This is a genomic window from Thermomonas alba (assembly GCF_022419205.1).
Lineage (GTDB): Bacteria > Pseudomonadota > Gammaproteobacteria > Xanthomonadales > Xanthomonadaceae > Thermomonas > Thermomonas alba.
In genome coordinates this window covers 126646-178324 of the sequence record NZ_JAJOZU010000004.1, presented here as the reverse complement: position 1 = coordinate 178324, position 51679 = coordinate 126646, and the positions used below count along the sequence as shown (strand labels likewise).

At 70.1% G+C, this 51679-nt stretch carries 62 protein-coding genes (2 of these 62 running past the window's edge); 23 read left to right on the top strand and 39 right to left on the bottom strand.

Annotated elements, in window-relative coordinates; all coding sequences use genetic code 11:
• Positions 1 to 7 carry the 5' end (the start) of a 30S ribosomal protein S21 gene (gene rpsU / locus ML342_RS07780; RefSeq protein ID WP_240126476.1) on the bottom strand. Its footprint begins 209 nt before the window's first position, so the window shows 7 of its 216 coding nt (coding positions 1–7); its start codon is at positions 5 to 7; the stop codon falls past the left edge of the window.
• A gap of 90 nt (positions 8 to 97) precedes the next feature.
• Here rpsU and tsaD point away from each other — a divergent pair, with 90 nt between their 5' ends.
• The 6 genes from tsaD to ML342_RS07750 all read left to right on the top strand — a co-directional run bounded on the left by tsaD (position 98) and on the right by ML342_RS07750 (position 4393).
• Positions 98 to 1123, top strand: a complete 1026-nt coding sequence (tsaD, locus tag ML342_RS07775) for a tRNA (adenosine(37)-N6)-threonylcarbamoyltransferase complex transferase subunit TsaD (protein WP_240126475.1) — start codon at positions 98 to 100, stop codon at positions 1121 to 1123.
• An 88-nt stretch (positions 1124 to 1211) separates the two neighbouring features.
• A complete protein-coding gene (gene folB, locus ML342_RS07770) occupies positions 1212 to 1574 on the top strand; it encodes a dihydroneopterin aldolase (protein ID WP_240126474.1) in 363 nt (120 codons plus the stop codon).
• Positions 1571 to 2275, top strand: a complete 705-nt coding sequence (locus tag ML342_RS07765; protein ID WP_240126473.1) for an SDR family oxidoreductase — start codon at positions 1571 to 1573, stop codon at positions 2273 to 2275. Before folB ends, ML342_RS07765 begins: the two co-directional genes overlap by 4 nt.
• Positions 2272 to 2787: a 6-pyruvoyl trahydropterin synthase family protein gene (locus ML342_RS07760; RefSeq protein ID WP_240126472.1), complete on the top strand. Its 516-nt coding sequence runs from the start codon at positions 2272 to 2274 to the stop codon at positions 2785 to 2787. Before ML342_RS07765 ends, ML342_RS07760 begins: the two co-directional genes overlap by 4 nt.
• The gene (locus ML342_RS07755; RefSeq protein WP_240126471.1) at positions 2787 to 3977 is read left to right on the top strand and encodes a class I SAM-dependent methyltransferase; all 1191 of its coding nucleotides are present in this window, start codon (positions 2787 to 2789) and stop codon (positions 3975 to 3977) included. Before ML342_RS07760 ends, ML342_RS07755 begins: the two co-directional genes overlap by 1 nt.
• Positions 3974 to 4393: a VanZ family protein gene (locus ML342_RS07750; RefSeq protein ID WP_240126470.1), complete on the top strand. Its 420-nt coding sequence runs from the start codon at positions 3974 to 3976 to the stop codon at positions 4391 to 4393. The genes ML342_RS07755 and ML342_RS07750 overlap by 4 nt, the downstream gene beginning before the upstream one ends.
• Here ML342_RS07750 and ML342_RS07745 read toward each other — a convergent pair.
• Together ML342_RS07745 and ML342_RS07740 are read right to left on the bottom strand one after the other, a co-directional pair.
• Positions 4373 to 5644 carry a multifunctional CCA addition/repair protein gene (locus tag ML342_RS07745; protein ID WP_240126469.1) on the bottom strand — a complete coding sequence of 424 codons (1272 nt, stop codon included), beginning with the start codon at positions 5642 to 5644 and terminating at the stop codon, positions 4373 to 4375. The genes ML342_RS07750 and ML342_RS07745 overlap by 21 nt on opposite strands.
• The gene (locus ML342_RS07740; protein ID WP_240126468.1) at positions 5641 to 7701 is read right to left on the bottom strand and encodes a lytic transglycosylase domain-containing protein; all 2061 of its coding nucleotides are present in this window, start codon (positions 7699 to 7701) and stop codon (positions 5641 to 5643) included. The genes ML342_RS07745 and ML342_RS07740 overlap by 4 nt, the downstream gene beginning before the upstream one ends.
• Before the next feature lie 48 nt (positions 7702 to 7749).
• On the opposite strand from ML342_RS07740, the gene ML342_RS07735 reads away from it, so the two are divergent.
• Positions 7750 to 8553 carry a sulfite exporter TauE/SafE family protein gene (locus ML342_RS07735; RefSeq protein WP_240126467.1) on the top strand — a complete coding sequence of 268 codons (804 nt, stop codon included), beginning with the start codon at positions 7750 to 7752 and terminating at the stop codon, positions 8551 to 8553.
• Here the strand turns inward: ML342_RS07735 and ML342_RS07730 are convergent, their stop codons facing one another.
• The 4 genes from ML342_RS07730 to ML342_RS07715 form a co-directional block, all read right to left on the bottom strand.
• Positions 8554 to 9312, bottom strand: coding sequence for an endonuclease/exonuclease/phosphatase family protein (locus tag ML342_RS07730; protein WP_240126466.1), 759 nt, complete (start codon positions 9310 to 9312; stop codon positions 8554 to 8556).
• 10 nt (positions 9313 to 9322) lie between these two features.
• A complete protein-coding gene (locus ML342_RS07725; protein ID WP_240126465.1) occupies positions 9323 to 10177 on the bottom strand; it encodes a thiol:disulfide interchange protein DsbA/DsbL in 855 nt (284 codons plus the stop codon).
• A gap of 11 nt (positions 10178 to 10188) precedes the next feature.
• Positions 10189 to 10881: a thiol:disulfide interchange protein DsbA/DsbL gene (locus ML342_RS07720; protein WP_240126464.1), complete on the bottom strand. Its 693-nt coding sequence runs from the start codon at positions 10879 to 10881 to the stop codon at positions 10189 to 10191.
• Positions 10882 to 10956: 75 nt separating this feature from the next.
• Positions 10957 to 11691, bottom strand: coding sequence for a c-type cytochrome (locus tag ML342_RS07715; protein WP_240126463.1), 735 nt, complete (start codon positions 11689 to 11691; stop codon positions 10957 to 10959).
• 131 nt (positions 11692 to 11822) lie between these two features.
• Here ML342_RS07715 and yihA point away from each other — a divergent pair, with 131 nt between their 5' ends.
• Positions 11823 to 12434: a ribosome biogenesis GTP-binding protein YihA/YsxC gene (gene yihA / locus ML342_RS07710; protein WP_240126462.1), complete on the top strand. Its 612-nt coding sequence runs from the start codon at positions 11823 to 11825 to the stop codon at positions 12432 to 12434.
• 123 nt (positions 12435 to 12557) lie between these two features.
• Positions 12558 to 13922: a glutamate--cysteine ligase gene (locus ML342_RS07705; RefSeq protein ID WP_240126461.1), complete on the top strand. Its 1365-nt coding sequence runs from the start codon at positions 12558 to 12560 to the stop codon at positions 13920 to 13922.
• On the opposite strand, the gene ML342_RS07700 is transcribed toward ML342_RS07705, so the two are convergent.
• From ML342_RS07700 to ML342_RS07680, 5 genes are all read right to left on the bottom strand, one after another.
• Positions 13916 to 14662: a Dph6-related ATP pyrophosphatase gene (locus ML342_RS07700; RefSeq protein WP_240126460.1), complete on the bottom strand. Its 747-nt coding sequence runs from the start codon at positions 14660 to 14662 to the stop codon at positions 13916 to 13918. The two genes, ML342_RS07705 and ML342_RS07700, sit on opposite strands and share 7 nt — an antisense overlap.
• Before the next feature lie 7 nt (positions 14663 to 14669).
• Complete coding sequence (locus ML342_RS07695) at positions 14670 to 15008, bottom strand: hypothetical protein (RefSeq protein WP_240126459.1); 339 nt, start codon at positions 15006 to 15008, stop codon at positions 14670 to 14672.
• A 67-nt stretch (positions 15009 to 15075) separates the two neighbouring features.
• A complete protein-coding gene (locus ML342_RS07690; protein ID WP_240126458.1) occupies positions 15076 to 16017 on the bottom strand; it encodes a DegV family protein in 942 nt (313 codons plus the stop codon).
• Between the two features lie 107 nt (positions 16018 to 16124).
• Positions 16125 to 17417 (bottom strand): amidohydrolase family protein, encoded by a 1293-nt coding sequence (locus ML342_RS07685; RefSeq protein ID WP_240126457.1) that lies wholly within the window; start codon positions 17415 to 17417, stop codon positions 16125 to 16127.
• On the bottom strand, positions 17414 to 18796 hold the full coding sequence (locus ML342_RS07680; protein WP_240126456.1) for an amidohydrolase: 1383 nt from the start codon (positions 18794 to 18796) through the stop codon (positions 17414 to 17416). The genes ML342_RS07685 and ML342_RS07680 overlap by 4 nt, the downstream gene beginning before the upstream one ends.
• 130 nt (positions 18797 to 18926) lie before the next feature.
• Between ML342_RS07680 and ML342_RS07675 the strand changes: the two genes are divergently transcribed.
• Positions 18927 to 19703 carry an AMP nucleosidase gene (locus ML342_RS07675; RefSeq protein ID WP_240126455.1) on the top strand — a complete coding sequence of 259 codons (777 nt, stop codon included), beginning with the start codon at positions 18927 to 18929 and terminating at the stop codon, positions 19701 to 19703.
• Positions 19704 to 19717: 14 nt separating this feature from the next.
• Positions 19718 to 20086 carry a DUF924 family protein gene (locus ML342_RS07670; protein WP_240126454.1) on the top strand — a complete coding sequence of 123 codons (369 nt, stop codon included), beginning with the start codon at positions 19718 to 19720 and terminating at the stop codon, positions 20084 to 20086.
• Positions 20087 to 20129: 43 nt separating this feature from the next.
• On the opposite strand, the gene grxD is transcribed toward ML342_RS07670, so the two are convergent.
• The 5 genes from grxD to ML342_RS07645 form a co-directional block, all read right to left on the bottom strand.
• Positions 20130 to 21053 (bottom strand): Grx4 family monothiol glutaredoxin, encoded by a 924-nt coding sequence (gene grxD, locus ML342_RS07665; protein ID WP_240126453.1) that lies wholly within the window; start codon positions 21051 to 21053, stop codon positions 20130 to 20132.
• Positions 21054 to 21138: 85 nt separating this feature from the next.
• A complete protein-coding gene (locus ML342_RS07660) occupies positions 21139 to 21762 on the bottom strand; it encodes an SGNH/GDSL hydrolase family protein (protein WP_240126452.1) in 624 nt (207 codons plus the stop codon).
• A gap of 56 nt (positions 21763 to 21818) precedes the next feature.
• On the bottom strand, positions 21819 to 22862 hold the full coding sequence (gene rlmM, locus ML342_RS07655; RefSeq protein ID WP_240126637.1) for a 23S rRNA (cytidine(2498)-2'-O)-methyltransferase RlmM: 1044 nt from the start codon (positions 22860 to 22862) through the stop codon (positions 21819 to 21821).
• Complete coding sequence (locus ML342_RS07650; RefSeq protein ID WP_240126636.1) at positions 22858 to 23421, bottom strand: nucleoside deaminase; 564 nt, start codon at positions 23419 to 23421, stop codon at positions 22858 to 22860. The genes rlmM and ML342_RS07650 overlap by 5 nt, the downstream gene beginning before the upstream one ends.
• Before the next feature lie 10 nt (positions 23422 to 23431).
• On the bottom strand, positions 23432 to 25171 hold the full coding sequence (locus tag ML342_RS07645) for a glutamine--tRNA ligase/YqeY domain fusion protein (protein WP_240126451.1): 1740 nt from the start codon (positions 25169 to 25171) through the stop codon (positions 23432 to 23434).
• 108 nt (positions 25172 to 25279) lie between these two features.
• Here ML342_RS07645 and ML342_RS07640 point away from each other — a divergent pair, with 108 nt between their 5' ends.
• Together ML342_RS07640 and ML342_RS07635 are read left to right on the top strand one after the other, a co-directional pair.
• Positions 25280 to 25567, top strand: a complete 288-nt coding sequence (locus ML342_RS07640; protein WP_240126450.1) for a putative signal transducing protein — start codon at positions 25280 to 25282, stop codon at positions 25565 to 25567.
• Positions 25564 to 26484: a DMT family transporter gene (locus ML342_RS07635; protein WP_240126449.1), complete on the top strand. Its 921-nt coding sequence runs from the start codon at positions 25564 to 25566 to the stop codon at positions 26482 to 26484. Before ML342_RS07640 ends, ML342_RS07635 begins: the two co-directional genes overlap by 4 nt.
• Before the next feature lie 29 nt (positions 26485 to 26513).
• Here the strand turns inward: ML342_RS07635 and ML342_RS07630 are convergent, their stop codons facing one another.
• The 4 genes from ML342_RS07630 to ahpC all read right to left on the bottom strand — a co-directional run bounded on the left by ML342_RS07630 (position 26514) and on the right by ahpC (position 30420).
• Positions 26514 to 27146: a hypothetical protein gene (locus ML342_RS07630; RefSeq protein WP_240126448.1), complete on the bottom strand. Its 633-nt coding sequence runs from the start codon at positions 27144 to 27146 to the stop codon at positions 26514 to 26516.
• A 21-nt stretch (positions 27147 to 27167) separates the two neighbouring features.
• Positions 27168 to 28067: a DNA-binding transcriptional regulator OxyR gene (gene oxyR / locus ML342_RS07625; RefSeq protein ID WP_439655182.1), complete on the bottom strand. Its 900-nt coding sequence runs from the start codon at positions 28065 to 28067 to the stop codon at positions 27168 to 27170.
• Positions 28068 to 28106: 39 nt separating this feature from the next.
• Positions 28107 to 29678, bottom strand: a complete 1572-nt coding sequence (ahpF, locus tag ML342_RS07620) for an alkyl hydroperoxide reductase subunit F (protein ID WP_240126447.1) — start codon at positions 29676 to 29678, stop codon at positions 28107 to 28109.
• 145 nt (positions 29679 to 29823) lie between these two features.
• Entirely contained in the window at positions 29824 to 30420 is a 597-nt protein-coding gene (ahpC, locus tag ML342_RS07615) for an alkyl hydroperoxide reductase subunit C (RefSeq protein WP_240126446.1), read from the bottom strand.
• 186 nt (positions 30421 to 30606) lie between these two features.
• Between ahpC and prmC the strand changes: the two genes are divergently transcribed.
• Together prmC and pip are read left to right on the top strand one after the other, a co-directional pair.
• Positions 30607 to 31452 (top strand): peptide chain release factor N(5)-glutamine methyltransferase, encoded by an 846-nt coding sequence (prmC, locus tag ML342_RS07610; RefSeq protein ID WP_240126445.1) that lies wholly within the window; start codon positions 30607 to 30609, stop codon positions 31450 to 31452.
• A gap of 64 nt (positions 31453 to 31516) precedes the next feature.
• Complete coding sequence (gene pip, locus ML342_RS07605; protein WP_240126444.1) at positions 31517 to 32464, top strand: prolyl aminopeptidase; 948 nt, start codon at positions 31517 to 31519, stop codon at positions 32462 to 32464.
• Between the two features lie 13 nt (positions 32465 to 32477).
• Here pip and ML342_RS07600 read toward each other — a convergent pair whose 3' ends face one another.
• From ML342_RS07600 to ML342_RS07590, 3 genes are read right to left on the bottom strand one after another with little or no spacing between them, the layout of a single operon-like run.
• Positions 32478 to 33020 (bottom strand): NUDIX hydrolase, encoded by a 543-nt coding sequence (locus tag ML342_RS07600; RefSeq protein WP_240126443.1) that lies wholly within the window; start codon positions 33018 to 33020, stop codon positions 32478 to 32480.
• Positions 33021 to 33049: 29 nt separating this feature from the next.
• Positions 33050 to 33943 carry a 5'-3' exonuclease gene (locus tag ML342_RS07595; RefSeq protein WP_240126442.1) on the bottom strand — a complete coding sequence of 298 codons (894 nt, stop codon included), beginning with the start codon at positions 33941 to 33943 and terminating at the stop codon, positions 33050 to 33052.
• A gap of 32 nt (positions 33944 to 33975) precedes the next feature.
• Entirely contained in the window at positions 33976 to 34575 is a 600-nt protein-coding gene (locus ML342_RS07590; RefSeq protein WP_240126441.1) for a nitroreductase family protein, read from the bottom strand.
• A 45-nt stretch (positions 34576 to 34620) separates the two neighbouring features.
• On the opposite strand from ML342_RS07590, the gene ML342_RS07585 reads away from it, so the two are divergent.
• On the top strand, positions 34621 to 35715 hold the full coding sequence (locus tag ML342_RS07585; protein ID WP_240126635.1) for an NAD(P) transhydrogenase subunit alpha: 1095 nt from the start codon (positions 34621 to 34623) through the stop codon (positions 35713 to 35715).
• Between the two features lie 13 nt (positions 35716 to 35728).
• On the opposite strand, the gene ML342_RS07580 is transcribed toward ML342_RS07585, so the two are convergent.
• The 4 genes from ML342_RS07580 to ML342_RS07565 are packed head-to-tail and all read right to left on the bottom strand — an operon-like array spanning position 35729 to position 37521.
• Positions 35729 to 36178, bottom strand: coding sequence for a DUF3106 domain-containing protein (locus ML342_RS07580; protein WP_240126440.1), 450 nt, complete (start codon positions 36176 to 36178; stop codon positions 35729 to 35731).
• Between the two features lie 4 nt (positions 36179 to 36182).
• Entirely contained in the window at positions 36183 to 36599 is a 417-nt protein-coding gene (locus tag ML342_RS07575) for a hypothetical protein (RefSeq protein WP_240126439.1), read from the bottom strand.
• Entirely contained in the window at positions 36596 to 37165 is a 570-nt protein-coding gene (locus ML342_RS07570) for an RNA polymerase sigma factor (protein WP_240126438.1), read from the bottom strand. The genes ML342_RS07575 and ML342_RS07570 overlap by 4 nt, the downstream gene beginning before the upstream one ends.
• Before the next feature lie 23 nt (positions 37166 to 37188).
• Positions 37189 to 37521 carry a hypothetical protein gene (locus tag ML342_RS07565; protein WP_240126437.1) on the bottom strand — a complete coding sequence of 111 codons (333 nt, stop codon included), beginning with the start codon at positions 37519 to 37521 and terminating at the stop codon, positions 37189 to 37191.
• Between the two features lie 177 nt (positions 37522 to 37698).
• Here ML342_RS07565 and ML342_RS07560 point away from each other — a divergent pair, with 177 nt between their 5' ends.
• Positions 37699 to 37995, top strand: coding sequence for an NAD(P) transhydrogenase subunit alpha part 2 (locus ML342_RS07560; protein WP_240126436.1), 297 nt, complete (start codon positions 37699 to 37701; stop codon positions 37993 to 37995).
• A complete protein-coding gene (locus ML342_RS07555) occupies positions 37992 to 39425 on the top strand; it encodes an NAD(P)(+) transhydrogenase (Re/Si-specific) subunit beta (protein ID WP_240126435.1) in 1434 nt (477 codons plus the stop codon). The genes ML342_RS07560 and ML342_RS07555 overlap by 4 nt, the downstream gene beginning before the upstream one ends.
• Here the strand turns inward: ML342_RS07555 and ML342_RS07550 are convergent.
• A complete protein-coding gene (locus tag ML342_RS07550; protein ID WP_240126434.1) occupies positions 39391 to 39831 on the bottom strand; it encodes a hypothetical protein in 441 nt (146 codons plus the stop codon). The genes ML342_RS07555 and ML342_RS07550 overlap by 35 nt on opposite strands.
• Positions 39832 to 39943: 112 nt before the next feature.
• On the opposite strand from ML342_RS07550, the gene sufT reads away from it, so the two are divergent.
• Entirely contained in the window at positions 39944 to 40498 is a 555-nt protein-coding gene (gene sufT, locus ML342_RS07545; protein WP_240126433.1) for a putative Fe-S cluster assembly protein SufT, read from the top strand.
• 39 nt (positions 40499 to 40537) lie between these two features.
• Here sufT and ML342_RS07540 read toward each other — a convergent pair whose 3' ends face one another.
• Positions 40538 to 40882 carry a hypothetical protein gene (locus ML342_RS07540; RefSeq protein WP_240126432.1) on the bottom strand — a complete coding sequence of 115 codons (345 nt, stop codon included), beginning with the start codon at positions 40880 to 40882 and terminating at the stop codon, positions 40538 to 40540.
• A gap of 52 nt (positions 40883 to 40934) precedes the next feature.
• On the opposite strand from ML342_RS07540, the gene ML342_RS11890 reads away from it, so the two are divergent.
• Positions 40935 to 43139 (top strand): M4 family metallopeptidase, encoded by a 2205-nt coding sequence (locus ML342_RS11890; protein WP_338064999.1) that lies wholly within the window; start codon positions 40935 to 40937, stop codon positions 43137 to 43139.
• Positions 43140 to 43260: 121 nt separating this feature from the next.
• Here ML342_RS11890 and ML342_RS07525 read toward each other — a convergent pair whose 3' ends face one another.
• The 4 genes from ML342_RS07525 to wrbA are packed head-to-tail and all read right to left on the bottom strand — an operon-like array spanning position 43261 to position 46294.
• A complete protein-coding gene (locus ML342_RS07525; protein WP_240126431.1) occupies positions 43261 to 43749 on the bottom strand; it encodes an asparaginase domain-containing protein in 489 nt (162 codons plus the stop codon).
• A gap of 30 nt (positions 43750 to 43779) precedes the next feature.
• On the bottom strand, positions 43780 to 45363 hold the full coding sequence (locus tag ML342_RS07520) for a tetratricopeptide repeat-containing sulfotransferase family protein (RefSeq protein ID WP_240126430.1): 1584 nt from the start codon (positions 45361 to 45363) through the stop codon (positions 43780 to 43782).
• Complete coding sequence (locus tag ML342_RS07515; protein ID WP_240126429.1) at positions 45360 to 45704, bottom strand: DUF2069 domain-containing protein; 345 nt, start codon at positions 45702 to 45704, stop codon at positions 45360 to 45362. The genes ML342_RS07520 and ML342_RS07515 overlap by 4 nt, the downstream gene beginning before the upstream one ends.
• Positions 45701 to 46294: an NAD(P)H:quinone oxidoreductase gene (gene wrbA / locus ML342_RS07510; protein WP_240126428.1), complete on the bottom strand. Its 594-nt coding sequence runs from the start codon at positions 46292 to 46294 to the stop codon at positions 45701 to 45703. The genes ML342_RS07515 and wrbA overlap by 4 nt, the downstream gene beginning before the upstream one ends.
• A gap of 76 nt (positions 46295 to 46370) precedes the next feature.
• Between wrbA and ML342_RS07505 the strand changes: the two genes are divergently transcribed.
• The 3 genes from ML342_RS07505 to ML342_RS07495 are packed head-to-tail and all read left to right on the top strand — an operon-like array spanning position 46371 to position 48504.
• On the top strand, positions 46371 to 47642 hold the full coding sequence (locus ML342_RS07505) for a YihY family inner membrane protein (RefSeq protein ID WP_240126427.1): 1272 nt from the start codon (positions 46371 to 46373) through the stop codon (positions 47640 to 47642).
• A gap of 5 nt (positions 47643 to 47647) precedes the next feature.
• Positions 47648 to 48232 (top strand): TlpA family protein disulfide reductase, encoded by a 585-nt coding sequence (locus tag ML342_RS07500; protein ID WP_240126426.1) that lies wholly within the window; start codon positions 47648 to 47650, stop codon positions 48230 to 48232.
• Complete coding sequence (locus ML342_RS07495; protein WP_240126425.1) at positions 48229 to 48504, top strand: acylphosphatase; 276 nt, start codon at positions 48229 to 48231, stop codon at positions 48502 to 48504. Before ML342_RS07500 ends, ML342_RS07495 begins: the two co-directional genes overlap by 4 nt.
• 13 nt (positions 48505 to 48517) lie before the next feature.
• Here the strand turns inward: ML342_RS07495 and ppk2 are convergent, their stop codons facing one another.
• The 5 genes from ppk2 to hemA all read right to left on the bottom strand — a co-directional run.
• Complete coding sequence (gene ppk2, locus ML342_RS07490) at positions 48518 to 49294, bottom strand: polyphosphate kinase 2 (RefSeq protein WP_240126424.1); 777 nt, start codon at positions 49292 to 49294, stop codon at positions 48518 to 48520.
• A complete protein-coding gene (locus tag ML342_RS07485) occupies positions 49291 to 49668 on the bottom strand; it encodes a helix-turn-helix domain-containing protein (protein WP_240126423.1) in 378 nt (125 codons plus the stop codon). The genes ppk2 and ML342_RS07485 overlap by 4 nt, the downstream gene beginning before the upstream one ends.
• A gap of 63 nt (positions 49669 to 49731) precedes the next feature.
• Entirely contained in the window at positions 49732 to 50190 is a 459-nt protein-coding gene (locus ML342_RS07480; protein WP_240126421.1) for a GNAT family N-acetyltransferase, read from the bottom strand.
• Between the two features lie 63 nt (positions 50191 to 50253).
• Positions 50254 to 51339 (bottom strand): peptide chain release factor 1, encoded by a 1086-nt coding sequence (gene prfA, locus ML342_RS07475; RefSeq protein WP_240126420.1) that lies wholly within the window; start codon positions 51337 to 51339, stop codon positions 50254 to 50256.
• On the bottom strand, positions 51336 to 51679 hold the final stretch of the coding sequence (hemA, locus tag ML342_RS07470) for a glutamyl-tRNA reductase (protein WP_240126419.1). 922 nt of this gene lie beyond the right edge of the window; the window shows 344 of its 1266 coding nt (coding positions 923–1266); the start codon falls outside the window, past its right edge — the gene reads right to left on this strand; its stop codon occupies positions 51336 to 51338. The genes prfA and hemA overlap by 4 nt, the downstream gene beginning before the upstream one ends.

Here is a 51679-nt window from a genome sequence, read left to right as displayed (position 1 = left end):
TGGGCATCGGCAAATCTCGTGACTGGAGAAGTCGCCCAGTCGGGTGGGCGAGCCGCGCATGATAGCAGCAGCCTCCGTTTCGGCGCAAGATAAGCGCATGAAGGTACTGGGTATCGAAACGTCCTGCGATGAGACCGGGGTGGCGGTGTACGACACCGCCATCGGCGGCACCGCTGGCCTGCGCGCGCAGGCGGTGTACAGCCAGATCGCCCTGCACGCCGAATACGGTGGGGTGGTGCCGGAACTGGCCAGCCGCGATCACGTGCGCAAGCTGCTGCCGCTGATCCGCCAGACCCTGGCCGAGGCCGGCCTGACCACCGCCGACCTCGACGGCGTGGCCTATACCGCTGGCCCAGGGCTGGTGGGCGCGCTGCTGGTGGGCGCGGGCGTGGCGCGCGCCCTGGCGTGGGCGCTGGAGGTGCCAGCGATCGGCGTGCACCACATGGAAGGCCACCTGCTGGCGCCGCTGATCGAAGACGATGCCCCGCGGCCGCCGTTCGTAGCGCTGCTGGTGTCCGGCGGCCACACTCAGCTGGTGGCGGTGGATGCCATTGGCCGCTACCGCCTGCTGGGCGAGACGCTGGACGATGCCGCCGGCGAGGCGTTCGACAAGACCGCCAAGCTGATGGGCCTGCCGTATCCGGGTGGCCCACAGCTGGCGGCGTTGGCGGAACGGGGCATCCCCGGCCGGTTCAGGTTCTCGCGCCCGATGACCGACCGCCCCGGGCTGGATTTCTCCTTCAGCGGCCTGAAGACGCAGGTGCTGCTGGCGTGGCAGGGCAGCGACCAGTCGGAGCAGACCCGCGCCGACATCGCGCGTGGGTTCGAGGATGCGGTGGTGGAGACGCTGGCGATCAAGTGCGCGCGCGCGCTGGACGCGGCGGGCTGCGACACCTTGATCGTTGCCGGTGGCGTCGGCGCCAATGCGCGCCTGCGCGCGACGCTGGTGGAACTGTGCGCCGCCCGCGGTGGCCGCGCCTGCTTCCCGCGCCCGGCGCTGTGCACCGACAACGGCGCGATGATCGCCTTCGCCGGCGCGCTGCGGCTGACTGCCGGCCAGCATGACGATGCCGCGATCCGCGCGGTGCCGCGCTGGGACATGGCGACACTGGCGCCGGTCTGACCACCGGGGTGCGGGGCTTGGGTTGCTAAGCTGTGCATCCAATCCACGCCGCGCCGGGGTAATCCAAGTCCCGTAGACGCGAAACATCATGACCGACATCGTTTTCATCGAAGGCCTGCGCGTGGATGCCGTGATCGGCGTCCATGCCCACGAGCGCCTCGCGCCGCAGCCGCTGCGGCTGGACATCCGCATGCAGTTCGACAATCGTCCGGCTGCCGCCAGCGATGCCCTGGCCGACGCGCTCGACTACGAGGCCGTCAGCCGGCGCCTGGCCGAGTACGTCGCCGACAGCCGCTGCGCGTTGGTGGAGACGCTGGCCGAAGGTTGCGCTGCGCTGATCCTGCGCGAGTTCGGCGCGCGTGGCGTATGGCTCAGACTGTCCAAGCCGCAGGCACTGGCCGCGGCGCAGGCGGTGGGGGTGGAGATCGAGCGTGGGAGGACGTGCGCATGAGCGTGGTGCTGGTCACCGGGGCCTCGCGCGGGATCGGTCGCGCCATCGTCGCGCGCTTCGCCCGCGAAGGCGCTACCGTGATCGCCTGCGCGCGTGGCCGCGAGGGGCTTCAGGCGCTGCGCGCCGAGCTGCCGCAGGTGGAGACGCTGGCCTGCGACATGCGCGACGACGCGGCGGTGGACGCCCTCGCGCGCGAGGTGCTGGCGCGCCATGGCGGGGTGGACCTGCTGGTCAACAACGCCGGTGCGTTCCGCCCGGGCGGGATCGCGGATGAGGACGACGGCGCCCTGCTGGAGATGCTGCAGGCCAATCTGTTCGGCGCCTACCGCCTGACCCGGCGGCTGCTGCCGCGCATGATCGAGCGCCGCAGCGGCATGATCCTCAACGTGTGCAGCACGGCGTCGATCGCCGCGTATCCGAACGGCGGCGCCTACAGCATCGCCAAGCACGCGCTGTACGGTTTTTCGCGCAACCTGCGCGAGGAGATGAAGCCGCACGGGGTGCGCGTGGTGGCGCTGCTGCCGGGCGCCACGTTGACCGCGTCCTGGGACGGCGTGCCGCTGCCGCCCGAGCGCCTGATGCCGGCCGAGGACGTGGCCGAGATGGCGTGGGCGGCGTGGTCGCTGTCGGCGCGCACGGTGGTCGAGGACATCGTGATGCGGCCACAACTGGGCGACATCGGCGAGGAGGATTTCGTATGAGCGCGCAGGACGGCATCGCGATGCAGGAAACCGTGGTCATTCGCCTGGCCAAGCAGAACATGAAGTTCTCGGCCGGGCACTTCACCATCTTCTCGGCCACCGAGCGCGAGCGCCTGCACGGCCACAACTTCATGGTCGAGGTGGACATCGAAGCGCGCATGCTCGGCAACGGCATGTGCTTCGACTACGGGCTGTACAAGGATCGCGTCGTTGCGCTGTGTCGCGAGCTCAACGAGTGGACGATCCTGCCCACCCGCTCGCCCTATCTGCGGGTCGAGGAGGAGGGCGAGCACGTGTACGCGCATTTCGGCGGCCAGCGCATCCCGTTCCTGCGTGGCGACGTGCTGCTGCTGCCGATCGAGAATGCCACGCTGGAGGAGTTCGCTGGCTGGTTCCTGCAGCGTCTGGCCGAGGATCGCGACGCGCTGCGCGCGCATGCGATCGTCGCGATCGAAGTACGGGTGCTTTCCGGCCCGGGCCAGAGCGCCGGACGGCGCATGCGGGTGGCGTGATGGCCGGCTCGACCTTGCCTCCGCCGGATGCCGAGGCGCAAGCGCACAGCGCGCACCTGCGCGCGGTGATCCAGGAGCAGATCATCGGCGCCGGTGGCTGCATCCCGTTCTGGAAGTTCATGGAGCTGGCGCTGTATGCCCCGGGCCTGGGCTATTACAGCGCCGGCGCGCACAAGTTCGGCGCGGGCGGGGATTTCGTCACCGCGCCCGAGTTGTCCCCGCTGTTTTCCGCCTGCGTGGCCGATGCGCTGGCGCCGGCGCTGCGCCAGGCCGGCAAGGGCGCGCTGTTCGTGGAGCTGGGCGGCGGCAGCGGCGCGTTCGCCGAGGCCTGCCTGCTGCGGCTCCAGGAACTCGGGGCGCTGCCCGCGCGCTATGCCATCCTCGAGCCCAGCGCCGATCTGCGCCAGCGTCAGCGCGCGCGCCTGCAGGCGCGATTGCCGGCGGCGCTGTTCGCGCGGGTGGAATGGCTGGACGGGCCGATCCAGGCGCAATGGGACGGCGTGCTGTTCGCCAACGAGGTGATCGACGCGCTGCCCACGCCGCGGTTCGTGGTGCGCAACGGGCAGGTGCTGGAGGAGTGCGTGGCGCTGGATAGCGACGGCCGCTTCGTGCGTGCCGAGCAGCCGGCCGATCCGCTGCTGGCGGCCGCCGTGCGCCGGATCGAGGCGCAGCTGCCGGCGCCGTTCGCCGACGGCTACCGCAGCGAGGCGCTGGCGCAGCTGCCGTACTGGCTGCAGGCCGTGGTGGGTGGGCTGCGCAACGGCGCGCTGCTGTTCATCGACTACGGCTACGCGCGCAGCGAGTACTACCTGCCCGAGCGCAGCGACGGCACCCTGCGCGCGTTTCGGCGGCACCATCTGATCGACGACGTGTTCGCCTGGCCGGGCCTGCAGGACATCACCGCCTCGGTGGATTTCACCGCGCTGGCCGAAGCTGGTGTGGGCGCAGGCTTCGAGTTTTCCGGCTACTGCAGCCAGGCCAGCTTCCTGCTGGGCAACGGGCTGCAGCAGCATCTGCAAGCCGCCGAGGCGCAGGCCGCGGATGACATCGCCCGCCACAACCTGCGTCAGCAGGCCAAACTGCTCACGCTGCCGAGCGAGATGGGCGAGCGCTTCCAGGTCATGGGGTTTCAGCGCGGGGTCGAGCTGGAGGCGGCGTTCCTGCTTGGCGACTTGAGCCACCGCCTATGAGCCGCAGGCCATATCGCATCGGGCGCTCGCTCAAGCCGTTCCGGCGGCCGTGGCTGTGGGCCGGGCTGTGGATGCTGGCGATCGCGTTGGTGGTGGCGGCTTCGCTGGTGCCAGGTCGCGATCTTCCGGACCTGAAGGTGAGCGACAAGACCGAGCATCTGACCGCGTATGCCCTGCTCGCGGCCGGCGCGGTGCAGGTGTTCGCGCGTCGGCGCTCGTGGGCGGTGGTGTGCGTGCTGCTGGTGCTGATGGGGATCGCCATCGAGTTCTTGCAGGGCGCGATGGGGCTGGGCCGGACCATGGACCGCTTGGATGCGCTGGCCAATACCATCGGCGTGTTGGTCGGGCTGGCCACGGCGTTCACGCCGCTGCGCGATGCCCTGCTGTGGCTGGATTCACGCCTGTTCCGGCGCTGAGGCGGCCGCGGCGATCGCCGCGATCCGCGCGCGCCGCAGCGCCTGCCCGAATGCCGGGCCGGTGACGCCCTGGGCGGCGATGGCCTCGCCGCGCACCGCCAGCGCCGCGGCATGCAGGCGGCGCAGCAGCGCGGCCTGCGGATAGTCGGTATCGGCGTGCCCGGCGCGGCCGCGCGCGTCGGCCTCGCACACGGTGGCCAGGCGCTCGATCCGGGTCGGCTTGCGGAAGCCGTCGCAGCGCGCGATCAGCTCGTGCACCGTGGCCGGCCTGAGCTCGGCGAGACGATGGATGTTGAGGTGCTCGCGGCAGGCGATCACCGCCAGATCGCGATGCTCGCCCGGCACCTTCAGGCGCCGGCTCAGGGCGAGGGCGGGTTCGACCCCGCGCACTTCGTGCATCACATGGCGCGGCAGCATGTCGGCCGGGGTCAGCGCCTTGCCGAGGTCGTGGCAGAGCGCGGCGAAGCCGACCAGATCGTCGCCCGGCGCCAGATGTGCGGCCATGTCGCACACCAGCTCCTGGTGCAGCCCGGTATCGATCTCCGGGTGGTACTCGGCGCGCTGCGGCACGCCGTACAGCGCATCCACCTCCGGCAGCACCGCGCGTAGCGCATCGGCCGCGCGCAGGGTGCGCAGGAATGCGGCGGGCGCTGCGCTGCGCAGCGCTTTTGCCAGTTCTTGCCAGACCCGTTCCGGCACCAGCGCGGCCAGCTCGCCGCTGGCGGCCATCTTCCGCATCAGATCCAGCGTCTCCGCGGCGAGGCTGAAACCCAGCGGCGCCAGGCGCGCCATGAGGCGCGCCGCGCGCAGCACCCGCAGCGGATCTTCGACGAAGGCGGGGCCGACGTGCCGCAGCACGCGCGCTTCGAGGTCGCGCACGCCGCCGAAGGGATCGACCAGGCGGCCGTCCTCGGCGCGCGCGATCGCGTTGATGGTGAAGTCGCGGCGGCGCAGGTCGTCTTCCAGCGTGACCGACGGGTCGGCATGCACTACGAAGCCGGTGTAGCCGCGCCCCGACTTGCGCTCGGTGCGCGCCAGCGCGTATTCCTCGCCGCTGTCGGGATGCAGGAACACCGGGAAGTCGCGGCCGACCTGGCGGAAGCCGGCGGCCAGCATGTCCTGCACCGTCGCCCCGACCACCACGAAATCGCGGTCGCCGGGGGGCAGCCCGAGCAGGGCGTCGCGCACGGCGCCGCCGACCAGGTAGGTGCGGACGTGGGCGGGCAGGTGGGCGGACGCGGCGGTGGTCATGGGCGTTTGCGCGCGTCCTGCGCCGGCGCGGAGGTGGGCGTGGAAGAAGGAGAAGCGGGAGCCGGGCAGGTGAAGCCCTTGCGCGGGCCGTCGTTCCTTCCCAGCAGGCGGTCGGACAGGCGCAGCGCGTCGCCGCGCAGGCGCCAGTCATACAGCACGCTGAAGGCCAGCACGCGCATCACGTAGTCGCGGGTTTCGCGGTAGGGAATGGTTTCGATCCAGATGTCCGGATCCAGCGTTGGCCGCTGCGCCAGCCAGCGCGCCAGCGGCGCCGGTCCGGCGTTGTAGCCGGCGATCGCCCGGTAGAGCTGGCCGTCATTGCGATCCAGCAGCTGGCGCAGGTAGGCGCTGCCGAGGGTGATGTTGGTGTCGGGGTCGTAGAGGTCGTCGTCACCGCTCCACGGCATGGCCAGGGACTTTGCGAGCGCCGCGGCGGTGGCGGGCAGCAGCTGCATCAATCCGCGCGCGTCGGCCGACGAGCGCGCGCGCGGGTCGAACACGCTCTCGGCGCGGATCTCGGCCGCGATCCAGGCCGGATCGAGGCGGTTGCGCGCGGCCTCGCGGAGGATGCGCTCGGTGTGGTGCAGCGGGAAGCGCAGCAGGTAGAGCTGCTGCTCCTCCGGATAACGCTGGCCCCCGACGTTCACCAGCCCGAACACGCCGCGGTCGAACCAGCCGTTGTCCTGCGCCACTTCCACCGCCAGCTGGCGCTGGGTCGGGTCGAAGTGCGCCAGCGCGGCGTTCCACTCGCGCACGGCCCAGCTGCGACGATCGAGCTGGAACAGCTGGAGCGCGCGCACCAGCGCGGGATCGCGGGCGACCGCATGCTTGGCGCTGGCCGGCGCCTGCAGCATGCGTGGGCACAGCGCATAGGGCTGGCCCAGGCGGTCGGCGGCGAGGAAGCCGTGGAAGTCGGTGTTCTGCGCGGCCTGCGCGTACAGCACGCGGGCGGCGGCAGGATCGCCGCTGAGCTCGCGCAGGCGCGCGGCGAAGTACAGCCAGCGGCTGTCGTTGCGCTGCGCCTCCGGCATGCGCGCGATCGCATCCAGCGCGGCCGGCCAGTCGGCGCGGGCCAGCGCTTCGCGCACCCGCCATTCGCGCAGGCTGTCGTCATCGGCGGACTCCGGCACCGCCGCCAGCCGGCGCGCCGCGTCCGGCAGGTAGGACGCGGCCGTCCACAGCGCGATCTGGTAGCGCACCCGGCCCAGCTCGGCCTCGCCGAAGCCCAGCGCCTGCGCCACCCCGGGCAGCAGGGCTTCGGCGCGGTCGGGATTGGCCCTGGCCAGCTTTGCCAGCGCCACGGCTGCGACCAGCCGGCTGCGCGCGGTCTTCGGCCAGGTCGAGACGTCGCCGCCCGGCGCATCGAGATAGGCCGCCCATGCCTGTGCCTGGGCGGCATCCGCGGGGGATGCGAAGCCGCGCGCGATGCTGCGCATCACGGCGCCCTGGGCGGCCTGCGCGGCCTTGTCGAAGCGTTCCCAGCGCAGCGCGTCGGGCAGCCCGCCCTGCGCCGCCAGCAGCGCGAACGGGGCATCGCACTGCGCCGGCAGCGATGTCCCGCTGCTGCGCCAGAGGGACTGTGCCTGCGCGGTCCAGTCCGCATCCACCCGATCCATCGCCATCAGGGCCTGCAAGCGCAGGCAGCGCAGGGCCGGGTCGGTGATCGCGGGATCCCAGGCGTCCAGGAATGCCGGCCACTCGTTGCGGCGCGCCAGCGCCGCCAGCCAGTCGGCGCGGAAGGCAGCGGCCACCGGTTCGCCCGCATGCGTGGCGAGGAAGGCCGCGCCACGTGCCGGCGGCAGGCGGTCGAAGCGGACCCGCAGCGCGGCGTATTCCAGCCAGCCGGCCAGCGGCTGGCCGCTGAATCCAGCCAGCGCCAGGTCGTCCAGTCCGCCGCGGGTGGTGGCGTCCAGCGCCGCCTTCAGCGCGGGGCTGGGCGCCGGAATCACCACCTTCGGGCGCGGCGGCAGAAGAGGTGGTCGCGCGGGCAGCGCGCCATCCGCCGCGCCGGCCACCAGCGGAATCGAGAGCAGCAGAGTCCAGGCGCGCTTGAGCATGGACCGACTATAGCCGAGCATGCACGCCTCTCTCGACGTGAGCCTGCAATGGCGTTCTTCCCGATCTACCTGGCGCTGGGCGCCTTGGCCGGCGTGCTCGCCGGATTGCTGGGCATCGGCGGCGGGCTGGTGCTGGTGGGCGCGCTGGCGTGGCTGCTGCCGCTGCAGGGCGTGCCCGCGGAGGCGGCGATGCACGCGGCGCTGGCCAGTTCGCTGGCCAGCATCGTGCTGACCGCGGCGGCCTCGGCGCGCGCGCATCATCGTCGCGGCAGCGTGCTGTGGCCGACGGCCGCGTGGCTGGTGCCGGGCATGCTGCTGGGCGGCTGGCTGGGCAGCCGGGTCGCGATCACGCTGGCGGGCGACGTGCTGCGCTGGTGCGTGGCCGGCTACTGCGCGCTGGTGGCGCTGCAGCTGCTGGGTTCCAAACCGACGCTTGGCGGAGGAGGCGCGCGCGTGCCGCGCGGGCCCGGCTACAGCTTGGCCGGGATCGGCATCGGCGCGGTGTCGGCGCTGGTCGGCATCGGCGGCGGCAGCCTGACCGTGCCGCTGCTGGTCTGGCGCGGGGTGGCGCCGGTGCGCGCGGTGGGCACTTCGTCCGCCTGCGGCATCTTCATCGGGCTCGCCAGCGCGCTGGGCTATGCGCTGCAGGCGCCGGCCGGTGCGCTGCCATTGGCCGGGGCGGTGGGCTATGTGTACCTGCCGGCAGCTTTGGGGGTGGCGGTGACCTCGGTACTGGCGGCACCGTACGGCACCCGGCTGGCGCATGCCCTGAGCGGGCAGGCGCTGAAGCGGGTGTTCGCCGGATTCCTGCTGCTGGTCGGTGCGGGGTTCGCTTACAGCGCATTGCGCTGATCAGCGCAGCGCTGCTTCCGGCACGTCCAGCTCCATCGATAGCGCCAGGTGGTCGGACTGCGCGGCCGGCAGCGCCTGCATCGCCGCTACCGGCAGCGCCGGGGTCACCAGCATATGATCGATCGCGCGCTGCGGACGCCACGCGGGAAACGTGGGCAGGCGCTGTGCGGGCGGCTGCAGGCGGGTCTTGCGGTAGAGCAGCTGCATCTCGGGACGGTCGGGATCGCAGTTGAAGTCGCCCATCAGCACCGCATGCGGGGACTCCGCGAGCAGGTCGGCGATGAAGTCCAGCTGGGCGCGCCGCGATTGCGCGCCCAGCGACAAATGGGCGATCGCCACCAGCAGCCCCGCATCGCCTGCGCCGAAGCGGGCCAGCAGCACGCCGCGGCCTTTGACCCGCCCTGGCAGTGGATGGTCTTCCACCCGCACCGGCGGCAGCCGGCTCAGCAGGCCGTTGGCGCTGGAAGCCAGGCCGCCGACGCGGCGGTTGGGCTGGTGGCTCCAATAGGGAAAACCGGCGCGTTCGGCCAGGTAGTGGGTCTGGTTGGTGAAGCCAGAGCGCAGGCTGCCGGGATCGGCTTCCTGCAGGCCCACGATGTCGTGCCGATGAGCCAGCGCCGCGATGCTGTCCAGCGCCTTGCGCTTGTTGCCCGCCGGCAGCACGTGCGACCAGCTGCGCGCCACGTAATCGTGATAGCCGCGGGTGCTGGTGCCGGCCTGGATGTTCGCGCTCAGCAGGCGCAGCCGGCGCACGGCCATGGGCGGGGCATCAGGACTTCGGCGCGTCCGCCGTCGTCTTGGCAGGCGCCGCAGCGGCGGCCGGCGCAGTCGCAGCCAGCTTGGCGCGTTCGGCCACGATCAGCTGGTAGAGCACCCGGAACATGTCATCCACGGTCTTGCCCTTGACCCGGTATTTGCCGTTCACCAGGAACGTGGGCGTGCCCATCTGGTCGCCGTTGGCGAACGCGGCCTGCATGTAGGCACGCGCGCGGTTGACCTTGGTCGCCACCGCGAAGCTCTGCATGCTGCTGAGGAACTGGCGCGGATCGACCCCGTAGTTGCCATAGAACGCGGCGATGTCCTCCGGGCTGTCCATGCCGCGCTCACCCTTCAAGGTCTGGTCGACGTGGATGGCGCGGAACAGGGCGTCGTGGGTCTTGTCCTCCACGCCCATCGCCTGCGCGGCATAGAACGCCTTGGCGTAGTTGTCCCACATCGAGCCGAACGCGGCCGGCACATACACGAAGTGGACGTCGGCCGGCAGCTTGGCCTTCATCGCGCTGACGGTGGGCTGCACCATCGCGCAGAACGGGCAGACGTAGCCGAAGAACTCCACCACCTCGACCTGGCCGGGCGGCGTGTCGAACGGTTGGCCGTTCGGAATGGTCACGTAGTCCACGCCTTCCACCGGCGGCGGCGCCTTGGCGGCGGCCTCCTCGGCGGCCTTCCATGCAGCCTCGGCCTGCGCCTTGCGCTGCGGGTCCTCGGCGCTCACGGGTTTGGCCGACGCAGGGGCCGGGGTAGTGGAGGCGGGCGCTTGACCGGCCGCGGCCGGTGCCTCGTTCTTGCAGGCGGCCAGCGGCAACAGAATCATCAGGAGCAGGGCGTGGCGCAGGGCGGTCATGGCGGTGTCGGTCAGTGATGGGGGGAAGGCTTGCCAGTAGTGGGGGCGGGCCTGGCCGGTGCGGGACGCGCCGGGGCCAGGGCCTCGACCACCCGGCGGGCGTTGTCGAGCAGATTCTGGTAGCTGTTGCCGAGGATCTGGTAGCGGCCGGCCACGATCAGGGTGGGCGTTCCTTCCACCTCGGTGCGGCGCTCGAACTCGAACGCCGCGCGCAGTGCGTCCAGCTGCGCGGACTCGTCTTCCAGCGCCGCTTTCAGCGCAGGCGCGTTCACGCCTTTTACTTGGCTGGCGAAGGCGAGAATCTGCGCGGCATCGGCCGTGCGCGGCAGCTCGCCGGTTTCATGGATGGCGCTGAACAGGCGCGGGTGCAGCACGCCCAGCGCACGCGCCTTGCGTGCGGCAAAGTAGATGCGTGCCCACGGATCATTGCGGTCGGACACCCACGGCACCAGCACTACCCGCGCATGCGCCGGCAGCTGCTTTTGCCAGGCTTCCAGCATCGGCGCGAAGTGCGCGCAGTGCGGGCAGGTGTAGGCGAAGACCTCGGCCACCTCGACCATCCCCGGCGGCAGCGGCTGGTACGGCTGGCCGTTGTCCAGGGTGCGGTACTGCACACCTTCGGTCAGCCCCGGCAAGGCAGACTGCGCGTATGCCGGCCGGAGCGCGGCAACCAGCAGGACGAGAGACAGCAGCAAAGTGCGCATGGGGCAAAGGCTCCGGTGAAAGAGGGCGGCCGCACGCCGAGATCGCGGCCCTGGCCATGCCCAAGGGGGGGCGTATCAGCGGGCGTGCAGGCCCTGCACGTAACTGGCCAGCGACTTGATCTCCTCGTCGGTCAGCGGCTTGCTGACCATCGTCATCAGCTGGAAGTGGGCCGGGTTCTTGTAGGTGGTGGTACCGGCGCGGTATTCCTCCAGCCGGCGTGCCACGTAGGTGGCGTCCTGGCCGTGCAGGGCCGGGTAGGCCGGCCCCGGGTTGCCGCCGCCGGCCGGTCCGTGGCAGGCCATGCAGGCCGGGATGCCGCGGCTGGCGTCGCCCTGCCGATATAGACGCTCCCCGACCTGATAGAACTTCAGGCCCTTGTTCGGGCCGTCGGCGATCACGGTGTCGTCGGCCACGCCGGCACCGGCCTTCTGCGAGGCGAACCAGGCCCCGACGTCGCGCATGTCCTGCGGACTGAGCAGGCTGGCGAACGGCATCATCACCCCGGCCAGGCCGCTGGTGCGCTGGCCGGTCTTGAACAGCTGCAGCTGCTCGGCGATGTAGCGCTCGGGCATGCCGGCGATGCGCGGGGCGTTCTGCTGCATGGCGTTGCCGTCCATCCCGTGACAGGCAGCGCACACCCCGGCCTTGGCCTGCCCGGCCTTGGCATCGCCCCAGGTGGCCGGCTTTTCATCCAGCGGCGCGGCCTGCACGGGGGCATTGTCGGGCGCGGCCATCGGCGTGCTCTGTGCGTAGGCAAGCGCCGCGATGGCAAGGCAGGCAATACCGGCGAGGGCGTGGGCAGGACGCATGCGGGACTCCACAGAACGGTTGGATGTAGGTGTGGAACACGGATCGCGCTGATTATGGTGGGGCCGGTGGAGGCGGTCAAACCGCCCAGGCAACGCGGACGGCGAGCACCGCGGCATGCCATCCTATGCGCATGGTGGCTTCCAATCCGTTCGCCCGCGCCCAGTATTCGCTGGCCGCGCATACCCTGCGCCAGTTGCCCCCCGATGGCGGCTTCGAAGTGGCCTTCGCCGGCCGTTCGAACGCGGGCAAATCCTCCGCGCTGAATGCCCTGTGCCAGCAGCATGGTCTGGCGCGGGTGTCCAAGACCCCGGGGCGCACCCAGCAGCTGGTGTTCTTCGCGATACCCCCGCATGCGGACAAGTATCTGGTGGATTTGCCCGGTTATGGCTATGCCAAGGTGCCGCAGGAGCTGCAGGCGCACTGGCAGACGTTCATCGATGCCTATTTCGCCCGCCGCGCCGCGCTGCGCGGGCTGGTGGTGGTGATGGACGTGCGCCATCCGCTGAAGGACTACGACCGCCAGATGCTGGGCTATGCCATGCGCCGCGGGCTGCCGGCGCACGCACTGCTGACCAAGGCCGACAAGCTCGGTCGCGGCGCTGCCGGCAACACTCTGCAGGCGGTGCGGGCGGAACTGGCGCGGGCGTTCGCCGGCAGTGTCAGCGTGCAGCTGTTCTCGGCCGAGACCCGGCAGGGCGTGGACGAGCTGCGCGCCACCGTCGCCGGCTGGCTGGAGCTGTAAGCCCGGCATCGCCCGCCGCGCGGCGATTGCGTACGCCCGCGGAACACAGATGCCGCTGTTGCGCGGCTGCACCGGACGCGCGCCGCCGGCTATCCTGCCCCACCGTTTCGACAGGTCACGCCGATGTCCGGACCCAGCACCGCCAGCGATGCCCCGATCACCGACCGCCGCCAGCTGGTGGAGGTGCTGGCTTCCGGCGAGAAGCCGCGCGAGGCCTGGCGCATCGGCACCGAGCACGAGAAGTTCGGCTTCCGCCTGGACGACCTGCGACCGCCAACGTTCGACGGCGAGCGCGGGATCGAGGCCCTGCTCAAGGGGCTCACCCGCTTCGGCTGGTTGCCCTACGAGGAGAACGGCCGGGTGATCGCGCTCGCGCGTGACGGCGCCTCGGTGACACTGGAGCCGGCCGGGCAGCTGGAACTGTCCGGCGCTCCGCTGCAGACCCTGCACGAGACCTGCAAGGAAGTCGGCACCCATTTGCGCGAAGTGCGCGAAGTCGCAGACGAGCTGCAGCTTGGCTTTCTCGGCATGGGCTTTCAGCCCAAGTGGCGGCGCGAAGACATGCCGTGGATGCCGAAAGGGCGCTACCGGATCATGAAGGCCTACATGCCCAAGGTCGGCAATCTCGGCCTGGACATGATGACCCGCACCTGCACGGTGCAGGTGAACCTGGATTACGCCTCCGAGGCGGACATGGTGAAGAAGTTCCGGGTGTCGCTGGCGCTGCAGCCGATCGCCACCGCGCTGTTCGCCGACTCGCCCTTCACCGACGGAAGGCCCAACGGCTACCAGAGCTACCGCTCGCACATCTGGACCGACACCGATCCCGACCGCACCGGCATGCTGGATTTCGTGTTCGAGGACGGCTTCGGCTACGAGCGCTACGTGGACTACCTGCTCGACGTGCCGATGTATTTCGTGCATCGCGACGGCATCTACCACGACGCCAGCGGCAAGTCGTTCCGCGATTTCCTGCAGGGCCGGCTGGACGTGCTGCCGGGCGCGCGGCCGACCCTGCGCGACTGGAACGACCACATGACCACCGCCTTCCCCGAGGTGCGGCTGAAGAAGTACCTGGAGATGCGCGGCGCCGACAGCGGCCCGTGGAACCGCATTTGCGCGCTGCCGGCGTTCTGGGTCGGCCTGCTGTACGACGATGCCGCGCTGGATGCGGCGTGGGAGCTGGTCCGCGATTTCACGCTGGAAGAGCGCCACGCCCTGCGCGACGGCGTGCCGCGGCATGCGCTGGACCTGCCGTTCCGCCGCGGCTGCGTGCGCGAGCTGGCGCGCGAGGCGCTGAAGATCGCGCTGGAGGGCCTGCGCCGGCGCGCCCGTGCGGATGCCTGCGGCGCCGACGAGACCGGCTTCCTCGCCCCGCTGCTGGAGATCGCCGAATCCGGCCAGACCCCGGCGCAGCGCAAGCTGGAGCTGTTCCACGGTCCCTGGCAGGGCAGCGTGGACCCGGTGTTCCGCGAGTTCGCCTACTGAGGCGAGGAAGGCGGGGACGGGATCGGTGCGCCGCCGCCTCGCCTATGGGGCCCATTGCCAGCACCGGTGAGCCGGAAGTCGGTGTAGACGAAGCGGCCCTCGCGCAGCACGGTATCGCCGCGCTCCAGGGGCAGCGGCGCGGCAAACATCGGGCCGGCCTGCACGCAGGTGTGGAACTCGCCGCGCTCGCCGCACGGATCGACCCCCGCCGGAAGCAGGCCCAGCAGTGCCGCATCGAATGCGCGGCCAGCGAAATCTGCAGCCAGTTGGGCGGTGTCCACGCAGCACAGGTGCGCGCGCAGACCGCCGACCAGCATCGCGCGCGCAAGCTGCGCGGTGTCGCGGCCGAACAGCGGGAACAGCGGTGTCCAGCCCAGGCGCGCGCACAGCGCTTCGCGCCATTGGCGGATATCGGCCAGGAACAGGTCGCCGAAGGCGATCTGTGTCAGCCCCGGCCAGCGCGCCTGCGCGCGTGCCAGCGCGTCCGCGAAGCTGGCCTCGTAGCGGGCGTTGTCGGCCGCCTGCGGAATCCAGGCCTCGATCACCGGCAGGCCGGCGGCGCGCGCCTGCGCGTGCAGGACATCGCGCCGGATGCCCTGCATCGCAATGCGATCGTAGCCTTCGGTGAGGGTGGTCAGCAGGCCGACCACCTCGACCTCGCCGGCCTGACGCAGCGCGTGCAGGGCCCAGGCGGAATCCTTGCCGCCGCTCCAGGCCAGCAGGACGAGCGGGGCGGGCATGCCGGTGTCAGTCGGTGGTGACGTCGCGCAGCTGCCAGTGGTCGCCGGCCAGCAGATGCATGCGCTGGCGCAATACGGTGGAGGGCAGGGTGGTGTCCACCGTCAGGTCGATGTGCAGGTCGCTCTGCGCGCCGTGAACCACAGCCTGCGGATCGGTTTCGCCCAAGGCGGGATCGACATCGTCGGGATTTTCCTGCGCTGCGTTCCAGCGGTCGAACAGCGCGCGCGTGCGCAGCGCCTGCTGCAACTCTTCCGCAAAGCCTTCCGCGCCATGCGAACGAAACGCGAGAGCAGGATCGTCGCCGCGGGCGGCCGCAGGATCGGGCAGACGGATGTGATAGCGCATGGGGCTCGTGATTGGGCTTCTTGTGACGACGGAATGATAAAGCACGGCGCACGCAGGCGCCGCGACTTCAGTCGAACCCGCCTTGCTCTGATGCAAAGCCCACCACCAGCGCGCCCTTGCCGACGTTCACCAGCCCCGACAGGCCCATGAAGCTCTCGTACACCTCCACCTTGCGCTCGGCGCAGGCTTCGCGCAGACGGTCGTAGCCGGGCAGCTTGCGCATCTCTTCCAGCGGCCCGCCGTAGCTCAGGCAGACGGTGGGCGAGAGCAGGCCCGCCTTGACCCGACGCGTAGTGAAATCGAACAGGCGCTCACTGGCGTTGGCGAAGCCCTTGACCTTGGCCACCGGCTCGGTTTCGCCCTGGTTGCAGTGCAGGATCGGCTTGATGTCGAGCGCGGTGCCCAGCGCGGCGCTGAGGAAGCTCACGCTCTTGTCGCCGCGCTTCTTGATGCGGTTGCGCAGGTAGTTCAGATCCGGTGCCACCATGTAGCCGTGGGTATGGCGGGCCAGATGCTCCAGCGCCGCGCGGATGCGCGGCGGGGTCTCCCCGGCGGCGCGCAGACGCACGGCCTCGACCACCGGCACGCCGACCGCGGCGAATACGTTCTGGCTGTCGATCACGCGCAGCATGAACGGGGTGTTGTTGCCGGAAGCGGCACGCACCGGCTTGTAGTCGTTGAGGATGGTGTAGCTGGCCTGCACCGCGTTGTCGTGGATGCCGCTGCGGGTGCGGGTGGTGGTGATGCAGAACACGTAGTCGTAGTCCAGCACCAGCTTGCTCAGGAACAGGTCGTGCACCTGTTGCACAGTGAACGGCGTGGTCTCGGCCTCGAACGCGCGCGCGCCGGTCTCGCCGCTGAGGAAGTTCATGGTCGCTTCCTCGTTGCGCACGTCGGCCAGTACCGCCTGTCCGATCTGCACCGTCACCGGGAGGATGGTGATGTGCTCGCGCTCGAGGAAATCATTCGGCAGGTCACAGGCCGAATCTACGATGATGCCGATACGCATGGATCCCCCTCTTGGCTCCGCTTGGAATGGCGTGAAACTACCGCAAGTCGCGGCCGCGTGCATTGTGCGACGCGGCTCGCACTTCCTTGCCGGGCGATCTTGCCGTCTCAGCGGGCTGATGCAGGGTAGGCCCGCGGCAGGCCCTCATCCGCGCGCAGGTAGCGGTCGCGCAGTTCGGTCTGGCGGCTGCGCATCGGGATCGCGCGGCCATCCAGCCACACCTGGCGCGCCACGCTGGCCACGTCCAGCGGGTCGCCCGACCACAGCACCAGGTCGGCGCGCTGGCCCGGCGCGATGGCGTTGCCCACCGCATCGCCCACGCCCAGCACCTCGGCAGGCACCGTGGTCAGCCCGGCCAGCGCCGCATCCCACGGCAGTCCGTTGGCCACGGCATTGCCGGCCAGTTGGCGGATCTTGCGTGCGTTGTGCGAGGCATCGCGGCCCTGGAAGAACGACACCCGCACCCCGGCCGCGTGCAGCCGCGCGGCGTTTTCCAGGGTGGCGCCGATCTCGTCGAAGTCGGATGGCAGGTTGGCCAGCGCGTCCACGAACACCGGCACGCCCGCGGCGGCCAGCTGCGGCGCGACTTTCCATGCTTCCGCGCCGCCGACGATCGCGATGCGCACGTCGCGCTGCCGGGCCCAGCGCAGCAGGCGGAGGATGTCGGCCGCGCGCTGCACCCGCACCAGCACCCGCCCGCCACCACCGATGTACTTGGCCAGCGTGGCGCGGCCGGCCGGCGTGAGCAGGGCGAACTGCGAATCCTGCGGGATGCGTCCGTGCAGCTCGTCCACCAGCTGGTCCAGCAGCATCCACTGCGCGGCGCGCGAGCTGCCGCTGAGGCCGGCACCGTCGCCGCCGAGGGTGATGAACAGCGCGCGCGGGCCGACCGCGTCGAGGCTGCCGTCCAGCCGCACTACGCCGCCCTGGCCGCCGATCAGCGAGCCTCCAGGCTTGCTGCCCGCCGACAGCAGCGTCCAGCCAATCCCTTCCACCCGCGCCACCGGCACCAGCACCGAGTCGGGGTTGTAGGCGAGGGTGACATCGAACTCCGGGCGCACCCGCATGTCGGCGGCATTCGCGCCGAGCGCAAGGCTGGCATCCACCGTGGACGACTCGCCCGAGACTTCCTCCAGGCCGATGTCGTTGATGCCGCCGAACAGGGCCGGCGTCAGCGGCGCGCCCTGGGCATCGACCACGGCCACGCCGCCGGCCTGCAGGCCCTGGCCGACCGCGGCGATGCGGCCGTTCTTCACCAGTACGTCGGTATTGCGCAGGGTGCCGCGTGCGGTCACCGTGTGCACGGTGGCGTTGCGGATCAGCAGGTCCTGCGCGGTGGCCGGCAGTGTGGCCAGCAGCAGCGCCGCGGCAGTGGCGAATAGACGATGGCGAGCGTTCATCGGACACCTCCCTGCGAGGCCGACTGGCCCAGCATGAAATCCGAAACCGGTTGCCGGGCCGGGTCGTGGCGGTCGTACAGGCGCGCGCCGTCCACGTACACCTGCTCGGCCTGCGCGAAGCTGCTGAAGGGATTGCCGTTCCACACCACCACGTCGGCCATCTTGCCGGGCTCCAGGGTGCCGGTCTGATCGAGGATGCCCATTGCCTTGGCCGGGTTGGCGGTGATCCAACGGATCGCGCGTTCCGGCGCGATGTCGATCCCGGCCAGACGGGCGTGGGCGATCACCTTGGCGGCCTCCTGGTTGAGGCGCTGGATGCCCTCCTCGGAATCGGAATGCACGATCGCGCAGCCGCCGGGCGCGCGGTCCACCAGCGCGATGTTCTCCTGGATGCCGTCGAAGCTTTCCATCTTGAAGCCCCACCAGTCGGCCCACAGCGCGCCGCACACGCCTTCGGCGGCCAGCCGGTCGGCGATCTTGTAGGCCTCGACCCCGTGGTGGAAGGCGCTGATCTTGAAGCCGAACTCCTTGGCCAGGTCGAGCATGGTGGCCATCTCGTCGGCGCGGTAGCAGTGGATGTGCACGCGGATGTCGCCGTTGATGGCGCCGGCCAGGGTGTCGTTCTTGTAGTCGCGCTTGCCTTCCGCGTCCTTGCCGCCGGCCTTGCGCTTCTTCATGTATTCGGCGGCCTCGGCGAACGCGGCGCGATAGCCGGCCACATTGCCCATGCGGGTGGACGGGCCCCCTTTCTGGCCGTACACGCGCTTGGGGTTCTCGCCGCAGGCCATCTTCAGGCCCCAGGGCGCGCCCGGGAACTTCATCGCCTGGTAGGTGGTGGCCGGCACGTTCTTGAGGGTGACGCCGCGCCCGCCGATCAGGTTGGCGCTGCCGGGCAGCACCTGCAGGCTGGTGACGCCGCCAGCCAGCGCGGTGGCGAAACCCGGATCCTGCGGCCACACCGAGTGCTCGGCCCAGACGTTCGGCGTCACCGGCGCGGTGGCTTCGTTGCCGTCGCTGTGCGCGCTCACGCCCGGGCTGGGGTACACGCCGAGATGCGAATGGATGTCGATGATGCCCGGGGTCACCCACTTGCCGCGGGCGTCCACCCGCACCGCATCGGATGGCGCCTCCAGCGCTTGCCCGATCGCCGCGATCCGGCCGTCGCGCAGCAGCACGTCGGCATCCTCCAGGCGGGTGCCGGTGCCGGTCAGGATGGTGGCGTGCGCGATCAGCACCGGTGGCGAGGGCACGCGCTGGTAGGTGCTGGGGTAGGGATCGGCCGCGAAGTCGTAGGGCTTCGCGGATGCAGGGGTTTTCTGCGGTGTGCTGGCGCAGCCGGCCAGTAACAGCGCCAGCAGCGTGGTGGGCAAGGCTCTCATGATGGGGTCCCCAGGGCGGTTGAATGCCGGTGACCGCACGCTACCGTCTGGTGTCCGCGTGTGCCATGTGTCCGAGGTCATGCCCGTCTTGGTTGGTCGCCGTAGAATCGCGAAAACCCAGAGGATTTCCATGCACACCAAGCAAGACATCGTCCACAACTGGCTGCCGCGCTACACCGGCGTGCCGCTGGATCAGTTCGGCCAGCACATCCTGCTCACCAACTTTGGCGGCTATCTGCAGCATTTCGCCGAGATGACCGGCGCGCCGATCGTCGGCACCGACCGCCCGATGCCCAGCGCCACCGCCGACGGCATCACCATGATCAACTTCGGCATGGGCAGCCCGAACGCGGCGACCATCATGGATCTGCTGTCGGCGATCGCGCCCAAGGCCGTGCTGTTTCTGGGCAAATGCGGCGGCCTCAAGCGCAAGAACAAGCTCGGTGATCTGATCCTGCCGATCGCGGCGATCCGCGGTGAAGGCACCAGCAACGACTACCTGCCGCCGGAAGTGCCGGCGCTGCCGGCATTCGCGTTGCAACGGGTGATTTCCACCACCATCCGCGACCACGAGCTGGACTATTGGACCGGCACCGTGTTCACCACCAACCGCCGGGTGTGGGAGCACGACGACGAGTTCAAGCGCAAGCTGCGTGCGATGCGCTGCATGGCGATCGACATGGAGACCGCCACCGTGTTCGCCGCCGGGTTCGCCAACCGCATCCCCTGCGGCGCGCTGCTGCTGGTGTCGGATCAGCCGATGATCCCGGAAGGCGTGAAGACCGAGGCCAGCGATGCCAAAGTGTCGGCCGAGTTCGTGCAAAGCCACATCAAGGTCGGGATCGAGGCGCTGAAGCTGATCCGCCGCAACGGCAAGTCGGTGCGCCACCTGCGGTTCGACGAGTGAACCGCAGCGTCGCCATGGACCTGCTTGCGTTCTGGCGAAAGGCCGGCAGGGGCAAGTGGTTCGGCAGCGGCCACGCCTTCGCCACCGATCCGCTGGCGCTGCATTTCGCCAGCCGTGCCATCGAGGCCGGCTTCGATGCGCAGGCCGAGCCGGCGCTGCGGTTCTTCTTCTACCTGCCGTTCGAGCATTCCGAGACGATGGCCGACCAGCAGCGCGCGGTGGAACTGTTCACCGCGCTGGGCGATCCCGACCTGCTGGGCTACGCCGTCGCCCATCGCGACGTGATCGCGCGCTTCGGCCGATTCCCCCACCGCAACGCGGCGCTGGGCCGGACCAACACGCCCCGCGAGCAGGCGTGGCTGGACGCGGGCGGCGGGTTCTGAGCCATCGGCCCCGGACCTGCCGGGCGACGTGTCCGGTCGGTGATCAGTAGCGCGGCAGGGTGGGGTCGTACAGCGCCCACGCGGAGATGCCGCCCTCGACATTGAAGACCGAGGTGAATCCCAGCGCGCGGAAGTGCTCCGCCGCCTGTGCGCTGCGGCCGCCGCTGTGGCACAGGAAGGCCAGCGCGGTGTCCTTCGGCAGCGCCTCCAGCGCGGCCACGCCGTGGTCGAGGTGGCGGTAGGGCACCGGCGCCTCGGCCAGCAGACGCTCATCCAGCGGGCGCACGTCCACCAGCACCAGGGTGCCGGCGCGCACCCGCTCGGCGGCCTGGGCCGGGGTCAGCGACTGCACCTTCGGCGGCGCGTTCGGGTTGTCGACCACCAGGCCCTTGCCGCGCGCGTCTTCCACCCAGTCGATGCGCATGCCGTCGGCGCGGCGCGCGCTCGCAAGGGTGAACTGGGCGCGGATGCCGGCTTCCTCGCAGGCGATGGCGGCCGGGTCCACGGGCGCCAGCTGCAGGCGTGTTTTGAACGCCTTGTCCACGTCGATTTGCAGCGCATAGCCCTCGCCGGCATCGGCAAGAGCCTGCTGCAGCATGCGCGCCGCCGCCGGAGTGATGTGCAGGCGTGGCGGCGTGCGGTCGGGCGCGGGCAGGCCCAGCGCGGCATGCAGCTCGCCGCTGGCCGCCATCTGCTGGAGGATGTCCGCGCCGCCCACCAGCTCGCCGCGGATGTACAGCTGCGGAATGGTCGGCCAGTCGCCGTAGGCCTTGATGCCCTCGCGGATCTCGGGGTCGGCCAGCACGTCCACGTGCGCGTAGGTGGCGCCGACGGCGTCCAGCGCATCGACGGCCTTGGCCGAGAAGCCGCACTGCGGCGCGTTCGGGCTGCCCTTCATGAACAGCACCACGGGATGGGCGGCCAGCAGGGCATCGATGCGGGCGCGCAGGGCAGGGTCGAGGGACATCGCAGGGATTCACGAAAGTGGGGAGCGCCATTCTACGCCGCGCGCAGTGCATGATCGGTTGATCGCGATCAGGCGCAGGCGGTTTTCAGGACGCGGCGTCGGCCAGCAGGGCGTGCGCCACCGGCAGCGCGGCCTCGACCCAGCGCGCGTACTGTGTGGCCGAGGGGTGCAGGCCGTCATCGGCCAGCATCGACGGGGCGTCGCCGCCGTCGCGGCTGATTCCGGTGATGTCCACGAAGGCGATGCCGCGCGCGCGGCATCGTTCGCCGGCGCTGGCGTTGTAGGCATCCAGTTCGGCGGCGATCCGGCGCGGGCTGCGCAGCTCGCGGCGGGCGAACGGGGTCACGCCCCAGTCCGGGATCGACAGCGCCAGCACCCGCCCCGCGCGTCCACCGGCCAGCGCGGTCGCGCGCGCCAGCAGGGCGTCGAAGCTGCGCGCGTACTCCGCCAGCGGCAGGCCGCGGTACTGGTTGTTCACGCCGATCAGCAGCGAGACGAAGTCCCACTGTCCCAAGGGCTCGGCTGCATCCATCGCCGCGGAGAGTTCGTCGGTGGTCCAGCCGGTGGTGGCGAGGATGCGCGGCTCGGCGATCGCGATGCCCGCCGCGCGCAGTCCTGCGGCCAGTTGCAGCGGCCAACGGCCGTCTGCGGCGATGCCTTCGCCGATGGTGTAGGAATCGCCGAGTGCCAGATAGCGGAGTGGGGTCATGGTGGATGTGCAGGGTGCCTGGGAAGTCGAAGCCTAGCCCGGATGCCGCGCGGCGGTCAGGCCGGCAGCGCCAGCACCGTGATTTCCTCGCGGTCGTGGTAGAGCTGGCGGGCGCGGAGGGTCAGCGGTCGGCCCGCCTGCCGCGCGAACCGCTCCAGACAGGACTGGGTTTCCTGCCAGCGCTTTTTCATCGGTAGCTTGAGGTTGAAGATCGCCTGCCGGCACCAGCCCTCGCGCAGCCAGGTCGCCATCCGTTCGGCCACCCGGCGCGGCTGTTCCACCATGTCGCAGACCATCCAGTCCAGCGGCTGCGGCGGCTGCCAGGTGAAGCCGTCGGCGCGCAGGTGCTGCACCATGCCGGTGTCCAGCACGTGCGGGCGCAGCGGGCCGTTGTCGATCGCGGTGACGCGCAAGCCGTGGCGGGTCAGCACCCAGGTCCAGCCGCCGGGGGCGGCGCCGAGGTCGGCGGCACGCATGCCCTCGTGCAGCAGACGCGCGCGCTCCGCATCGGTCAGCAGCACCAGCAGCGCCTCCTCCAGCTTCAGCGCCGAGCGCGAGGGCGCGTCCGGGTGCATGCGCAGGCGCGGGATGCCCAGTGGCCACGGCGCGCTGTCGGCGGGCAGGCTGCGGGCGAGGAAGGCGTGGTCGCCGGCGACCAGGCAGACGTGCAGGCGCGGCAGGCGCGGGTCGTCCTGCGCACCGAGCAGGACGGCCTTGCGCAGCGCCGGGCGCAGGGCGTTGCCGAGGCTGCGCGCGAGCCCGGCGAGCGGCTTGCCCGCATCGCTGTCGGGGTGTTCCATCACCAGCGTGCCGAACCGGGGCTGCCCTTGCAGGGCCTGCAGCATCGGCGTGATGCGGTCGCGCGGGTCCAGATCTCGCAGTTCGGCGAGCAGGCGCAGCTTCTGGCGTGCGAAGATCAGGGTGGAGAAAGGCAACGCGCGATCGAGCGCGGCGGCCTCCGCGCAGGCGAACACGGCGTAGCCGCTGTCGCGCGCGGTGCGCGCATAGCCGGCCAGTCCTGCCGCGCTCGCGCGTTCGGTCAGCTCTGCCGCCAGCTCTGGCTCGAAGCCCTGGCGGCAGTAGCCGAGCAGGCCGTCAATAGGTTGGCCCGCCCAGCTCGCCATAGGCTCTCAGCACTGCGCACGCCGCCTCGCGTTCGACATCCCGCACGACTTCGATACCGCGGCGCGCGAGCTCGCCCATCCAGTCCGCCGGCAGCGGACCTTCGTCGAACGCAGTCAGCGCCATCACGTCCTCGGCGCGCGCGCCAATCAGCAGGCGGTCGATGCCCGCCCAGATCGTAGCGCCATAGCACTGGCAGCAGGGTTGCGCCGAGGTCGCCAGCGTCACCGGGCCGCCCAGCGCGTTCAGCCGGAACTGCTGCAGGCGCTGCTGCGCCAGCATGTAGGCCATCATTTCGGCGTGTGCCACCGAGCAGCTCTGGCGCACTACCCGGTTCACTCCGACCGCGATCAGCTGATGCTGCGGGCCGAACACCGCGGCGCCGAACGGGCCGCCGCTCTGGCGCTCCACGTTGAGACGCGACAGCTCGATGGCGAAAGCCACCTTGGCTGCATCAGTGCTGAAATCGCGGCCGGCAAGATTCAGCTCCATCACCCACACGGGCAGGGTGAGGTGCAGTTGCACGGGCAGGGGCATCGGCATCGCGTCAGCCCTTCTGGGACCAGGTGTCGCGCAGGGTCACGCTGCGGTTGAAGACCGGCTTGTCCGGCGTGTGGTCATAGCGATCGGCGACGAAATAGCCCAGGCGTTCGAACTGGAAGCTGGTTTCCGGCGCGGCCTGGGCCGCGGCGGGCTCGACGTAGCCGGCGACCACGCGGCGCGAGTCGGGGTTGAGGTAGTCGCGGTAGGTCTTGCCGTCCTCGGCAGTGTCCGGGTTTGGTACCGTGAACAGGCGATCGTACAGGCGCACCTGCGCAGCCACCGCATGGCGGGCACTGACCCAGTGGATGGTGCCCTTCACCTTGCGGTTGGCGCCCTCCATGCCCGGGCGCGAGGCGGGATCGAGCGTGCCGTGCAGTTCGACGATCTCGCCGCTGGCGTCCTTCACCACCGCATCGCAGCGCACGATGCCGGCGCCGCGCAGGCGCACTTCGCCGCCCACGGTCAGACGCTTGAAGCCGGGAGGTGGCGCTTCTGCGAAGTCCTCGCGCTCGATCCACAGCTCGCGCGAGAACGGCAGCATGCGCTCACCCTGGCTTGCGTCTTTCGGATGGTTGGCAAAGCGCAGCCATTCTTCGTGCGTCTCGGGGAGATTGGTGAGCACCAGCTTGATCGGATCGATCACGGCCATCCGCCGCGGTGCGTGCGCATCCAGGTCGTCGCGCAGGGCGCCTTCGAGGACGGAGATGTCCAGCAGCGAGTTCTGCTTGCTGATGCCCACGCGCTCGACCATCAGCTTCAGCGCCGACGGGGTATAGCCGCGGCGGCGAATGCCCTGCAGGGTCGGCATGCGCGGGTCGTCCCAGCCATCGACCAGGCCTTCTTCGACCAGCGCCAGCAGCTTGCGCTTGCTCATCACCAGGTAGTTGAAGTTCAGGCGCGAGAACTCGATCTGGCGGGGTTTCCCGGCTTCCAGCGGCAGGCCCTTGGCGAGCAGCGGCGCCAGCAGCTCGGGGTTGTGCGCCAGGTCCACCTTGTCCACGCACCAGTCGTACAGCGGGCGGTGGTCTTCGAACTCCAGCGTGCACAGCGAATGGGTGATGCCTTCGATCGCATCGCTGAGCGAGTGCGCGAAGTCGTACATCGGATAGATGCACCAAGCATCGCCCGTGTTCTGGTGCGGCACGTGCTTGATCCGGTACAGCGCCGGGTCGCGCAGATTGATGTTGCCGCTGGCCATGTCGATCTTCGCGCGCAGGGTGCGCGCGCCGTCCGGGAACTCGCCCGCGCGCATGCGCCGGAACAGGTCCAGGTTTTCCTCCACGCTGCGGTTGCGGTAGGGAGACTCGCGGCCGGGCTCGGTCAGGGTGCCGCGGTAGGCGCGCACCTGTTCGGGGCTGAGGTCGCATACGTACGCATCACCCTGGCGGATCAGCTTCTCGGCAGCGAGATAGAACACCTCGAAATAATCCGAGGCGTGGCGCAGGCTGGCCCACTCGAACCCCAGCCAGCGCACGTCGTCCTGAATGGCGCGCACGTATTCGGGGTCTTCCTTGGCCGGGTTGGTGTCGTCCAGGCGCAGGTTGCAGGTGCCGCCGAACTCCGCGGCGATGCCAAAATCCAGGCAGATCGCCTTGGCATGGCCGATGTGCAGGTAGCCGTTGGGTTCCGGCGGAAAGCGGGTCTTGATCGCGGTGTGCTTGCCGCAGGCCAAATCGTCGCGGACGATCTGACGGATGAAGTCGGTGCGCGCGGGCGCGTCGTGGGTAGCGGGGGCGTCGGACACGGCAGAGAGGTCGCAAACAGGTAGCGGGCTAGTGTATCCGAGCCCCGCCGGGCCGGCTTCCGTGTTTGCGGCTCCGAGGGTACGCTGGGCCGGCTGCGAGGAGGACCGATGCGCACCGTGTACGACGCCGCCAACCTGATCGACGCGCATCTGGTCAAGCATGCGCTGGAGGATGCCGGCATCCCGGCCTATGTGCGCGGAGAGGCGCTGACCGGCGGAATCGGCGAGCTCGGCGTGTTCGGGCTGGTTGCGGTGATGGTGGTGGATGCCGCCGAGCCGGCGGCGCGTGAGGTAGTCGCGCAGCTGCAGCTGGGGCAGGCCGCGGCAGCGGATGGCGATCACCAGCCTGATCGCCAGGCCGATGCGGACGGGTGGCCGGCCGGCGATCCTGCATGAGCCAGGCGCAGGCGTCACGCGCGGCCAGCCTGCAGCTGCTGGCCGGGGCCGCGATCATCGGCAGCAACGGCATCATGGTGCGGCTGGCCGGGATGCCGCCGACCGCGGTGGCGTTCTGGCGAATGCTGCTGGCCGGCGTGCTGCTGGCCGCGCTGGTGACCCTGCGCCACGGCTGGCAGGCGCTGCCCGGCAAGGCCTGGCGCTGGCTGGCGGTGCCGGTGCTGGCGTTCGCCATCGACCTGTGGATGTGGCACCAGAGCATCCTGCGGATCGGCCCGGGCCTGGCCACCCTGCTGGCGAACGCGCAGGTGTTCTTCATGGCGCTGGCGGGCGTGCTGCTGTTCCGCGAGCGGCTGGGGCCGCGCTTCGTGGCCGGCGTGCTGCTGGCGTTCTTCGGGTTGTGGCTGCTGCTGGGCGCGGACTGGGCCAGCCTGCCGCCGCAGTACCGCGGCGGGGTCTGGCTGGGGCTGGCCACCGGGGTCGCGTATGCCGCCTACAACATCGGGATCAAGCGCACCCAGGCGCTGGCCGGCGCCGGGCGCGCGCGGGTACCGGTGGAGCAGGTGCTGTGCCTGGCGGCGTTCGGCAGCGCGCTGTGCCTGGGGGCGATCGGCTGGGCCGAGGGCGAGGTGTTCCGGCCGCCGTCCCTGCACGCCTGGGGCGTGCTGCTGGCACTGGCGGCGGTCGGCCACTGCCTGAGCTGGATCCTGATCTCGCGCGCGCTGGGCGCATTGCCGGTGGCGCTGGCCGGCCTGTTGCTGCTGGCGCAGCCGATCGTGGCCTATCTGCTGGACGTGCTGCTGTTCGACGTGCCGGTGTCGCTGCGGCAGTGGCTGGGGCTGGTGGTCAGCCTGGCCGGGATTTTCGTGGCCGGGCTCCGCCCTCGGCAGCCGCCGCTGCCGGCGCAGGAGCCGTGAGGCGGGGGACATGGGCTTGGTCGGCGGCGTCAGAGCGGGGTGATCGCACAGGCATAGACCAGTTCGCAGGCGCCGTTGCCGGTGTCGTCGCGGCGCAGCGAGCTGACCCAGTGCCAGCGCCCGTCGTCGATCCGCACCAGCCAGCCGTCGATCCGTATGCGCTGGCCGACGCGTACGCGAGCCAGCGCCTCACGCACCTCGGGCGCGGCCGGCACGATGTGCATGTTGGCGCTGCTGTTCGCGATCTCTGCGGGTGGAATCGGCGGCGGTGGTTGCCAGCGGTAGTGGTACCAGCGGCCGCCCTGACGGATCTCCAGGCGATCGAGCACCGCATCCTCGCTCATGCGGCCCCAGCCGAGCGCGAGGTCGGTCGGCGAAAAGTCCGCTTCGTGGCCGAAGCGGTAGTCCTCGCGGCCGAGAACCCGCGCCGCGACGCTGAACCCTGCCAGCGGCGTGAGGGTGGCGGTGCCCTGCGTGGGCAGGCGCAGGCCGGGTGGGACGGACGTTTGCAGCGGCGGCTCGCTTCGTCCCACCCGCGGTGGCAGTGGGCAGGTGGACGTGGCAACGGCCGGCTTCGGCAGGTCCACGCGCGGATGCGCCAGCCACCAGGACAGGGCCAGGCAGGTGGCGACGATCAGCAGCAGGCGAGGGCGGGACAGCATGGGGGTGAGAAACTGGCCAGATCAGTGCAAGAGGGCCTGCGCCTGGGTGGCGATGACCTCCGCTACCTGGCGTAGGAAACCCTCCAGCGCCGACGATTTGCGCCAGACCAGAGCGATGCGTCGGGTCGGTGGCGGATCGGCGAACGGCGCCAGGCAAAGACCCGCCGGCTGCGCCACCGGTGCGTGCACGGAGAGCGCCGGCAGCAGGGTGATGCCGACCCCGGCCGCGACCATCTGGCGCAGGGTTTCCAGGCTGGTGGCGCGAAAGCCTGTCTTTTCCTGCGCCCCGGCCAGGCGGCACACGTCCAGCGCCTGGTCGCGCAGGCAGTGGCCGTCCTCCAGCAGCAGCAGGGTCTCGTGGCCGAGGTCTTGGATGCGCAGGCCGCGCTTTTGTGTCAGCGGGTGTCCTTCCGGCGCGGCCAGCAGGAATGGTTCTTCGAACAGAAACTCGGCATGCAGCGACTCATCGTGCAGCGGCAGCGCCAGCAGCGCGGCATCCAGCTGGCCGTCGCGCAGGCGTTGCAGCAGCACATCGCTCTTCTCCTCGACCAGCAGCAATTCCAGCTTCGGGAAGGCCGCGCGCAGCGCCGGCACTACGTGCGGCAGAAGGTACGGCCCGAGGGTGGGGAACACGCCCAGGCGCAGGCTGCCGGAGGCCGGGTCATGGCTGCGGCGGGCGGCCTCTTTCATGTCCTCGACATCGGCCACGATCCGGCGCGCGCGCGCCACCACGTCTTGCCCGGCAGCGGTGAGCATCACCTTGCGCGGCGCGCGTTCGATCAGCACCACGCCCAGCTCGTCCTCCAGCTTGCGGATCTGGGTGGAGAGCGTGGGCTGGCTGACGAAGCAGGCTTCCGCCGCCTTGCCGAAGTGGCGTAGGTCGGCCAGCGCCACCAGGTACTTCAGGTCACGCAGGTTCATGCCCGCCTCCGTCGCAATGCCATCGGGCTGGGTGCCGCGTCAGGCCGCCTGCGCGGTGTCCGCCGGGGTGCGGATCAGGTGGTCGAAGGCGGACAGCGCGGCGGTCGAGCCGGCGCCCATCGCCACCACGATCTGCTTGTAGGGCTCGGTGGTGGCATCGCCGGCCGCAAATACTCCGGGCAGCGAGGTCTGGCCGCGGTCGTCGATCACGATCTCGCCGCGTGGCGAGAGCTGCAACGTGCCCTTGAGCCACTCGGTATTCGGCAGCAGCCCGATCTGCACGAACACGCCGTCCACCGCGATGTCGTGATGCGCCGTGGTGCCGCGCTCGAGATAGCGCAGCCCGGTCAGGCGCTTGCCGTCGCCCAGCATCTCGGTGGTTTGCGCGTTCACCACGACGCTTACATTGGGCAGGCTGCGCAGCTTGCGCTGCAACACCTCATCGGCGCGCAGCTTGCTCTCGTACTCGATCAAGGTGACGTGCGCCGCGATGCCGGCGAGGTCGATCGCGGCCTCCACCCCGGAGTTGCCGCCGCCGATCACCGCCACCGGCTTGCCTTTGAACAGCGGGCCGTCGCAGTGCGGGCAATAGGTGACGCCGCGCGTGCGGTACTCGGCCTCGCCGGGCACGCCGGTCTGGCGCCAGCGCGCGCCTGGCGCCAGTACCACGCTGCGCGCGCGCAGGCTCGCGCCGCTTTCCAGTTCGATCGTGGACAGCCCGTCTGCGCCAGCCGGACGCAGTGCGCGCGCGGTCTGGGCGGTGATCACGTCCACCCCATAGCTGCGCACATGCGCTTCCAGCGCGGCGGCCAGTTTCGGGCCTTCGGTGTATTCGACCGACGGGAAGTTCTCGATGCCCAGGGTGTCCAGCACCTGGCCGCCGAAGCGCTCGGTCACAAGGCCAGTGCGGATGCCCTTGCGCGCGGCGTAGATCGCGGCCGCCGCGCCGGCCGGCCCGCCGCCGACGATCAGCACGTCGTAGGGCGCGCGATCCTTCAGCGCATCGGCGGCGCGCGCGGCAGCGCCGGTATCGAGCTTGGCGAGGATCTGCTCGACGCTCATGCGCCCGGTGTCGAACAGCTCGCCGTTGAGATAGACGGTCGGCACCGACAGGATCTGGCGCGCCTCGACCTCGTCGCGGAACAGCGCGCCGTCGATCGCCACGTGACGGATGCGCGGATTCAGCACGCTCATCGCGTTCAGCGCCTGGATCGTATCCGGGCAGCTCTGGCAATGCAGCGACATGTAGGTTTCGAAGCGGTAGTCGCCATCCAGCGCGCGCACCTGCGCGGCCAGCGCCTCGTCGATCTTGACCGGATGCCCGCCGACCTGCAGCAGCGCCAGCACCAGCGAGGTGAATTCATGGCCGAGCGGAATGCCGGCGAAGCCGACCTGCACGTCGCTGCCGACGCGGCGGATCAGGAACGAAGGCTTACGCGCGGCATCGCCGGCGACGCGGGTGATCTTCGGCGAGAGCGCGGCGATCTCGTCCAGCAGTGCGTCCAGCTCGCGCGAGGATTCGGAGTCGTCCAGCGCCGCCACCAGTTCGATCGGCTCTCGGATGTGTTCGAGATAGCCGGCCAGTTGGGTCTTGAGGTCTTGATCGAGCATGTGGGCATCCTCGTGGGGGGAGGGATGGGAGAGCGCTGCGGCCAGCAGCGGTCGGGCCGGAGCTGACCGCAGCCCTCTCCCCGTGTGGGGAGAGGGGCGGATGCCGGCGGCGGGGCCTGGAGCTGCCGCCGGCACGGACCGGGCATCAGATCTTGCCGACCAGTTCCAGCGACGGCTTGATCGTCTTGGCGCCCTCGTTCCACTTGGCCGGGCAGACCTCGTTCGGATGCGCAGCGACGTACTGCGCGGCCTTCAGCTTGCGCAAGGTCTCGCTGACGTCGCGCGCGATGGCGTTGTCGTGGACTTCCATGGTCTTGATCAGTCCGTCCGGGTTGACGATGAAGGTGCCGCGCAGGGCCAGGCCCTCTTCCTCGATGTGCACGCCGAAGGCGCGGGTCAGACGGTGGGCGGGATCACCGACCAGCGGGAACTTGGCCTTGCCCACCGCCGGGCTGGTCTCGTGCCACACCTTGTGCGAGAAGTGGGTGTCGGTGGTGACGATGTAGACCTCGGCGCCCAGCTTCTGGAACTCGGCGTAGTGCTCCGCCGCGTCCTCGATCTCGGTCGGGCAATTGAAGGTGAAGGCCGCCGGCATGAAGATCAGCACCGACCACTTGCCGAGCAGATCCTTGTCGGTGACTTCGATGAACTTGCCCTCGCGGTAGGCTTGCGCCTTGAACGTGGGGATGCGGGTGTTGATCAGTGGGCGACGGTCGAGCTGTTCGTTGTCTTGCAGGGTCATGTCGAACTCTCCTTTTCTGTTGGAGGGGAAGGGTGGCGTGAAGGTAGCGGTCGCGATTCGATCAATCAATAAAATCATTTCTATCGTTGCGATAGAGAAATCAAATAAAAGAAAGAAAATGCGCCATCTCCTGCAAAAGCACGCTCATCTGCGTGCATCTTGCGGCTTCTTCTGGGTTGCTTGAGCATGCCTACGGTGTCCGTGCTGCTCCGCATTCAGGCGGAGGGAATCGAGCCGATCGATCGCGAACTGCTGCTCGCCGAGGCGCTGGGGCGATCGCGCGGCTGGCTGTACGCGCATCCGGAGGCAGCGGTGCCCGCACCCGCGCAGGCGCGATTCGAGGCCCTGCTGGCGCGCCGGCAGGCGGGCGAGCCGGTGGCCTATCTGCTCGGGCGGCAGGGGTTCTGGAGCCTGGAGCTGGAAGTGGGCCCGGCCACCCTGATCCCGCGTCCGGAGACCGAATGCTTGGTCGAACTGGCGCTGGCGCGGCTGCCGGCGGGACAGCCGCTGCGGGTAGCCGATCTCGGCACCGGCAGCGGCGCGATCGCGCTGGCGCTGGCGCGCGAGCGTCCGCAGGCGCGGATCGTCGCCACCGATGCCAGCGTCGCGGCGCTCGCAGTGGCCAGGCGCAACGCCGAACGGCTGGGCCTCGGCCGGGTCGAGTTCCGCCAGGGCGACTGGCTGGCCCCGCTGTGCGGGGAGCGGTTCGACCTGATCGCGAGCAACCCGCCCTACATCGAGGCCGGTGATCCCCACCTGACGCAGGGCGACCTGCGCTTCGAGCCGCCGGCCGCGCTGGCCTCCGGTGCCGACGGGCTGGACGCGATCCGGGTGATCGTGCGCGATGCCGGACGCCATCTGCATCCGGGTGGCTGGCTGCTGCTGGAGCACGGCTGGAACCAGGGCGCAGCGGTGCGCGGCCTGCTGGAGGCGGCGGGCTTCGTGGAAGTTGCGACCGAGCGCGATCTGGAAGGGCGCGACCGCGTCAGCCTGGGACGCCGGACACAGATCGCGCCGCCTGTGCCAGGATGAGGAGGGCAGGGCGGACGCAGCGGCCAGCTAGAATCGACGCCTTCCCTCACACTGGAGCCTTCCCATGCGCAGCCTGTATCCCGAGATCACGCCCTACCGCAGCGGCATGCTCGCGGTGGACGCCCGCCACACCCTGTACTGGGAAGAGTGCGGCAATCCCGACGGCAAGCCGGTGGTGCTTCTGCACGGCGGCCCGGGCGGCGGCTGCAGCGCCAACATGCGGCGCTTCCACGATCCGGCGAAGTACCGCATCGTGCTGTTCGACCAGCGCGGCGCCGGGCGCAGCACGCCGCATGCCGATCTGGTGGACAACACCACCTGGGACCTGGTCGCCGATATCGAAAAGCTGCGCGAGCACCTGGGCATCGCGCGCTGGCAGGTGTTCGGCGGCAGCTGGGGTTCGACGCTGGCGCTGGCCTATGCCGAAACCCACCCGCAGCGGGTCACCGAGCTGGTGCTGCGCGGCATCTTCCTGCTGCGCCGCTGGGAGCTGGAATGGTTCTATCAGGAAGGCGCCAGCCGTCTGTTCCCGGATGCGTGGAAGCATTTCCTGGCGCCGATCCCGCCAGTGGAGCGCTGTGATCTGATCGGCGCCTACTACCGGCGGCTGACGTCCGGGGATGAGCGCGTGCGGCTGGCCGCGGCGCGCGCCTGGAGCATCTGGGAAGGGGCCACCAGCTACCTGCACATCCCCGACGACTACGCCGAGACCCACGGCGACCCGCAGTTCGCGCTGGCGTTCGCGCGGATCGAGAACCACTACTTCGTCCACGGCGGGTTCTTCGAGGAGGAAGGCCAGCTGCTGCGCGACGCGCACCGGATCGCCGACATCCCCGGCGTGATCGTGCACGGCCGCTACGACGTGGTCTGCCCGATCCAGAACGCCTTCGACCTGCACGCGGCCTGGCCGCGCGCGGAACTGGTGGTCAGCCCGGCCTCCGGGCATTCGGCGTTCGAGGCCGAGAACGTGGACGCGCTGGTGCGCGCCACCGACCGTTTCGCCGGCGGTTGAGGCGCGGTGGCGTTCAGTCCGCCGGGCTGCCGTCCGGGTTGCGCTCGATCATCCACAGCCCGGCCCAGAGCTTGAGGTCCAGCTCGTAGCCTTCCGCGTGCTTGCGCATCAGCCAGGCCGGGGCCTCCCGGCGCGGCACCGCGTGCACGGTGATGCGCTCATCGCCGATGCCGCCGCCCGCGCCCACGCGCACCAGGTCGCGGGCGCGCACGAAGGCGATGCGTTCGTTGCTCATGCCCGAGCTGGTGGGGCCGGTGAGCAGCACCTCCAACCGGCCCGGCGCCCAGCCGGTTTCCTCGATCAACTCCGCGCGCGCGGCCTCGAGCAGGGTGGCATGCGCCGGATCGTCGCCCACCAGCCCGGCCGGCATCTCGATCGTGCGCGCGCCCAGCGGGATGCGGTACTGCTCGACGAACAGCACCTCGTCGGCCGGGGTGACGGCGATGATGATCACCGCCATGCCCTCGCCGTGCACGCGTTCGCAGGATTCCCAATGGCCGATGCGCACCAGGCGCAGCCATTGGCCTTCGTGGAGGATTTCACGGGCCTCGTTCATGCCCCGATGCTAGCGCAGCCGGATGACTGCTATGCGGGCAGGCCGGCCGCGGCGGCCAGCCGCCGGCGGGTGAGCGGGCCGAAGCCGACCCAGTCGGCCAGCGCGTCCAGCTCGGCCGGGTCGCCGCCCTGGCGGGGGAAGTCGTGCGCCGGCAGCGGGGCGTCCAGCGCGATCGTGGTCAGCTGTCGCCACAGCAGGGCCTGCGGGCGCTGTTCGCGCAGACGCGCGGCCAACTGCGCGGCGCCGCGCAGACGCAGGAACGGCACTTCGTCGAGGCGTTCCAGCAGCGCGTCCAGCGAGCCGAAATGCGCCAGCAGCACCGCTGCCGACTTCGGGCCGATGCCGAGGATGCCGGGGATGTTGTCCACCGCATCGCCGGTCAGCGCCAGATAGTCGGCGATCTGGTGCGCGTGCACGCCGTGCCGCGCCTTCACCCCATCCGCGCCCCAGCGCTCGCCCTTGGCGAAGTCGTACTGCTCGTCGCCCGGATGCAGCAGCTGCGAGAGATCCTTGTCGGCGGACACGATCACGCTGCGGAAGCCACGCCCGCGCGCGCGGTGGGCGGCGCTGCCGATCAGGTCGTCGGCCTCATAGTCGGTATGCGCCAGGGTCGAAAGCCCCAGCGCCTGGCACAGCGCCTTGCACCAGGCGAACTGGCGGCGCAGTTCCGGCGGGGCCGGCTCGCGGTTGGCCTTGTAGGCCGAATACAGCGTGTTGCGGAAGCAGGAGTCCAGCGCCTCGTCGAAGGCGATGGCGATGTGGGTCGGACGCTCGCGTTCCAGCAGCTCCAGCAGGAAGCGGGCGAAGCCGTGCACCGCGTTGGTCGGCCAGCCGTCGGCGTCGTGGAACTCGTCCGGCAGCGAATGCCAGGCGCGGAACACGTACAGCGAGGCATCGACGAGGTGGAGCGTGTGCGCGGTCATCCGGCGATTGTAGGCGGCGGCCGCGGTCCGGCTCAGGGATGCCAGTCCGCCAGCAGCGCGGCCGGGTCGGGGCGCTCGCGCTCGGGCGCGGCGACCTGCGGGGTGCCGATGGCGATCGTCCCCACCAGTTCCTCGTCCGCGGCCAGCCCCAGCGTGCCTTCCAGGAACGGACGGTCATAAGCCAGCCAGCCGGTCAACCATTGCGCGCCGAAGCCTTCCGCCTGCGCGGCCTGCAGCACCAGGAGGCAGACGCAGGCGGCGCTGGCGCGGCGCTCGGCTTCCGGGATCTTGGGGTCCGTGCCCAGCCGCGCGATCACCGCCAGCGTCAGCGGCGGCAGGGTGAAGCGCGTGCGCAGCTTCTCCTCCACTGCCGCGCCGGCCTCCGGCTCGCGCTCGCGCAGGCGCGCGAGCGCGGCGTCGGCCAGCGCCGCGCGGGCAGGGCCTGCGATGCGCAGGAACCGGAACGGCACCCGCTTGCCGTGGTCGGGCACGCGCACGGCGGTGCGCAGGATGCGCAGCAGCTGCGCCTCGTCCGGGCCGGGCGATGTCAGTTGACGGGCGGGAACGGAACGGCGGGAGTCGAGCGCCTGGAGGGTGAGCATCGTGGCAGCGTGCTTGCGGGAAGTGCCCATGGTAGCGGTAGGATGCGGCATCCCAGAACCGATGCGGAGCAGGCGATGGCGGTGATCGTGGGTGTGGCGCGCGAGGCGGCGGGCGGCGAGCGGCGGGTGGCATTGACTCCGGAAACCTGCGCGAAGCTGCGGCGCGCCGGCGTGCAGGTGCATGTCCAGCCAGGCAGCGGCGAAGGCGCCTACTTTGCGGATGCAGACTATGTCCAGGCCGGCGCCGAGCTGCGCGAGCAAGCCCTCACCGAGGCCGACATGGTGCTGTGCGTGCAACCGCCGCCGCTGGAGGCTCTCGTGGCCATGAAGCCAGGCGCGGTGTTGATCGGCATGCTGCATCCGCAGGCCGATCCGGCGCGCGCGCAGGCCTTGCAGGATCGCGGCATCGTCGCGTTTCCCCTGGAGCGCCTGCCGCGCACTACCCGCGCGCAGGCGATGGACGTGCTCAGCTCGCAGGCGGGCATGGCCGGCTACAAGGCGATGCTGATCGCCGCCGAACTGGCGCCGCGGTTCTTTCCGATGCTCACCACTGCGGCCGGCACCATCCGCCCGTCGAAGGTGCTGGTGATCGGCGCCGGTGTCGCCGGGTTGCAGGCGATCGCGACCGCCAAGCGCCTCGGCGCGCAGGTGGAAGGCTTCGACGTGCGCCCGGAGACGCGCGAACAGATCGAGTCCCTGGGCGGGCGCTTCCTGGATCTGGGCGTATCGGCCGTGGGTGAAGGTGGCTATGCGCGGCCGCTGACCGACGAGGAGCGCGCGCTGCAGCAGCAGCGTCTGGCCGCGCATCTGCAGGGTATCGACGTGATCGTGTGCACTGCGGCAGTGCCGGGGCGGCCGGCGCCGAAGATCATCAGCGCGGCGATGGTGGCGGGCATGGCGGCTGGTAGCGTGATCGTGGACCTGGCTGCCGAGAGCGGCGGCAACTGTGAGCTCACCCAGCCCGGGCAGACCATCGTCAGCGCCGGCGTGACCATCGCCGGACCGCGCAATCTGCCGTCACTGGGCGCGCGTCATGCCAGCGAGATGTATGCGCGCAACCTTTACAACTTCGCCATGCTGTTGCTCAAGGACGGCGCGCTGAAGTTCGATTGGAACGACGAGCTGCTGGCGAAGACGGTCTGGCCCGAGCGCGGGGCGCCTGCAGTCTGAGCCTGCGGCCTTCTCAAGGGCCGTCCGGGCGGGGCGGTGCCGGGTGCGCCTTGGCCCAGTCTGCCCGCTGTTGCGGCGACATCTGCTGCCACTGGTCCAGGAATGCGCGGCGGGCGTCCTTGTCCATGCCGCGCAGTGCGTGGAACAGCGCGCGCGCCTGTTCGCGCTGCTGCGGCGACATCGCATCCCAGCGCTGCAATCCCTCGCGTGCGCGCATGCGCTGCGCCTTTGGCATCTGCTGCCAGCGTTGGGCGCGCTCCAGCAGGCGCGGGCGCTCTTCGGGATTGGCATTCCAGCGTTCGCGCAGCGGCGCGATCAATAGCTCGCGCTGCGCGGCGCTCAGTTTGTCCCATTCTGGATAGGAGGTCGCAGTGGCGGGCGCGGCTTGCTGGGCACAAGCCAGCAGCGGCGGCAGCGTCAGCAGCACGGCGAGGGAGACTGTGGCGGGGATGCGGTGGTTCATGGGCTTACTCCAGGGCGACCTGGCGGGCGTCGGCAGAGCCCAGCCAAGCATAGAAATCAGGGTCTTCATCCAACGCGGTGGCCAGCGCTTGCGAAGCGTGGTCATGGGCTGGATCGAGGGTGGTCGTGGCGGCGGCCATCGTCGCCGAATCGGCGGGCGCGACCTGCGGTTGGGTCGGCATGAAGCGCAGCCCCAACGCCAGCGCGCAGACGGCCGCCAGCCCGGTGGCGAGCATCTGCCGGCGGCTGAGCACGCAGCTGGTTTTGGCGGAGGACTGTCCGCGCAGGGCGGCGTTGCGGCGTTGCGCCAGCTGCGCCGCAACGCGCGGCGAAAGCCGGCACAAGGATTCGGCATGGTAGGCGCGGATCAGGGCATCGAATCGCAGATCGCGACGGGTGGCGGATTCGTTCGGGTGATTCATCGGAAATCCTCCAGTTGCGCTTGCAGCGCGGCGCGCGCGCGCGACAGGTGGGTCTTCACCGAGCCTTCGCTGCAGCCCATGATGCGCGCGGTATCGGCCACGTCGAGTTCCTCCAGTACGCGTAGGGTGAAGGCTTCGCGTTGGCGTGCTGGCAGATCGCGTAGGACGGAGGCGATGCGCGTCCAGGCTTCGTGGCCATCGTGCTGGCGAGATGGATCCGGGGTGGCGTCGTCAGCCCAGTCGATCGTCTCGCCGTCGCGGTCGCTGCTGCCCGGCAGCAGCCAGCGCAGGCGGAATAGCCCGCGCCGCTGCATGTCGGTGATGCGGTTGCGCAGAATGCTCCAGAACAGCGGGGGCCACTCTTCCGGCGGGTGCTGACGGTAGGCGAGCATCTTCAGCATCGCATCCTGCACCGCGTCGAGCGCGTCCTCGCGCTGGCGCAAAGCCAGCTCGGCGAAACGGAAGGCGCGTGCTTCGATCCCGGCCAGGAACTGTTCGAGGGTGTGCCCGGCGCGATCTGCTTGCGCCTGGGATGTCGATGGCAGGGGCGAGGTGCTCACCAACATAGCTTAGTGGCTGCCTGCATGCCTCAGTGGCGACGGTCGAGGCGGCGGTCGATGCGGTCGCCGCGACGGTCCCAGCGGGACTCGGCAAGTTCTCCCCGGCGATCCAGCCGTGTGTCGATGCGATCGCCCCGGCGCTCCAGCCTGGAGGCCAGTTGCGGATGACCGTGCTGGTTCGCGATGTCCGCGCGGCGGTCGTAGCGCTGCTCGATGCGGTCACCACGTGTGTCCAGGCGTTGCTCGATCCGTTCGCCACGCGCATCCATGCGTTGATCGATGCGATCTCCACGATCTTGTGCCGCTGCGCCGCCGCCGATGCAAAGCAGTGCGACCAGTCCGATGAGTGTTGCGCGTGCCATATGGCCTCCTTGGAAGTGGGAAATGGGTTGCGGCGTGCCCAGCAGAACGCGCGTGCTCGCGGGTGGTTGACAGCCCCGCGCCTGGCGATGGCAGGATTCAGTTGTCGTTATGATGCGGCAAGGAGCAGGCAACCCCTGTTTGCCTTGCATGGTTTCGGGGAAGGTGGAGGGCGGTCGATGGGCGACGGATTCGTGGCGCTGTACATCTTCATGCTGGCGGCGATCGCCGGGCACGTCATCATCAGCCGGGTGCCGGTGATCCTGCACACACCGCTGATGTCCGGCTCCAACTTCATCCACGGCATCGTGCTGATTGGCGCGATGGTGGTGCTCGGGCACGCCGACACCCCGCTCGCGCAGGCGCTCGGCTTCATCGCCGTGCTGCTCGGCGCGGGCAACGCCGCCGGCGGCTACGTGGTGACCGAGCGCATGCTGGAGATGTTCAAGTCCAGCAAGCAGGAGGGTGGCAAGTGAGCGTCCTCACCCTGATCAAGCTGAGCTATTTCGTCGCCGCCACCCTGTTCTTGCTTGGCCTGCAGCGCATGGCCAGTCCCAAGACCGCGCGCAGCGGCATCCAGTGGGCGGGCGTGGGCATGCTGCTGGCGACCTTCGCCACCTTCTTCCTGCCGGGGATGCACAACCTGGCGCTGATGGCGGTGGCCATCGCGCTCGGAGTCGCGCTGAACTGGGCCTGGGGCAAGAGGGTGGCGATCACCGACATGCCGCAGATGGTCGCCCTGTTCAACGGCATGGGCGGCGGCAGCGCAGCCGCCATCGGTGCGGTTGAACTGATCGGTTTTGCCTCATCGTCGATGGCCGGGCTGGCGGTTGCGATGGCCGGCATTGCGGGCGAACCGACGTGGCCGTTCGCGCTCAAGTTCGGGCTGGCCGCGCTCGGCGGTTTGATCGGTGCAGTGTCGCTGTCCGGTTCGGTGATCGCCTGGGCCAAGCTCGACGGACGCATGGACAAGCGCTACACCTTCCCGGGCCAGCAGTGGTTCAATGCGCTGGTCGCGCTGGCCACTCTGGCGCTGGGGGTGGCCGCGGTGTGGACGATGTCGTTGCCGGTCATCATCGCGTTCTTCGTGCTGGCACTCGCGCTGGGCGTGCTGATGACGCTGCCGATCGGCGGCGCCGACATGCCGGTGGTGATCTCGCTCTACAACGCGTTCACCGGCCTGGCGGTGGCGTTCGAAGGCTATGTGCTCGGGATCGATGCGCTGATCATCGCCGGCACCATGGTCGGCGCGGCCGGCCTGCTGCTGACGCGGCTGATGGCCAAGGCGATGAACCGTTCGATCAAGAACGTGCTGTTCTCCAACTTCGGCGGCGCGGCCTCCGGCGGGCAGGCGATCGCGGGCAGCATGAAGCCGATCGAGCCGGCGGATGTCGCGGCGATGATGGCCTATGCCGAGCGCGTGGTGATCGTGCCCGGCTACGGCATGGCGGTGGCGCAGGCGCAGCACAAGATCTGGGAGCTGACCCAGCGCCTGCTCGCGCGCGGGGTGAAGGTGAAGTTCGCGATCCACCCGGTGGCCGGGCGCATGCCGGGGCACATGAACGTGCTGCTGGCCGAGGCCGGGGTGCCGTATGACCTGATCGCGGACATGGACGACATCAACCCGGAGTTCCCCAACACCGACGTGGCGCTGGTGATCGGCGCCAACGATGTGGTCAATCCGGTGGCCAAGACCGACCCGTCCAGCCCGATCTACGGCATGCCGATCCTGGACGTGGTCAGCGCGAAGAACGTCATCGTGATCAAGCGTGGCAAGGGCACGGGTTTTGCCGGGATCGAGAACGCGCTGTTCTATGCCGACAACACGCGCATGCTGTACGGCGACGGCGCGGAGATGGCCAATGCGCTGGTCAGCGAGCTGAAGGCGCTGGACGGCGGCCACTGAGCCCGGCCCACAGCGCGATCAGCAGCCCGAGCGCAAACAGCGCCAGATCGATCCGGTCGAGCGCCAGCTCGGCCAGCAGCCAGGCGTAGTGCGGCCCGATCAGGCGAGCCGACTCCCACGGGCGCAGGCCGAAGTTTTTGCCGACCTGCCCGGCAATGATCAGAAAGTTGGCGGCGACGATCACCAGCGCCGTAGTCGCGGCTGCCCAAGCGGCGCGCGCGCGGCCCGCTGGCCAGTGGGCCATGCGCAGCAGCAGCAGCATGTCCAGCGCCGCCAGCGGCGCCAGCCAGGCGCACTGCCGATCCAGCGCCAGCGCCAGCAGCATCCAGGCCGCGGCAAAGCCGGCGGCGCCCAGCGCGAGCAGGGGCAGGGCGTACCAGCGAGGATGCGTTGCGGTGAGGGGCATGACGGCGAACCGGGCGCAGGGCCGCGCATGATCCCATTGCCCGTCACCACCGGCAATCGGATTGGGACTAGAATGGTACGGATTCCTCCATTCCCGCTCCGCCTATTCATTCATGTATTCCCGCAGCAGCGAACCCGTCCGTTTCGAGCGTGATTGCGCCGCCGTGCTGGTGCCGCAAGGCGATGAGGTGACCCTGCCGGCCGGCACCGTGGGCTATATCACCCAGGCCCTGGGCGGAAGCTGGACGGTGTTCGTGGAGGGCAACCTGATGCGGATCGCCGGCAAGGACGGCGATGCCATCGGCAAGCCGCCCGCCGAACCGTTGACGCTGCCGGAAGGGGCCACCGACGAAGACGTGGAGCGGCTGGTGTGGGAGCAGCTGCGCACCTGTTTCGACCCCGAGATCCCGGTCAATATCGTCGAACTGGGGCTGGTGTATCTGGCCGAACTCTACCGGCCGGAGAATGGCGAGGGGCGCGGGGTGCGGGTGCGGATGACGCTGACAGCGCCGGGCTGCGGCATGGGTGAGATCCTGGTCGATGATGTGCGCAGCAAGCTGCTGCAGATTCCCACCGTCACCGAGACCGACATCGAGCTGGTGTTCGACCCGCCGTGGAACCAGACCATGATGTCCGACGTGGCCAAGCTCGAGACCGGGATGCTGTGACGGCCGCCGTGGTCGTTGGCGTGGCATGGCCGCTCGAAGTCACGTCACGGGCGTGATGCGCGTCGAGTGATGGCGCTTTACGGTGATTTTCGTCACAAATTGACGTAACGCGTCATCGCAAAAAAAATGCTGCGCCGCAAAAAAAACACCCTGGACGTTGCTTTGCGCACGCCGAGCACGCATGCCGCGTCGGCGTGAAGCCCGCGATTTGATGCGGTTCGCATTGGAAATATCAAAAAAGTAATAAAGACATTCTTTTTGGTGCTTGACAGGTTCGCGAGTGTTGGCGAAGTGTCGCGGCTTGCTTGGTTTCCGTTCAGGAAACGGGCAGGCCTGCGTCAGGGAACAGTGGCACCGCGCCATGGGGACGCAGGAGACGCGCATCCGGCCCGCTCGCGGCCTTCCAAACCAGTCAACTCACCCAGGGGTAATGTCAGTGAATCGTTCCAGCGCCAATCGTTTGCTCGGTACCGCCATCCTGTTCGCGCTCGCCGCCGGCAGCGCGCAGGCCGCCGACCGGATCGACCTGTGGCAGCAGCGCAACGTCGCGCAGCTGCGGCAGCAGTATCAGGCCGTCACCGCGTCCAAGGGCGTGGCCAGCATGATCCATCGCCGCCACGAGCAGTTCCTCGGCCTGAATGCCGACAACACGCTGCTGATGAAGAACGCGATCGCCGACCACGGCGTGCGCAACTATCGCTATGACCAGGCTTGGCGCGGCATCCCGATCTTCGGGCAGGGCATCGTGGTGAGCGAGGATGGCAATGGCAACGTGCGCGCCCTGTTCGGCACCATGGTGTCCGGGTTGGAGCGCGATATCACCTCCACCACGCCGAAGCTGACGTCCGCGGCGGCGCTGGCGGCCGGCAAGCGCATCGCGCTGGGCAACGCGCTGGCCGGCATGCAGACCCGCAACGAGAAGTCGGACCTGGTCATCTTCATCGATGACGCCGGCAAGGCGCATCTGGCCTATGCGGTGACCTTCTTTGCGGATTCGCTGGCGGGCAATCCGACCCGTCCGATCATCATGATCGACGCGATCGGCGGCCAGGTCATCAAGAAGTGGGAGAACCTGCAGCACGCGCTGGTCGGCACTGGCCCTGGCGGCAATACCAAGACCGGGCAGTACGAGTGGGGTTCGGGCGGGATCTACGGCTACATGGACGTGACCCAGTCCGGCAGCACCTGCACCATGAACAATGCCAAGGTCAAGGCGGTCAACCTCAACGGCGGCACCACCGGCACCACCGCCTACTCCTACACCTGCCCGCGCAACACCTACAAGACCGTCAACGGCGGCTACTCGCCGATCAATGACGCGTTCCAGTTCGGCGGCGTGATCACCAATATGTACCCGGCCTACACCGGCTACAACGCGCTGAACTTCCAGCTGGTGATGCGCGTGCACTACAAGACCAACTATGAGAATGCGTTCTGGGACGGCTCGGCCATGAGCTTCGGCGACGGCGCCAGCACCTTCTACCCGCTGGTCAGCTCCGACGTCGCCGGCCACGAGGTCTCGCACGGCTTCACCGAGCAGCACTCGAACCTGACCTACTCCGGCCAGTCCGGCGGCATGAACGAGGCCTTCTCCGACATGGGCGGCGAGGCCACCGAGTACTACTGGAAGGGCAGCAACGACTTCCTGGTCGGCGCCGAGATCTTCAAGGGCAGCGGCGCGATGCGCTACATGTGCAACCCGACCCAGGACGGCGCATCGATCGATAACGCCGCCAACTACACCAGCAGCCTCGACGTGCACTACAGCTCGGGCGTGTACAACAAGGCGTTCTGCCTGCTGGCCAAGACTTCGGGCTGGGGCGTGCCGAAGGCGTTCAAGGTGTTCGCGCGCGCGAATGCCAATTACTGGACCGCCAGCAGCACCTTCAACAGCGGCGCCTGTGGCGTACAGACCGCCGCGCAGGATCTGGGTTACAGCGTGTCCGACGTCGCCGCGGCATTCTCGGCGGTGGGCGTCACCTGCCCGAGCGGCGGTGGCGGCGGTGGTGGCAGCACCGGTGGCACCCTGACCAAGGGCGTCCCGGTCACCGGCCTGTCCGCCTCCACCGGCAGCGAGATCGTCTACACCATGACGGTGCCTTCCGGCGCCAGCAATCTGACCTTCAATATCTCGGGCGGCACCGGCGATGCCGACATGTACGTGAAGTTCGGCAGCACGCCGACCGACAGTTCCTACGACTGCCGTCCGTACAAGTCTGGCAATACCGAGTCGTGCAGCTTCGCCACGCCCTCGGCTGGCACCTACTACGTGCGCCTGAAGGCTTACTCGGCGTTCTCCGGCGTCAGCCTGGTGGGTGACTACACCACGGGCGGTGGCGGCGGCAGCACCACCACGGTCAACCTGCCGTCGGTGTCCACCGGCAGCTGGTCCAGCACCTACACGCTGGCGGTGGCGGCCGGCAAGACGGCCACCATCAAGATCTCCGGCGGCACCGGCGATGCCGACCTGTACGTGCGCGCGGGCAGCACGCCGACCACCAGCAGCTACACCTGCCGTCCGTACCTGACCGGTAACAACGAGACCTGCACCCTGACCCCGACCAGCAATACCACCTACTACATCCGGGTGTATGCCTACTCGTCGTACTCTGGGGTCACCTTGACCTACGGCACCAACTGATCCGTCCGGGCTTCCGGCGCATCATCCCGACCCCGGCTCCGGCCGGGGTCGTTTTTTGTGGGTGCGCAGGACGTCTGGCAGGCGCCGATTCGCGCGGCGGGTGCGCGGCCGGGGCGAGCGCTTAGTCGATTTCCTCGAAGCGGTTGGCTTCGACGTTCTTGCGCACCCGGGCCGGATCCCAGATGCGGCCGTTCATGGCGATGTACGCCCCTGGCGGCAGCACCTGTACCGCCCCCACCGCGCAGCCGATGTTGAACTCCGCGTCCGAGCCGCGAAAGCGGGCCGGATTGAGCGCGCCGGTCAGCACGATGGTCTTGCCCGGGATGTCGGCCAGCATGCGTGCGGTTTGCACCATGGTGTCGGTGCCATGGGTCACCAGCACGCGCGATTCACTCTGCGCGGCGATGGTGGCGCGCAGCAGCTGGCGATCGGCGTCGGTCAGCTCCAGCGAGTCCTTGCGCAGCAGCGGAATGACGTGGAAGTGGAAGGCCACGCCCAGTTCCTGCAGGATCCGGCCGATCTGCGGCTCGCCGACCTGGTAATCGGACTTGGCGTCGAAATAAACCTTGTCGATGGTGCCGCCGGTGGTGACGATGAGCAGATTGTCCATGTCTGCCATTGTCTCCGAAAACCGGGGCGTTTACAGCGGCGGCGGCATTTGCAGCAGGGCCAGCAGCGGCTCCAGCAGCAGGCCGTAGGCCAGCGCGCGGGCAGTGTCGGTACGCAGCGGCTGGCGCACCTGGGCGGCGCTGGCGGTGCGCACGCTGCGTTCGGCGCGGTGGAACTGCAGGCAGGCCGGGTCGAAGGGCAGCCCGCAATCGGCGAGCAGGGCGCGGATGCGCGCCTCCGGTGCCGCCAGCAGATCCTCGTACACGTGCAGATGAATATGGGTGGGGTCGCGCGCGCGCCACTGCTGCATCGCATGCGTACAGCCCTGCATGTACAGCGCGATGTCGGCCATGTCGTTGGCGAAGTGCGGCTGGCTGTAGAACTGCTGTTTGAAGCACGACCACGCGGTTTCCAGCGGGTCGCGGCGGGTCTCGATGATGGTCGCGCCGGGCAGCATGGCGCGCAGGATGCCCACATGCTTCCAGTTGTCGGGCTGCTTGTCGGTCTGGCGCGGCCGCCGCTGGCGCCAGCGCGCGGTCCGCGCGAGATACTCGCGGCCCAGCCGATGCCAGTCCTCGGCGCTGGCCTGCGCGATCCAGTGCGGATAGGGCACGCCGCGGCGCTGCGATTCTTGCTGGATCACGATTCCGAGGTCCGGCAGCTCGCTGGCGCCTTCGACTTCCGGATGCGACGCCAAGATCTGCTCGAACAGGGTCGAGCCGGAGCGCGGCAGGCCGACGATGAAGATGACCTCCTCGCCCAGCCGCGGATCGAGCGGCGCGGGAAGGTCGGCGGTGAGCCGTAGCGCCTGCTGCACATAGGTGCGGAAGGCATCGGCGCTCCACGGCGTCAGTTGTTTCTGCAGGGCGTTGGCGGCCGAGAAGGCGGCCAGCGCCGCGGCGTGGTGGCCGCGATCCTCCTCCAGCTTGCCCAGTGCGAACAGCATGGCGATGCGATCGCTGGCGACCGCATCGGCACGCTCCAGCTGCGCGCGCAGCGCGACGGCGTCGGCTTCATCCAGCGGCATGGTCTTGATGTTGGACAGGCCGCGCCAGGCATCCCCGCAGGCTGGATGCACGGCGAGCGCGGCGCGGTAGTGGCCGGCGGCCTCGACGAAGCGCCCGGCATGCACCAGCGCATCCCCCAGCAGCACCCGCGGCGGCAGCGCCTGCGGCGCCAGCGTGCAGGCGCGTTCCAGCGCGGCGATCGCGCCGGCGGTCTCGCCCTGCTGCTGCAGGTTGCGGCCGAGGTTGAACCAGGCACTCATCAGCGCTGGGTCCAGCGTCACCGCCTGTCGCCAGCCGGCGAGGGCGGCCTCGACATCGCCGCCAGCGGCCAGTGCGGCGGCCAGATCGCTGTGCAGGAGGGCATCGTCAGGCGCCAGGCACAGCGCCTGCCGCAGCAGGGCTGCGGCGGCCTGGGGGCGCCGGGCTTGCAGTTGGGCCAAGGCCAGATAGCGCAGCGGCTCGGGATGCTGCGGCGCCTGTCGATGCGCGTCGTCGAGCAGGGTGAGTGCCTGCGGTAGGCGGCCGTCGCGCAACGCGCGTGCGCCCGCGTGCAGGGTCGCGATGACCTTAGGCGTCAGGCCGGCCAGACGGGGATCGGAATCGCTCATGGACGGGCGGCGGGCTGGCGGGCGAGGCGGCGCGCGCGCCAGCCCGGCAGGCAGGCGGCGTGCACGACCAGCAAGGCCAGCAGGGTTTCGCCGGCGGCCCAGGCGCGCGCAGCCGGCTCCGCCCACAGCAGCATCACCCCGTGGCTGAACCACAGCAGGGCCAGCACCCCGGCGGTGAAGCCGGCGCGCCGCCAGGCGCGCAGCGCGGCCGCGGCCAGCAGCGCCGGCGGCAGTGCGAAGGCCAGCAGGCCGGCCAGCGGGTGCGGATGCCCCAGCGCCCAGCCGGCGAACAGCAGCGCCAGCGCCAGCAGCACGCTGGCCAGATAGACCTGTGCGCTCATGCCTGCAGCTTCCGCGCCAGCTCAGCCACCCGCCGGCCGAGCGCGCGCGCCAGCAGCGCTTCCTCTTCGGTCGGCTCGGGATGGTCGTCGCCGCCGGCCACGTGGCTGGCCCCGTACGGGGTGCCGCCGCTGCGGGTGGTGGACAGCGCGGGTTCGGTGAAGGGGATGCCGGCGATCACGCAGCCGTGGTGCAGCAGCGGCACCAGCATCGTCAGCAGGGTGGACTCCTGCCCGCCGTGCAGCGTGGCGGTGGAGGTGAACACCCCGGCCGGCTTGCCGACCAGAGTGCCGCTGGCCCATTCCGCGCCGAGAGTATCGAGAAAATGCTTGACCGGCGCGGCCATGTTGCCGAACCGGGTGGGGCTGCCCAGCAGCAGACCGGCGCAATCGGCGAGGTCACGGGGTTCCACGTAGGGCGCGCCGGTCTCGGGCTCGGGCGGGGCGGCGACGGTGGTGACGGGTGCCACCGGCGGCAGCGTGCGCAGCCGCGCCTGCATGCCGTCCACTTCCGCGATGCCGCGCGCGATCTGGCGCGCCAGGCGTGCCACCGAGCCGCCACGGCTGTAGTACAGGACGAGAATGTCGGGCATGGGCAAACGAAGCACGATTGCGATGGCGGCAGCATAGGGCATGCGGTACCTGCATGGCATCGGGTAGGCTGTGCCCATGCAGAGGGCATCCCCCATTCAGCGCTGGAGCGCGCGGCTGTGCGATCAGGGGCGCGTCGCCAGCTTCATGCGCTTCGTGCTGCGCCGTTTTTTGGACGATCGCCTGTTCGAGGCCGCGGGCGCTCTGTCGTACACCACCGCCTTCGCGCTGGTGCCGCTGTCGGTGGTGGTGTTCGGGGTGCTGTCGGTGTCGCCGGTGTTCGAAGCCTGGAGCGCGCGCCTGACCGACTACATCTTCGCCAACTTCGTGCCCAGCGCGGCGCGCGCGGTCTCTGGCTATCTGGCGGATTTCGCCGCGAACACGCGCTCGCTGACCCTGGCTGGCGCGCTGGCGCTGATCGTCTCGCTGCTGCTGACCCTGCGCAGCGTGGAGACGGTGTTCAACCGCATCTGGCGGGTGTCCGGCGCGCGTCCGCGGCTGGCCCGCTTCCTGATGTACTGGACGGTGCTGACCCTGGGCACCCTGGTGGCCGCGGCCAGCCTGGCGCTGTCCACCCGCTTCTTCGCACTGGCGATTTTCGAGACCCTGCCCGGGCGCTGGCTGGAAGCGTTGATGCTGCGCTTTGCGCCGATGCTGATCGAGCTGCTGGCGTTCGCCGCGGTGTTCAAGCTGGTGCCGCATCGCGACGTGGCCTGGCGGCATGCGCTGGCCGGCGCGCTGCTGGCGATGCTGCTGTTCGAACTGGTGAAGTCCGGGCTGGGGCTGTACCTGGGCACCTTCGATTCCTACCAGAAACTGTACGGCGCGGTGGCGCTGGTGCCGATCCTGATGCTGTGGATCTACCTGAGCTGGTGCGCGATCCTGTGCGGGGCCTCGTTTGCATCCTCGCTGGCCGCGTTCCGCTACCAGCCCAAGGCGCTGCGGCTGCCGCAGGGGCACGAGCTGTATGGGCTGCTGCGCATGCTCGGCCGTTTCCGCCAGGCGCGCGTGCGCGGCAAGGGCCTGTCCGAGGCGGATCTCCTGGCGCTGGAGCCGGCATTGACCGACAGCCAGCTGCAGTCGCTGCTGGACCGGCTGGCGGCGATCCACGTGGTGCAGCGCGCGGAGAGCGGCGAATGGCTGCTGGCGCGCGATCTCGACGAGGTGCACCTGGACGAACTGTACGAGGCCGCGCGGCTGCGGGTGCCGCTGGCCGAGGCGCCGATCCCGCTGCCGGACGACCCGCTGGGCGCGACGGTGCGCGCGGCGATCGCGCGTTTGCGCGAGCCGCTCGGCGATCTGCTGCGGCGGCCGGTGTCCAGCGTGTATTCCGATCTTCCCGAGGAATGAAGCCGATGTCCGTCCCCCGTCTTTCGCTGGTCCTGCTGCCGCTGCTGCTGGCGGCCTGTTCGCGCGCGCCGCAGCCGCCGGCCGCGTCCGCACCCGCCGCCGCGCCTGCGGCAGCGCCATCCGCACCCGCGGCGGTGGCGGGGGATGCCGCGCCCGCGCAGCGCCCGCAGTTGCGCGTCACCACCCTGGACGGCGCGGCCTACGACCTCGCCGCGCAGCGCGGCAAGTGGGTGCTGGTCAACTACTGGGCGACCTGGTGCGGGCCGTGCCTGAAGGAGATGCCCGAGCTGTCGGCGCTGGCGGCGATGCGCCCGCACATCGCGGTGATCGGGCTGGCCTACGAGGACACCGACGCAGCGGCCCTGCGCGCCTTCCTCGCCAAGCATCCGGTGGTGTACCCGGTGGCGCAGGTGGACGTGTACGACCCGCCGCGTGACTTCGGTGCGCCGCGCGGGCTGCCGACCACCTGGCTGATCGCGCCCGATGGCCGGGTGGCGCGCAAGTACACCGGGCCAGTGACCGCGCGCATGATCGAAGACGACATCGCCGCCAGTGGCGGCCCGAAAGCCCCGAACGCGGAGGGGACATGACCCAGGCCGCCGCGCGCTTCTTCGTTTCGGGCCGGGTGCAGGGAGTGCATTACCGCGCCAGCACGCGCGCGCAGGCGCTGCAGCTGGGGATCTGCGGGCATGCCCGCAACCTGGCCGATGGTCGGGTCGAGGTGCTGGCGGTGGGCGCGCCGCAGGCGCTCGAGGTGCTGGAGCGCTGGCTGTGGCGGGGGCCGCCGCTGGCACAGGTGACTGCCGTCGAGCGCATCGAGCTGGCGGTGGTGCCATCCGTGAGCGGCTTCATCACGGGCTGACGGGCAGCCGTCTTCAGACCGGGAATGGCGGAATCGGGCGCAGGCGCCCGAAGCGTTCGCGCGCGGGCTTGCCGCGCAGCGGCGGCAGCTCGAACACCGGCTCGGGCACGTCGGTGGCGGGCAGATGATCGAGCAGGTGGCGGATCAGGGTCAGGCGCCCGCGGCGCTGGTCGTTGAAATCCACCAGCGTCCACGGCGCATGCCGGGTATGGGTGGCGGCGAGCATGGCCTCGCGCGCGCGGGTGTAGTCGCGGTAGCGGGCGCGTGCGGCCAGATCCACCGGCGAGAGCTTCCAGCGCTTGAGCGGATCGGCGCGGCGTTCGGCCAGGCGCGCTTCCTGCTCGGCCTGGTCGCAGGTCAGCCAGTACTTGAACAGCAGGATGCCATCGTCCACCAGCAGCTTCTCGAACACTGGCGCTTGTTGTAGGAAAGCGGCGACCTGCGCCGGACTGGCATAGCCCATCACCTGCTCGACCCCGGCGCGGTTGTACCAGCTGCGATCCATCAGCACGATCTCGCCCGCGGCGGGCAGGTGTGGAACGTAGCGCTGGAAATACCACTGGGTGCTTTCGCGTTCGGTCGGCTTGGGCAGCGCCACCACCCGGAACTGGCGGGTGTCCAGATGCTGGCTGATGGCCTTGATCGCGCCGCCTTTACCGGCGGTATCGCGGCCTTCGAACAGCACCAGCAGGCGCTGGCCGGCGTGCCTCACCCAGCGCGCGGCCGCATCCAGCTCGAGCAGCATCGGCTCCAGCGCTGCCTCGTAGGCCTTGCGCTTGAGGGGCTTCATGCCGGCTTCCTGCGCCGCGGCGCAGGCTTGCGGGGGGCGCCATCGCCCGGTTTGGCGTTGGCGGCCAGGCCGCGCGCCAGCTCCAGCAGCGCGCCCTGCTGGCGTGGAGTCAGCGCACGGTAGGCGGCCAGCAGCTGGTGTTCGCCGCGGGTGCGTGCCGGGTCTAAGGTCTGCGCCAGCTCCGCCAGCAGCGCGCCGGCCGGCACGCCCAGCGCGCGCGCCAGCGCTTCGGCCTGATCGCGCCCCGGCAGCTTCTCGCCCTTCAGCCAGGCGTTGACGGTGTCGATCCCGGCGCGCGGGATCGCGGCGGCGATGTCGGTCACGCTCAGGCCGCGGGCCTTGCTGAGCAGGCGCAGGGTGGCATCGATCGGCATCGGCAGGCCCTCGGCATGGACGATGCCAGCAGTGTAGGTCGGCGGCGATGCGCGTGCATCCGCTCAGCGGCCGGCGGCGGGAAACACCAGCGAGTACCACTGGGTGGCGTCTTCGCGCCAGCCGGCGGCGCGGTACAGCGCGCGTGCGGCATGGTTGTCGCGCGCGGTCTCCAGCGCGATGGCGGCGGCGCCATCGCTGCGGGCGAACGCGGCGGCGGAATCCAGCAGGGCGCGGCCCACCCCGCTGCGGCGCGCGTCCGCGGCGACGTATAGATCGTTCAGGATCCACAGGCGCGCCGTACGCACCGAGGAAAACATGGGGTAGAGCTGGGCGAAGCCGACCGCCGCGCCGTCGCGGCGGGCCAGCAGCGCCACCGCCTCGCCCAGGCGCAGGCGGCTGCGCAGCCAGTCGCGGGCGCGCGTCAGGTCGGCCGGCTGGCCGTAGAACTGGCGGTAGGCGTCGAACAGGACGGCGAGATCGTCGAGATCGGCGGGGCCGGCGCGGACGATGGCAAGCGGCATGGCAACCTCATGTGGAATGGATATCGCGCGGACGGGCCGGGATGGACACCTTGGGGCGCTGGGTCAGGCCTCGCGCGCCAGGCGTGCCAGCGCTTCGGCCTGCTGCTCCTGCTGCAGGCGATCGATCAGCGGATCCAGGTCGCCGTCGAGGATGCCGGGGAGATCGTACAGGGTCAGGCCCTCCACCCGGTGGTCGGTGATCCGGCCCTGCGGGAAGTTGTAGGTGCGGATGCGCTGGCTGCGGTCACCGCTGCCGACCTGCAGCTTGCGATCGGCAGCGGTAGCGGCCGCGCGCTTTTCCTGCTCGGCCTCCACCAGCATTGCCTTGAGGCGTTTCAGGGCTTTGTCGCGGTTGGCGTGCTGGCTGCGCTCGGTCTGCGACTCCACCACCAGCCCGGTGGGCAGATGGGTGATGCGGATCGCCGATTCGGTCTTGTTGACGTGCTGGCCGCCGGCCCCGGAGCTGCGGAAGGTGTCGATTTTCAGATCCCCCGGATCGAGGCTGATGTCGATCTCGCCCGGCTCCAGCGCGATTACCGCGACGGTGGCGGCGGATGTGTGGATACGGCCCTGCGATTCGGTGGCCGGCACCCGCTGCACGCGGTGGGTGCCGGCTTCGTACTTCAATCGCGCATAGGCCCCTTCGCCCTCGATGCGCGCGATGATCTCCTTGTAGCCGCCGTGCTCGCCGGGATTGGCCGATTCGACCTCGACCCGCCAGCCGCGCGCTTCCGCATAGCGCGAATACATGCGGAACAGGTCGCCGGCGAAGATCGCCGCCTCGTCGCCGCCGGTGCCGGCGCGCACTTCCAGGTACAGCCCGCCATCGTCGCGCGCATCCTTCGGCACCAGCTGCGCCAGCAGCTCGCGTTCCAGGTGCTGCAGGCGCGCACTGGCGGCGGCGATTTCGTCGTCGGCCAGCGCGCGCAGCTCTGGATCCTCGCGCAGCGCCAGCGCGGCTTCGAGGTCGGCGCGCGCGCGCGTCTCCGCCGCCAGCGCATCGGCCAAGGGCTGCAGCCGCGCGAACTCACGCGAAAGGCTGCGAAAGCGGGCGGGATCGGCAGCCACGGCCGGGTCTGCCAGCAGGCGTTCGAGCTCCTCGCGGCGTTCCCGCAGCGCTTCGAGTTTGCGGCGCAGGGCGGGGGTCATGTGCGTTCGTCGCCGCCGTCTGCGGGCGGGAACAGCCGGGCCGCGGCGCGCGCCAGCTCCGTGTCGCCGCTGCGCGCGGCTTCGCGCAGGGCCACGGTGGGCGCATGCAGCAGGCGGTTGGTCAGGGTGTGTGCCAGCAGCTCCAGGGCCTGCTCCGGCGGCAGCCCGGCGGCGAGCTGGGCGCGCGCCTTGGCCAGCGCTTCTGCGCGCGCCGCCTCGCCGTGCGCGCGCAGCTGCAGCAGGGGCTGTTGGCGGGCGCTGGCCTGCCAGGCTTCCATGAAGCGGGCCGCCTGCACCTCGATGATCGCCTCCGCCTGCTGCGCGGCTTCGCGCCGGCTGC

What these genes read in the sequence shown, in the direction of transcription:
- tsaD (WP_240126475.1), top strand. Translation starts at nt 98, where the DNA reads ATGAAGGTACTGGGTATCGAAACGTCCTGCGATGAGACCGGGGTGGCG.
- folB (WP_240126474.1), top strand. Translation starts at nt 1,212, where the DNA reads ATGACCGACATCGTTTTCATCGAAGGCCTGCGCGTGGATGCCGTGATC.
- ML342_RS07765 (WP_240126473.1), top strand. Translation starts at nt 1,571, where the DNA reads ATGAGCGTGGTGCTGGTCACCGGGGCCTCGCGCGGGATCGGTCGCGCC.
- ML342_RS07760 (WP_240126472.1), top strand. Translation starts at nt 2,272, where the DNA reads ATGAGCGCGCAGGACGGCATCGCGATGCAGGAAACCGTGGTCATTCGC.
- ML342_RS07755 (WP_240126471.1), top strand. Translation starts at nt 2,787, where the DNA reads ATGGCCGGCTCGACCTTGCCTCCGCCGGATGCCGAGGCGCAAGCGCAC.
- ML342_RS07750 (WP_240126470.1), top strand. Translation starts at nt 3,974, where the DNA reads ATGAGCCGCAGGCCATATCGCATCGGGCGCTCGCTCAAGCCGTTCCGG.
- ML342_RS07745 (WP_240126469.1), bottom strand. Translation starts at nt 5,644, where the DNA reads ATGACCACCGCCGCGTCCGCCCACCTGCCCGCCCACGTCCGCACCTAC.
- ML342_RS07740 (WP_240126468.1), bottom strand. Translation starts at nt 7,701, where the DNA reads ATGCTCAAGCGCGCCTGGACTCTGCTGCTCTCGATTCCGCTGGTGGCC.
- ML342_RS07735 (WP_240126467.1), top strand. Translation starts at nt 7,750, where the DNA reads ATGGCGTTCTTCCCGATCTACCTGGCGCTGGGCGCCTTGGCCGGCGTG.
- ML342_RS07730 (WP_240126466.1), bottom strand. Translation starts at nt 9,312, where the DNA reads ATGGCCGTGCGCCGGCTGCGCCTGCTGAGCGCGAACATCCAGGCCGGC.
- ML342_RS07725 (WP_240126465.1), bottom strand. Translation starts at nt 10,177, where the DNA reads ATGACCGCCCTGCGCCACGCCCTGCTCCTGATGATTCTGTTGCCGCTG.
- ML342_RS07720 (WP_240126464.1), bottom strand. Translation starts at nt 10,881, where the DNA reads ATGCGCACTTTGCTGCTGTCTCTCGTCCTGCTGGTTGCCGCGCTCCGG.
- ML342_RS07715 (WP_240126463.1), bottom strand. Translation starts at nt 11,691, where the DNA reads ATGCGTCCTGCCCACGCCCTCGCCGGTATTGCCTGCCTTGCCATCGCG.
- yihA (WP_240126462.1), top strand. Translation starts at nt 11,823, where the DNA reads ATGGTGGCTTCCAATCCGTTCGCCCGCGCCCAGTATTCGCTGGCCGCG.
- ML342_RS07705 (WP_240126461.1), top strand. Translation starts at nt 12,558, where the DNA reads ATGTCCGGACCCAGCACCGCCAGCGATGCCCCGATCACCGACCGCCGC.
- ML342_RS07700 (WP_240126460.1), bottom strand. Translation starts at nt 14,662, where the DNA reads ATGCCCGCCCCGCTCGTCCTGCTGGCCTGGAGCGGCGGCAAGGATTCC.
- ML342_RS07695 (WP_240126459.1), bottom strand. Translation starts at nt 15,008, where the DNA reads ATGCGCTATCACATCCGTCTGCCCGATCCTGCGGCCGCCCGCGGCGAC.
- ML342_RS07690 (WP_240126458.1), bottom strand. Translation starts at nt 16,017, where the DNA reads ATGCGTATCGGCATCATCGTAGATTCGGCCTGTGACCTGCCGAATGAT.
- ML342_RS07685 (WP_240126457.1), bottom strand. Translation starts at nt 17,417, where the DNA reads ATGAACGCTCGCCATCGTCTATTCGCCACTGCCGCGGCGCTGCTGCTG.
- ML342_RS07680 (WP_240126456.1), bottom strand. Translation starts at nt 18,796, where the DNA reads ATGAGAGCCTTGCCCACCACGCTGCTGGCGCTGTTACTGGCCGGCTGC.
- ML342_RS07675 (WP_240126455.1), top strand. Translation starts at nt 18,927, where the DNA reads ATGCACACCAAGCAAGACATCGTCCACAACTGGCTGCCGCGCTACACC.
- ML342_RS07670 (WP_240126454.1), top strand. Translation starts at nt 19,718, where the DNA reads ATGGACCTGCTTGCGTTCTGGCGAAAGGCCGGCAGGGGCAAGTGGTTC.
- grxD (WP_240126453.1), bottom strand. Translation starts at nt 21,053, where the DNA reads ATGTCCCTCGACCCTGCCCTGCGCGCCCGCATCGATGCCCTGCTGGCC.
- ML342_RS07660 (WP_240126452.1), bottom strand. Translation starts at nt 21,762, where the DNA reads ATGACCCCACTCCGCTATCTGGCACTCGGCGATTCCTACACCATCGGC.
- ML342_RS07650 (WP_240126636.1), bottom strand. Translation starts at nt 23,421, where the DNA reads ATGCCCCTGCCCGTGCAACTGCACCTCACCCTGCCCGTGTGGGTGATG.
- ML342_RS07640 (WP_240126450.1), top strand. Translation starts at nt 25,280, where the DNA reads ATGCGCACCGTGTACGACGCCGCCAACCTGATCGACGCGCATCTGGTC.
- ML342_RS07635 (WP_240126449.1), top strand. Translation starts at nt 25,564, where the DNA reads ATGAGCCAGGCGCAGGCGTCACGCGCGGCCAGCCTGCAGCTGCTGGCC.
- ML342_RS07630 (WP_240126448.1), bottom strand. Translation starts at nt 27,146, where the DNA reads ATGCTGTCCCGCCCTCGCCTGCTGCTGATCGTCGCCACCTGCCTGGCC.
- oxyR (WP_439655182.1), bottom strand. Translation starts at nt 28,067, where the DNA reads ATGAACCTGCGTGACCTGAAGTACCTGGTGGCGCTGGCCGACCTACGC.
- ahpF (WP_240126447.1), bottom strand. Translation starts at nt 29,678, where the DNA reads ATGCTCGATCAAGACCTCAAGACCCAACTGGCCGGCTATCTCGAACAC.
- ahpC (WP_240126446.1), bottom strand. Translation starts at nt 30,420, where the DNA reads ATGACCCTGCAAGACAACGAACAGCTCGACCGTCGCCCACTGATCAAC.
- prmC (WP_240126445.1), top strand. Translation starts at nt 30,607, where the DNA reads ATGCCTACGGTGTCCGTGCTGCTCCGCATTCAGGCGGAGGGAATCGAG.
- pip (WP_240126444.1), top strand. Translation starts at nt 31,517, where the DNA reads ATGCGCAGCCTGTATCCCGAGATCACGCCCTACCGCAGCGGCATGCTC.
- ML342_RS07600 (WP_240126443.1), bottom strand. Translation starts at nt 33,020, where the DNA reads ATGAACGAGGCCCGTGAAATCCTCCACGAAGGCCAATGGCTGCGCCTG.
- ML342_RS07595 (WP_240126442.1), bottom strand. Translation starts at nt 33,943, where the DNA reads ATGACCGCGCACACGCTCCACCTCGTCGATGCCTCGCTGTACGTGTTC.
- ML342_RS07590 (WP_240126441.1), bottom strand. Translation starts at nt 34,575, where the DNA reads ATGGGCACTTCCCGCAAGCACGCTGCCACGATGCTCACCCTCCAGGCG.
- ML342_RS07585 (WP_240126635.1), top strand. Translation starts at nt 34,621, where the DNA reads ATGGCGGTGATCGTGGGTGTGGCGCGCGAGGCGGCGGGCGGCGAGCGG.
- ML342_RS07580 (WP_240126440.1), bottom strand. Translation starts at nt 36,178, where the DNA reads ATGAACCACCGCATCCCCGCCACAGTCTCCCTCGCCGTGCTGCTGACG.
- ML342_RS07575 (WP_240126439.1), bottom strand. Translation starts at nt 36,599, where the DNA reads ATGAATCACCCGAACGAATCCGCCACCCGTCGCGATCTGCGATTCGAT.
- ML342_RS07570 (WP_240126438.1), bottom strand. Translation starts at nt 37,165, where the DNA reads ATGTTGGTGAGCACCTCGCCCCTGCCATCGACATCCCAGGCGCAAGCA.
- ML342_RS07565 (WP_240126437.1), bottom strand. Translation starts at nt 37,521, where the DNA reads ATGGCACGCGCAACACTCATCGGACTGGTCGCACTGCTTTGCATCGGC.
- ML342_RS07560 (WP_240126436.1), top strand. Translation starts at nt 37,699, where the DNA reads ATGGGCGACGGATTCGTGGCGCTGTACATCTTCATGCTGGCGGCGATC.
- ML342_RS07550 (WP_240126434.1), bottom strand. Translation starts at nt 39,831, where the DNA reads ATGCCCCTCACCGCAACGCATCCTCGCTGGTACGCCCTGCCCCTGCTC.
- sufT (WP_240126433.1), top strand. Translation starts at nt 39,944, where the DNA reads ATGTATTCCCGCAGCAGCGAACCCGTCCGTTTCGAGCGTGATTGCGCC.
- ML342_RS07540 (WP_240126432.1), bottom strand. Translation starts at nt 40,882, where the DNA reads ATGCGCGTCTCCTGCGTCCCCATGGCGCGGTGCCACTGTTCCCTGACG.
- ML342_RS07525 (WP_240126431.1), bottom strand. Translation starts at nt 43,749, where the DNA reads ATGGACAATCTGCTCATCGTCACCACCGGCGGCACCATCGACAAGGTT.
- ML342_RS07520 (WP_240126430.1), bottom strand. Translation starts at nt 45,363, where the DNA reads ATGAGCGATTCCGATCCCCGTCTGGCCGGCCTGACGCCTAAGGTCATC.
- ML342_RS07515 (WP_240126429.1), bottom strand. Translation starts at nt 45,704, where the DNA reads ATGAGCGCACAGGTCTATCTGGCCAGCGTGCTGCTGGCGCTGGCGCTG.
- wrbA (WP_240126428.1), bottom strand. Translation starts at nt 46,294, where the DNA reads ATGCCCGACATTCTCGTCCTGTACTACAGCCGTGGCGGCTCGGTGGCA.
- ML342_RS07505 (WP_240126427.1), top strand. Translation starts at nt 46,371, where the DNA reads ATGCAGAGGGCATCCCCCATTCAGCGCTGGAGCGCGCGGCTGTGCGAT.
- ML342_RS07500 (WP_240126426.1), top strand. Translation starts at nt 47,648, where the DNA reads ATGTCCGTCCCCCGTCTTTCGCTGGTCCTGCTGCCGCTGCTGCTGGCG.
- ML342_RS07495 (WP_240126425.1), top strand. Translation starts at nt 48,229, where the DNA reads ATGACCCAGGCCGCCGCGCGCTTCTTCGTTTCGGGCCGGGTGCAGGGA.
- ppk2 (WP_240126424.1), bottom strand. Translation starts at nt 49,294, where the DNA reads ATGAAGCCCCTCAAGCGCAAGGCCTACGAGGCAGCGCTGGAGCCGATG.
- ML342_RS07485 (WP_240126423.1), bottom strand. Translation starts at nt 49,668, where the DNA reads ATGCCGATCGATGCCACCCTGCGCCTGCTCAGCAAGGCCCGCGGCCTG.
- ML342_RS07480 (WP_240126421.1), bottom strand. Translation starts at nt 50,190, where the DNA reads ATGCCGCTTGCCATCGTCCGCGCCGGCCCCGCCGATCTCGACGATCTC.
- prfA (WP_240126420.1), bottom strand. Translation starts at nt 51,339, where the DNA reads ATGACCCCCGCCCTGCGCCGCAAACTCGAAGCGCTGCGGGAACGCCGC.